This window comes from Streptomyces sp. NPDC038707, assembly GCF_040636485.1.
In the GTDB taxonomy this organism is placed as follows: Bacteria; Actinomycetota; Actinomycetes; order Streptomycetales; family Streptomycetaceae; genus Streptomyces.
This window is the reverse complement of record NZ_JBEZUP010000023.1, coordinates 1-54,435: the sequence shown is the minus strand read 5'-3', so window position 1 is coordinate 54,435 and position 54,435 is coordinate 1. Positions and strand designations below refer to the sequence as shown.

General features: G+C 74.3%; 55 protein-coding genes and 2 pseudogenes (1 of these 57 only partly in view). 29 read left to right on the top strand and 28 right to left on the bottom strand.

Translation table 11 applies throughout. The features are described 5' to 3' along the window. Window positions 1–746, top strand: partial view of an alpha/beta fold hydrolase gene (locus AB0E62_RS26950; RefSeq protein WP_362198938.1) — the 3' portion only. It extends 112 nt beyond the left edge of the window; the window shows 746 of its 858 coding nt (coding positions 113–858); the start codon falls outside the window, past its left edge; the stop codon is at window positions 744–746. A gap of 61 nt (window positions 747–807) precedes the next feature. Continuing rightward, window positions 808–1,275 (top strand): GNAT family N-acetyltransferase, encoded by a 468-nt coding sequence (locus AB0E62_RS26945; RefSeq protein WP_362198935.1) that lies wholly within the window; start codon window positions 808–810, stop codon window positions 1,273–1,275. Between the two features lie 11 nt (window positions 1,276–1,286). Here the strand turns inward: AB0E62_RS26945 and AB0E62_RS26940 are convergent, their stop codons facing one another. After that, entirely contained in the window at window positions 1,287–1,424 is a 138-nt protein-coding gene (locus tag AB0E62_RS26940; RefSeq protein WP_362198932.1) for a hypothetical protein, read from the bottom strand. A gap of 154 nt (window positions 1,425–1,578) precedes the next feature. Here AB0E62_RS26940 and AB0E62_RS26935 point away from each other — a divergent pair, with 154 nt between their 5' ends. Continuing rightward, window positions 1,579–2,199, top strand: a complete 621-nt coding sequence (locus tag AB0E62_RS26935) for a class I SAM-dependent methyltransferase (protein WP_362198929.1) — start codon at window positions 1,579–1,581, stop codon at window positions 2,197–2,199. A gap of 12 nt (window positions 2,200–2,211) precedes the next feature. On the opposite strand, the gene AB0E62_RS26930 is transcribed toward AB0E62_RS26935, so the two are convergent. Further along, window positions 2,212–3,141: a GNAT family N-acetyltransferase gene (locus AB0E62_RS26930; protein ID WP_362198926.1), complete on the bottom strand. Its 930-nt coding sequence runs from the start codon at window positions 3,139–3,141 to the stop codon at window positions 2,212–2,214. A gap of 72 nt (window positions 3,142–3,213) precedes the next feature. Between AB0E62_RS26930 and AB0E62_RS26925 the strand changes: the two genes are divergently transcribed. Next, the gene (locus AB0E62_RS26925) at window positions 3,214–3,585 is read left to right on the top strand and encodes a GntR family transcriptional regulator (RefSeq protein ID WP_362198923.1); all 372 of its coding nucleotides are present in this window, start codon (window positions 3,214–3,216) and stop codon (window positions 3,583–3,585) included. A gap of 15 nt (window positions 3,586–3,600) precedes the next feature. Here AB0E62_RS26925 and AB0E62_RS26920 read toward each other — a convergent pair whose 3' ends face one another. The 3 genes from AB0E62_RS26920 to AB0E62_RS26910 form a co-directional block, all read right to left on the bottom strand. After that, on the bottom strand, window positions 3,601–4,416 hold the full coding sequence (locus tag AB0E62_RS26920; protein WP_362198920.1) for a DUF72 domain-containing protein: 816 nt from the start codon (window positions 4,414–4,416) through the stop codon (window positions 3,601–3,603). 45 nt (window positions 4,417–4,461) lie between these two features. After that, window positions 4,462–5,556, bottom strand: coding sequence for a DUF5925 domain-containing protein (locus AB0E62_RS26915; RefSeq protein WP_362198917.1), 1,095 nt, complete (start codon window positions 5,554–5,556; stop codon window positions 4,462–4,464). A 90-nt stretch (window positions 5,557–5,646) separates the two neighbouring features. Next, window positions 5,647–6,078, bottom strand: a complete 432-nt coding sequence (locus tag AB0E62_RS26910; protein ID WP_362198914.1) for a hypothetical protein — start codon at window positions 6,076–6,078, stop codon at window positions 5,647–5,649. 304 nt (window positions 6,079–6,382) lie between these two features. Here AB0E62_RS26910 and AB0E62_RS26905 point away from each other — a divergent pair, with 304 nt between their 5' ends. The 3 genes and pseudogenes from AB0E62_RS26905 (at window position 6,383) to AB0E62_RS26895 (ending at window position 7,938) form a co-directional block, all read left to right on the top strand. Further along, window positions 6,383–7,189: an SGNH/GDSL hydrolase family protein gene (locus AB0E62_RS26905; RefSeq protein WP_362198911.1), complete on the top strand. Its 807-nt coding sequence runs from the start codon at window positions 6,383–6,385 to the stop codon at window positions 7,187–7,189. Between the two features lie 213 nt (window positions 7,190–7,402). Beyond that, window positions 7,403–7,543 (top strand): annotated as a pseudogene (locus AB0E62_RS26900) (anti-sigma factor); the annotation flags it as partial. A 125-nt stretch (window positions 7,544–7,668) separates the two neighbouring features. Next, a complete protein-coding gene (locus AB0E62_RS26895) occupies window positions 7,669–7,938 on the top strand; it encodes a hypothetical protein (protein ID WP_362198908.1) in 270 nt (89 codons plus the stop codon). 42 nt (window positions 7,939–7,980) lie between these two features. Here the strand turns inward: AB0E62_RS26895 and AB0E62_RS26890 are convergent, their stop codons facing one another. Genes AB0E62_RS26890 through AB0E62_RS26880 form a run of 3 tightly spaced genes read right to left on the bottom strand, consistent with a single transcriptional unit; the run spans window position 7,981 to window position 10,957 of the window. Then, the gene (locus tag AB0E62_RS26890; protein WP_362198905.1) at window positions 7,981–9,177 is read right to left on the bottom strand and encodes a CaiB/BaiF CoA-transferase family protein; all 1,197 of its coding nucleotides are present in this window, start codon (window positions 9,175–9,177) and stop codon (window positions 7,981–7,983) included. A 47-nt stretch (window positions 9,178–9,224) separates the two neighbouring features. After that, window positions 9,225–10,004: an ABC transporter permease gene (locus tag AB0E62_RS26885; protein WP_362198902.1), complete on the bottom strand. Its 780-nt coding sequence runs from the start codon at window positions 10,002–10,004 to the stop codon at window positions 9,225–9,227. Next, window positions 10,001–10,957 (bottom strand): ATP-binding cassette domain-containing protein, encoded by a 957-nt coding sequence (locus AB0E62_RS26880; protein ID WP_362198899.1) that lies wholly within the window; start codon window positions 10,955–10,957, stop codon window positions 10,001–10,003. Before AB0E62_RS26880 ends, AB0E62_RS26885 begins: the two co-directional genes overlap by 4 nt. 63 nt (window positions 10,958–11,020) lie before the next feature. On the opposite strand from AB0E62_RS26880, the gene AB0E62_RS26875 reads away from it, so the two are divergent. Both AB0E62_RS26875 and AB0E62_RS26870 read left to right on the top strand, forming a co-directional pair. Then, on the top strand, window positions 11,021–11,740 hold the full coding sequence (locus AB0E62_RS26875) for a TetR/AcrR family transcriptional regulator (protein WP_362198896.1): 720 nt from the start codon (window positions 11,021–11,023) through the stop codon (window positions 11,738–11,740). Next, window positions 11,737–12,276, top strand: coding sequence for an aminoglycoside adenylyltransferase (locus tag AB0E62_RS26870; protein WP_362198893.1), 540 nt, complete (start codon window positions 11,737–11,739; stop codon window positions 12,274–12,276). Before AB0E62_RS26875 ends, AB0E62_RS26870 begins: the two co-directional genes overlap by 4 nt. Before the next feature lie 216 nt (window positions 12,277–12,492). Here the strand turns inward: AB0E62_RS26870 and AB0E62_RS26865 are convergent, their stop codons facing one another. Genes AB0E62_RS26865 through hmgA form a run of 3 tightly spaced genes read right to left on the bottom strand, consistent with a single transcriptional unit; the run spans window position 12,493 to window position 15,814 of the window. Then, window positions 12,493–13,647 carry a type ISP restriction/modification enzyme gene (locus AB0E62_RS26865; RefSeq protein ID WP_362198890.1) on the bottom strand — a complete coding sequence of 385 codons (1,155 nt, stop codon included), beginning with the start codon at window positions 13,645–13,647 and terminating at the stop codon, window positions 12,493–12,495. Window positions 13,648–13,671: 24 nt separating this feature from the next. Then, window positions 13,672–14,421 (bottom strand): GntR family transcriptional regulator, encoded by a 750-nt coding sequence (locus AB0E62_RS26860; RefSeq protein ID WP_362198888.1) that lies wholly within the window; start codon window positions 14,419–14,421, stop codon window positions 13,672–13,674. Window positions 14,422–14,467: 46 nt separating this feature from the next. Continuing rightward, window positions 14,468–15,814, bottom strand: a complete 1,347-nt coding sequence (gene hmgA, locus AB0E62_RS26855; RefSeq protein ID WP_362198885.1) for a homogentisate 1,2-dioxygenase — start codon at window positions 15,812–15,814, stop codon at window positions 14,468–14,470. A gap of 152 nt (window positions 15,815–15,966) precedes the next feature. On the opposite strand from hmgA, the gene AB0E62_RS26850 reads away from it, so the two are divergent. The 8 genes from AB0E62_RS26850 (at window position 15,967) to AB0E62_RS26815 (ending at window position 25,770) form a co-directional block, all read left to right on the top strand. Continuing rightward, window positions 15,967–16,524 (top strand): hypothetical protein, encoded by a 558-nt coding sequence (locus tag AB0E62_RS26850; RefSeq protein ID WP_362198882.1) that lies wholly within the window; start codon window positions 15,967–15,969, stop codon window positions 16,522–16,524. A 784-nt stretch (window positions 16,525–17,308) separates the two neighbouring features. Then, a complete protein-coding gene (locus tag AB0E62_RS26845) occupies window positions 17,309–17,926 on the top strand; it encodes a TetR/AcrR family transcriptional regulator (RefSeq protein ID WP_362198879.1) in 618 nt (205 codons plus the stop codon). Window positions 17,927–18,067: 141 nt separating this feature from the next. After that, window positions 18,068–19,453 (top strand): citrate:proton symporter, encoded by a 1,386-nt coding sequence (locus AB0E62_RS26840; RefSeq protein WP_362198876.1) that lies wholly within the window; start codon window positions 18,068–18,070, stop codon window positions 19,451–19,453. A 23-nt stretch (window positions 19,454–19,476) separates the two neighbouring features. Beyond that, complete coding sequence (locus tag AB0E62_RS26835; RefSeq protein ID WP_362198873.1) at window positions 19,477–20,715, top strand: MFS transporter; 1,239 nt, start codon at window positions 19,477–19,479, stop codon at window positions 20,713–20,715. Window positions 20,716–20,817: 102 nt separating this feature from the next. Beyond that, entirely contained in the window at window positions 20,818–21,510 is a 693-nt protein-coding gene (locus AB0E62_RS26830) for a hypothetical protein (protein ID WP_362198870.1), read from the top strand. After that, complete coding sequence (locus AB0E62_RS26825) at window positions 21,497–22,153, top strand: class F sortase (protein WP_362198867.1); 657 nt, start codon at window positions 21,497–21,499, stop codon at window positions 22,151–22,153. The genes AB0E62_RS26830 and AB0E62_RS26825 overlap by 14 nt, the downstream gene beginning before the upstream one ends. Before the next feature lie 1,132 nt (window positions 22,154–23,285). Further along, on the top strand, window positions 23,286–24,674 hold the full coding sequence (locus tag AB0E62_RS26820) for an aldehyde dehydrogenase family protein (protein ID WP_362198864.1): 1,389 nt from the start codon (window positions 23,286–23,288) through the stop codon (window positions 24,672–24,674). A gap of 13 nt (window positions 24,675–24,687) precedes the next feature. After that, the gene (locus AB0E62_RS26815; protein ID WP_362198861.1) at window positions 24,688–25,770 is read left to right on the top strand and encodes a Zn-dependent alcohol dehydrogenase; all 1,083 of its coding nucleotides are present in this window, start codon (window positions 24,688–24,690) and stop codon (window positions 25,768–25,770) included. A 9-nt stretch (window positions 25,771–25,779) separates the two neighbouring features. On the opposite strand, the gene AB0E62_RS26810 is transcribed toward AB0E62_RS26815, so the two are convergent. Continuing rightward, a complete protein-coding gene (locus AB0E62_RS26810; protein ID WP_362198858.1) occupies window positions 25,780–26,493 on the bottom strand; it encodes a winged helix-turn-helix domain-containing protein in 714 nt (237 codons plus the stop codon). Between the two features lie 43 nt (window positions 26,494–26,536). Then, window positions 26,537–27,172 (bottom strand): TetR/AcrR family transcriptional regulator, encoded by a 636-nt coding sequence (locus tag AB0E62_RS26805; protein ID WP_362198855.1) that lies wholly within the window; start codon window positions 27,170–27,172, stop codon window positions 26,537–26,539. Between the two features lie 105 nt (window positions 27,173–27,277). Between AB0E62_RS26805 and AB0E62_RS26800 the strand changes: the two genes are divergently transcribed. The 3 genes from AB0E62_RS26800 (at window position 27,278) to AB0E62_RS26790 (ending at window position 29,472) form a co-directional block, all read left to right on the top strand. Continuing rightward, a complete protein-coding gene (locus tag AB0E62_RS26800; protein ID WP_362199109.1) occupies window positions 27,278–28,429 on the top strand; it encodes an acyl-CoA dehydrogenase family protein in 1,152 nt (383 codons plus the stop codon). 58 nt (window positions 28,430–28,487) lie between these two features. Further along, the gene (locus tag AB0E62_RS26795; RefSeq protein ID WP_362198852.1) at window positions 28,488–28,775 is read left to right on the top strand and encodes a YiaA/YiaB family inner membrane protein; all 288 of its coding nucleotides are present in this window, start codon (window positions 28,488–28,490) and stop codon (window positions 28,773–28,775) included. Window positions 28,776–28,848: 73 nt separating this feature from the next. Then, on the top strand, window positions 28,849–29,472 hold the full coding sequence (locus AB0E62_RS26790; protein WP_362198849.1) for a TetR/AcrR family transcriptional regulator: 624 nt from the start codon (window positions 28,849–28,851) through the stop codon (window positions 29,470–29,472). 10 nt (window positions 29,473–29,482) lie between these two features. Here the strand turns inward: AB0E62_RS26790 and AB0E62_RS26785 are convergent, their stop codons facing one another. Beyond that, window positions 29,483–29,944, bottom strand: a complete 462-nt coding sequence (locus AB0E62_RS26785) for a MaoC family dehydratase (RefSeq protein ID WP_362198846.1) — start codon at window positions 29,942–29,944, stop codon at window positions 29,483–29,485. A 113-nt stretch (window positions 29,945–30,057) separates the two neighbouring features. On the opposite strand from AB0E62_RS26785, the gene soxR reads away from it, so the two are divergent. Then, window positions 30,058–30,516, top strand: coding sequence for a redox-sensitive transcriptional activator SoxR (gene soxR, locus AB0E62_RS26780; RefSeq protein WP_362198843.1), 459 nt, complete (start codon window positions 30,058–30,060; stop codon window positions 30,514–30,516). A gap of 1,130 nt (window positions 30,517–31,646) precedes the next feature. On the opposite strand, the gene AB0E62_RS26775 is transcribed toward soxR, so the two are convergent. Together AB0E62_RS26775 and AB0E62_RS26770 are read right to left on the bottom strand one after the other, a co-directional pair. Next, the gene (locus tag AB0E62_RS26775; protein ID WP_362198840.1) at window positions 31,647–32,378 is read right to left on the bottom strand and encodes a 3-keto-5-aminohexanoate cleavage protein; all 732 of its coding nucleotides are present in this window, start codon (window positions 32,376–32,378) and stop codon (window positions 31,647–31,649) included. A gap of 122 nt (window positions 32,379–32,500) precedes the next feature. Then, window positions 32,501–33,103 (bottom strand): hypothetical protein, encoded by a 603-nt coding sequence (locus AB0E62_RS26770; protein WP_362198837.1) that lies wholly within the window; start codon window positions 33,101–33,103, stop codon window positions 32,501–32,503. A gap of 208 nt (window positions 33,104–33,311) precedes the next feature. On the opposite strand from AB0E62_RS26770, the gene AB0E62_RS26765 reads away from it, so the two are divergent. Continuing rightward, a complete protein-coding gene (locus AB0E62_RS26765) occupies window positions 33,312–36,101 on the top strand; it encodes a penicillin acylase family protein (RefSeq protein WP_362198834.1) in 2,790 nt (929 codons plus the stop codon). A gap of 20 nt (window positions 36,102–36,121) precedes the next feature. On the opposite strand, the gene AB0E62_RS26760 is transcribed toward AB0E62_RS26765, so the two are convergent. Both AB0E62_RS26760 and AB0E62_RS26755 read right to left on the bottom strand, forming a co-directional pair. Next, entirely contained in the window at window positions 36,122–37,423 is a 1,302-nt protein-coding gene (locus AB0E62_RS26760) for a serine-threonine protein kinase (protein ID WP_362198832.1), read from the bottom strand. 31 nt (window positions 37,424–37,454) lie between these two features. After that, the gene (locus AB0E62_RS26755; protein WP_362198829.1) at window positions 37,455–38,675 is read right to left on the bottom strand and encodes a DUF1343 domain-containing protein; all 1,221 of its coding nucleotides are present in this window, start codon (window positions 38,673–38,675) and stop codon (window positions 37,455–37,457) included. Window positions 38,676–38,820: 145 nt separating this feature from the next. Here AB0E62_RS26755 and AB0E62_RS26750 point away from each other — a divergent pair, with 145 nt between their 5' ends. The 3 genes from AB0E62_RS26750 to AB0E62_RS26740 are packed head-to-tail and all read left to right on the top strand — an operon-like array spanning window position 38,821 to window position 41,869. Beyond that, window positions 38,821–39,591: an SDR family oxidoreductase gene (locus tag AB0E62_RS26750; protein ID WP_362198826.1), complete on the top strand. Its 771-nt coding sequence runs from the start codon at window positions 38,821–38,823 to the stop codon at window positions 39,589–39,591. Then, a complete protein-coding gene (locus tag AB0E62_RS26745) occupies window positions 39,588–41,249 on the top strand; it encodes an AMP-binding protein (protein WP_362198823.1) in 1,662 nt (553 codons plus the stop codon). The genes AB0E62_RS26750 and AB0E62_RS26745 overlap by 4 nt, the downstream gene beginning before the upstream one ends. A 26-nt stretch (window positions 41,250–41,275) precedes the next feature. After that, a complete protein-coding gene (locus AB0E62_RS26740) occupies window positions 41,276–41,869 on the top strand; it encodes a TetR/AcrR family transcriptional regulator (RefSeq protein WP_362198820.1) in 594 nt (197 codons plus the stop codon). 19 nt (window positions 41,870–41,888) lie between these two features. Here the strand turns inward: AB0E62_RS26740 and AB0E62_RS26735 are convergent, their stop codons facing one another. The 6 genes and pseudogenes from AB0E62_RS26735 to AB0E62_RS26710 form a co-directional block, all read right to left on the bottom strand. Then, window positions 41,889–42,095 (bottom strand): hypothetical protein, encoded by a 207-nt coding sequence (locus tag AB0E62_RS26735; protein ID WP_362198817.1) that lies wholly within the window; start codon window positions 42,093–42,095, stop codon window positions 41,889–41,891. A gap of 11 nt (window positions 42,096–42,106) precedes the next feature. Beyond that, window positions 42,107–43,456, bottom strand: coding sequence for a diaminopimelate decarboxylase (locus AB0E62_RS26730; protein ID WP_362198814.1), 1,350 nt, complete (start codon window positions 43,454–43,456; stop codon window positions 42,107–42,109). A 241-nt stretch (window positions 43,457–43,697) separates the two neighbouring features. After that, window positions 43,698–45,368, bottom strand: coding sequence for a helix-turn-helix domain-containing protein (locus AB0E62_RS26725; protein WP_362198811.1), 1,671 nt, complete (start codon window positions 45,366–45,368; stop codon window positions 43,698–43,700). Window positions 45,369–45,513: 145 nt separating this feature from the next. Continuing rightward, window positions 45,514–46,728 (bottom strand): acyl-CoA dehydrogenase family protein, encoded by a 1,215-nt coding sequence (locus AB0E62_RS26720; RefSeq protein WP_362198808.1) that lies wholly within the window; start codon window positions 46,726–46,728, stop codon window positions 45,514–45,516. Window positions 46,729–46,734: 6 nt separating this feature from the next. Continuing rightward, window positions 46,735–47,757 (bottom strand): phosphotransferase family protein, encoded by a 1,023-nt coding sequence (locus AB0E62_RS26715; protein ID WP_362198805.1) that lies wholly within the window; start codon window positions 47,755–47,757, stop codon window positions 46,735–46,737. 188 nt (window positions 47,758–47,945) lie between these two features. Beyond that, window positions 47,946–48,244 (bottom strand): annotated as a pseudogene (locus AB0E62_RS26710) (hypothetical protein). An 82-nt stretch (window positions 48,245–48,326) separates the two neighbouring features. On the opposite strand from AB0E62_RS26710, the gene AB0E62_RS26705 reads away from it, so the two are divergent. The 3 genes from AB0E62_RS26705 (at window position 48,327) to AB0E62_RS26695 (ending at window position 50,563) form a co-directional block, all read left to right on the top strand. Beyond that, entirely contained in the window at window positions 48,327–49,277 is a 951-nt protein-coding gene (locus AB0E62_RS26705) for an NADP-dependent oxidoreductase (RefSeq protein WP_362198802.1), read from the top strand. A gap of 174 nt (window positions 49,278–49,451) precedes the next feature. Next, window positions 49,452–49,883 carry an esterase-like activity of phytase family protein gene (locus AB0E62_RS26700; RefSeq protein WP_362198799.1) on the top strand — a complete coding sequence of 144 codons (432 nt, stop codon included), beginning with the start codon at window positions 49,452–49,454 and terminating at the stop codon, window positions 49,881–49,883. Continuing rightward, entirely contained in the window at window positions 49,790–50,563 is a 774-nt protein-coding gene (locus AB0E62_RS26695) for an esterase-like activity of phytase family protein (protein WP_362198796.1), read from the top strand. Before AB0E62_RS26700 ends, AB0E62_RS26695 begins: the two co-directional genes overlap by 94 nt. Before the next feature lie 12 nt (window positions 50,564–50,575). Here AB0E62_RS26695 and AB0E62_RS26690 read toward each other — a convergent pair whose 3' ends face one another. The 4 genes from AB0E62_RS26690 to AB0E62_RS26675 all read right to left on the bottom strand — a co-directional run bounded on the left by AB0E62_RS26690 (window position 50,576) and on the right by AB0E62_RS26675 (window position 52,933). Continuing rightward, window positions 50,576–50,914 carry a DUF202 domain-containing protein gene (locus AB0E62_RS26690; protein ID WP_362198794.1) on the bottom strand — a complete coding sequence of 113 codons (339 nt, stop codon included), beginning with the start codon at window positions 50,912–50,914 and terminating at the stop codon, window positions 50,576–50,578. Then, window positions 50,902–51,294: a DUF202 domain-containing protein gene (locus tag AB0E62_RS26685; RefSeq protein WP_362198791.1), complete on the bottom strand. Its 393-nt coding sequence runs from the start codon at window positions 51,292–51,294 to the stop codon at window positions 50,902–50,904. Before AB0E62_RS26685 ends, AB0E62_RS26690 begins: the two co-directional genes overlap by 13 nt. Window positions 51,295–51,315: 21 nt before the next feature. Beyond that, window positions 51,316–51,831, bottom strand: coding sequence for an NUDIX domain-containing protein (locus AB0E62_RS26680; RefSeq protein ID WP_362198788.1), 516 nt, complete (start codon window positions 51,829–51,831; stop codon window positions 51,316–51,318). Between the two features lie 187 nt (window positions 51,832–52,018). After that, the gene (locus AB0E62_RS26675; RefSeq protein ID WP_362198785.1) at window positions 52,019–52,933 is read right to left on the bottom strand and encodes a DMT family transporter; all 915 of its coding nucleotides are present in this window, start codon (window positions 52,931–52,933) and stop codon (window positions 52,019–52,021) included. A 378-nt stretch (window positions 52,934–53,311) separates the two neighbouring features. On the opposite strand from AB0E62_RS26675, the gene AB0E62_RS26670 reads away from it, so the two are divergent. Further along, the gene (locus tag AB0E62_RS26670; protein ID WP_362198782.1) at window positions 53,312–54,289 is read left to right on the top strand and encodes a hypothetical protein; all 978 of its coding nucleotides are present in this window, start codon (window positions 53,312–53,314) and stop codon (window positions 54,287–54,289) included. The last annotated feature ends 146 nt before the right edge of the window (window positions 54,290–54,435 follow it).

The window sequence follows — 54,435 nt, the reverse complement described above, 5'->3', positions numbered from 1 at the left end:
ACGACTACGCGTGCAAGCCCTCCGCCGCCCACCCCCGGCCCGTCGTCCTCGTCCACGGAACCTTCGGCAACTCGGTCGACAACTGGCTAGGCCTCGCCCCGTACCTCACGAGCCGCGGGTACTGCGTCTACTCGCTCGACTACGGGCAGCTCCCCGGCGTCCCCCTCTTCCACGGCCTCGGCCCCATCGACAGGTCGGCCGGGCAGCTGGCCGCCTTCGTCGACAAGGTGCTCGCCGCGACCGGAGCCGCCGAGGCCGACCTCGTCGGTCACTCCCAGGGCGGCATGATGCCCCGCTACTACCTGAAGTTCCTCGGCGGGGCGGCCAAGGTGCGCGCCCTCGTCGGCCTCGCCCCCGACAACCACGGCACCGACCTGGACGGCCTCACCCGCCTGCTGCCGTACTTCCCCGGCGCCGAGGACCTGCTCGACGCCGCCACCCCCGGCCTCGCCGGCCAGATCGCCGGCTCCGACTTCCTCACCAGGCTCAACGCGGGCGGCGACACCGTCCCCGGGGTCCGCTACACCGTCCTCGCCACCCGGTACGACGAGGTGGTCACCCCCTGGCGCACCCAGTACCTGAGCGGCTCCGACGTCCGCAACGTCCTGCTCCAGGACCTCTGCCCGCTCGACCTGTCGGAACACCTCGCGATCGGCCTGTCCGACCGGATCGCCTTCCACGAGGTGGCCAACGCCCTCGACCCGGCCCACGCCACCCCCACCACCTGCGCCTCGGCCCTCAGCTGAGCCACCGCCGGGGCCTGGGCGGGAGTGCTCGGGCCCCGCTCGGGCGGCTAACGTGCGCACCATGATCGACAAGGACCACAGCGGCACCGAACGGGTCCGGCCGGCCGGAGCGGCGGACGTACCCGCCGTGCGCGAGGTGACGGACGCCGCCTACCACCACTACATCGAGCGCATCGGGGTCGTACCCCAGCCCATGGAGGCCGACCACGCCGCCGACGTGGCCGCCGGCAAGGTGTTCGTCACCGGCGAACCCGTCGTCGGCCTGGTGGTGGTCGAGGCGTTCGCCGACCACCTCTTCCTGGACAGCATCGCCGTCCACCCCCGCGCCCACGGCACGGGCGTCGGACGCCGGCTGCTGCACTTCACCGACGCCCACGCGCGGGCGCTGGGACTGGGCGAGATCAGGCTCTACACGAACGCGATGATGTGGGAGAACCAGAAGATCTATCCACGCTACGGCTACGAGGTCGTGGCCCGCCGGGTCGACGGCCCCTACGACCGCATCCACTACCGCAAACGCCTGGACTGAACCGGCCCGCGTCAGGCGTCGGGCCACCAGATGCGCGCGATGTCCTTGCGGACCTCCGGCCGTCCCGCCGGACGCTCCTCCGCCTCCTCGGCCATCCGGCGGCTGTCCGTCCTCTTCAGGGGCTTCTTCTGCACGGTCGTGCGGCGCATCGCTGCCTCCTTCGGTGCCTACGGGTTCCGCGTTGTCACGGAGGTAGGCGTTTCGGGCGAGAGTTCCTTGTCCGTGCCGTTCTGTCAGTGGTGGCTGTCACGCAGTGGTGGCTGTCACGTCCGCGGTGTCAGTGGCGCGTGTCACTCTCTGGGGATGACGAGGAAGAACACGCACAGGGATGCTGGTGCCCCGGAAGCGGACTGGGATGCGCTGGCCGCCGGTTTCGACGACGAACCGGACCACGGACTGCGCGACCCCGAGGTGCGCGCGGCCTGGGCGGACCGGCTGCGCGCCTGGCTCCCCGAGCACCGCGCCGACCTCCTCGACCTCGGCTGCGGCACCGGCAGCCTCGCCCTCCTCGCCGTCGAGCAGGGGCACCGCGTGACGGCCGTCGACCGGTCCCCGGCGATGGCGGAGCGGGCCCGCGCCAAGCTCGCCGGGCACCCGGCCGAGATCCTGTGCGGGGACGCGGCGGCCCCGCCGGTGGGGGAGCGGCGCTTCGACGTGATCCTGGTCCGCCATGTGCTGTGGGCCCTGCCGGACCCCGCCGGGGCGCTGCGCCACTGGCGGGGCCTGCTGCGCCCCGGCGGCCGGTTCGTGCTGGTCGAGGGCGTCTGGGGCACCCTCACCCCGGTCGGCATACCCGCCGCGCGGCTCACCGCCCTGCTGGAGCCGACGGCCCGCGCCGTGCGCGTGGAGCAGCTGTCCGGCCACCGCGCGCTGTGGGGCAAGGAGGTGGACGACGAGCGGTACGCGGTGGTGGCCACCGTGTGACCGCCCGCCGTCTCAGCCGAGTTCGCGGACGTACCGCACCTCCCGCGCGCAGTATTCGTACCCGAGCCAGCTGTTGATCGCGAGCATGGGACCGTTGCCGGTGTCGTTGCCCGTGAACGCCTCGGTGAGCCCGGCGGCCCGGGCCCGGTGCAGGGAGTGGGTCTTGGCGAGCTTGGCCAGGCCACGGCCGCGGTGGGCGCGGGCGGTGCCGGTCATCGCCGTCGAGTAGCGGGTGCCGCCGTCGGTGTAGGCCGCGGTGAAGGCGACCGGCCGGCCGCCGGCGCACGCCACCGCGGTCAGCTCGCGGTCGAGCAGCGGGTGGTGCCAGACCTCCGCCACCCACGCCTCGTAGTCCGAGAGTTCGGTGTCCACGTCGCCGGGTTCGTCGAGCAGCGTCTCCGCGTCCAGCTCGAACAGCGGCCGGGGATCGGCCGCGAAGTCGGCGGCCGTCCGCAGCTCGACGCCGGGCGGGGTCTTCGGGGGCGGCGGCAGGGTGCCGTGCGCCAGGTCGAGCCGGAGGAAGTGGGCGCTGCGGCCCGGCCGGTAGCCGTGCCGCTCGGCGAACGCCCGGTTGGCCGGCGCGTCCAGGGCCCAGGCCAGCAACCGGGTCGCGCCCAGCTCCGTCAGGTACTCCTCGGCGACCCGCACCAGCAGCCGGCCCGCCCCGCGCCCGGTCCGGTCCGGGCGGACGTAGACGTTCAGGGCGCCCTGGCCCGGCTCGGTGCTGTCGGGGATCAGATGGACCTGCGCCGTGCCGATGATCTCGCCGTCCTCCTCCGCGACGAGCGGCCGGAACCGGGCGTCGGGGCGCATACGTGCGGCCGTGTGCCGCACCGACTCCGGCGTGGACAGCATGTACGGCAGCGCGAGACGGCGCACCCGCGCGAAACCCTCCGCGTCGGCCGGGACATCGGGACGGAGGTCACGCACGAGAACGGTCATGGCACCGCACCGTACGAGGCCGGGACACCGGGCCGCCTCCCATTTTCCGGCGGGTGCGGGACAATCGGCCCCGTGAGTCTGAAGATCCGCATCGACGACAGCGCGCCCCCGTACGAGCAGGTGCGGGCGCAGATCTCCGAGCAGGCGCGGTCCGGGGCGCTCCCGGTCGGGTACCGGCTGCCGACCGTGCGGGGGCTGGCCGAGTCCCTGGGGCTCGCGGTGAACACCGTGGCCAAGGCGTACCGGGCGCTGGAGGGCGACGGGGTCATCGAGACGCGGGGACGCAACGGCACGTTCGTGGCCGCCGCCGGCTCCGCCGCCGAGCGGGAGGCCTCCCTGGCCGCCCAGGCGTACGCCGAGCGGGTCAGGCGGCTCGGGCTCGGCGAGGACGAGGCGCTGGACGCCGTGCGGGACGCCCTGCGGGCGGCCTACGGGGAGGAGTGACCCCCCGCGGGCGGCCTACGGGGGCTGAGGAGAGTCCGGCACCGCCGGACCCGAAGGAACTCGGGCGAGCCGCGCCGGCTCCGGGGTGCGCGTCACCGTCAGCCCCGCCCGGCGCGCCGCCCTCGCGAACACCACCGCGTCCTGCACCGCCGCGCCGCCCGGGTCGTTGTTGAAGTACGCGTACACGTCCTGCCCGTCGGACCAGGCCGTCGCGATCCGGTCGGCCCAGGTCTCCAGGCTGCGGCGGCCGTAGCGCGGCCAGGGCCGGGCGCGGCCCTGGTGGAAGCGGACGTAGCCCCAGCCGGCGGTGCGCCACAGCGGGCCGGCCGGGCGGGCCAGGACGTCGGCCCAGCACAGCGCCGCGCCCCGGGACACCAGGACCTCGCGCACCTCGCCGGTCCACCAGGACGGGTGCCGGGGTTCGACCGCCACCCTGGTGCCGGCCGGGAAACACGCCAGGCAGGCGTCCAGCAGGGACGGGTCGGCGCGCAGGGTGGGCGGGAGCTGGAGCAGGACGGGGCCGAGCCGGTCGCCGAGACCCGCCGCGTGGGCCAGCAGCCGGTGCACCGGCTCCTCGGGGTCCCTCAGCCGCTTGACGTGGGTCAGGAACCGGCTGGCCTTGACCGCGACCACGAAGTCCGGCGGCACCCGCTCCCGCCAGCCGGCGAAGGTGTCGTACGACGGGAGCCGGTAGAACGCGTTGTTGATCTCCACGGTGGCGAACAGCCGGGTGTACTCCTCCAGCCACAGCCGCGCAGGCACCCCGGCCGGGTAGACGAGGTCCCGCCAGTCCTTGTACTGCCACCCCGACGTGCCGACATGCAGGGTCATACCCCCATGAAAGCACTCGCCGTGACGGCACTCACCCGGCGGTGCTCACAGGTACAGCCCCGCGTCCGCGCCCTCCCGGGCCCCCGGCACCGACGTCGGCGTGGTGCCCCGGCGCAGCGCGTACAGCTCGGCCAGGGTGGCGCCCTCCCGGCCGATGCCCTGCTCGGTGCCGAGCCAGTCCACCGCCTCCGGGCGGGTCAGCGGGCCCACCTCGATCCGGGCCAGGCAGCGGCCGGGGCGGACCACGGCCGGGTGCAGCCGCTCCAGGTCCTCGTTGGTGGTCACGCCGACCAGCACATTGCGGCCCTGGCCGAGCAGGCCGTCGGTGAGGTTCAGCAGCCGGGACAGGGCCTGGCCCGCGGTGTGCCGGGCCTCGCCGCGGATCAGCTCGTCGCAGTCCTCCAGCAGCAGCAGGCGCCAGCGTCCCTTGCCCGCGCCGTCGTCCTCGCCGATCGCGATGTCCATCAGATAGCCGACGTCGGAGAAAAGCCGCTCGGGATCCAGGACGCAGTCGACCTGGCACCAGTCCCGCCAGGAACGGGCCAGGGTGCGCAGCGCGGAGGTCTTGCCGGTGCCCGGCGGACCGTGGAGCAGCAGCAGCCGGCCGGCGATGTCGTCGGGCGTCGTCCGCATCAGCCGGTCCATGGCATCCGCCACCGGCGCCGTGTAGTTGGCCCGGACCTCCTCCCAGGTGCCCGCGGAGATCTGCCGGGTGGTGCGGTGCGGGCCGCGCCGCGGGGAGACGTACCAGAACCCCATCGTCACGTTCTCCGGCTGCGGTTCCGGCTCGTCGGCCGCGCCGTCCGTGGCCTGGTCCAGGATCCGCGCGGCCAGGTCGGCGCTGGTCGCGGTGACCGTCACGTCCGCGCCCCGGTTCCAGCGGGAGACCAGCAGGGTCCAGCCGTCCCCCTCGGCGAGGGTCGCGCTGCGGTCGTCGTCGCGGGCCACCCGCAGCACCCGGGCGCCCTCCGGCAACAGGGTCGCGCCCGAGCGGACACGGTCGATGTTCACCGCGTGCGAGTACGGTTGCTCGCCCGTCGCGAAGCGGCCGAGGAACAGCGCGTCGACGACATCGGACGGCGAGTCGGAATCGTCGACGTGGAGCCGGATCGGCAGGGCGTCGTGTGGGTTCGCGGACATGTCCGCCATGATCCGGCACGGATGCCCCGCCCGCACGGCATTTCCGGCCCAATGCTCCGCCGGACGAGGCCCGCCCCTCCGCCGGACGCGTCAGTCGTACCGGCCGCTTCCGGGACCGCGGCCCCTGACCAGCGCGACCAGCAGGAGCAGCAGGCTGAACCCGGTCACCACGACCACCCCGCCCCCGGCCGACCAGCGGTGCGCGGCCAGCATGCCCTGGGCGACCAGCAGATCGACGACGATGGCGCCCGCGAGGGCGGTGACCGCGCGGCCGAGCGGGTCCCGCCCGCGCAGCACCGCGGCGATCGCCCCGGCCGGCGCGGCGAGCAGGAAGAAGAGCGTGCACGGAGCACGCAGGGGTGAACCGGAGTCGATCAGCGCGAGCAGTGCGCCGGCCGTCGCCGCGGCGGCCGCGGCCCCGGCGAGCAACGGTGCCAGGCCCCGCCCCGGTCCCGGCCGCGTGTCGTCGGCGTCCGTCCCGGTGCCGTCTCGCGAAGATGCCTTGATACGTACGTTCTGCATTGGCGACTTTGCCCCCCGACGCGCCTGATGCCGGGCTTCAATGTGGCGCAGCCGCCGACGGGGCGTCAAGACGACGGCACGCGCGGGACGGACGTCCTCCGGAACACAGGGACGACCGTCTTCCCCAGTGCCGCAAGGGAGTTGGTGAGGCGTCAACCAACGGGGCGTGCACGCGCCACAGGGGATCGGTGAATGTCTCGGGTCCATCTCGTCGAGACCGCGAAATTTTTGGCATGAACACTTCCTGTCAACACGCGTAGCTGGTACCAACGTTGGGGCAGAGATCCTGCTAAAGGGAGGTTCCATGAGACGTTCCCGACTTACCGGACTCGTTACCTCGCTCCTCCTCGCCGCCGGCCTCGGTCTCACCGGGGCCGCTTCGGCGCAGGCGTCCTCGTCGGCCGCGGCCGGCGGTTACGTGGCCCTCGGCGACTCGTACTCCTCCGGAGTGGGCGCCGGCAGCTACATCAGCTCCAGCGGCAGCTGCGACCGCAGCACCAAGGCGTACCCCTACCTGTGGAACGCCGCCCACAGCCCCTCCTCGTTCGCCTTCAACGCCTGCTCGGGCGCCACGACGGACGACGTGCGCGCGAACCAGCTCGGCTCGCTCAGCTCCTCCACCTCGCTGGTGTCGGTCACCGCGGGCGGCAACGACGCGGGCTTCGCCGACGTCATGACGACGTGTGTGCTCCAGTCCGACAGCTCCTGTCTGTCCCGGATCGACACCGCCAGGGCGTACGTCGCCAACACCCTCCCCGGCAAGCTGGACACCCTCTACGACGCGATCCGGGCCAAGGCCCCGTCGGCCCGGGTGGTCGTCATCGGCTACCCCCGCTTCTACCTGCTCGGGCAGACCTGCCTCGGCCTCTCCGAGACCAAGCGGGCCGCCATCAACGACGCCGCCGACTACATGGACACCGTGATCAAGGCCCGCGCCACCGCCCACAGCTTCGTCTTCGGCGACGTCCGCACCACCTTCACCGGCCACGAGATCTGCTCCAGCTCCTCCTGGCTGCACAGCGTCAACTGGCTCGACATCGGCGAGTCGTACCACCCGACCGCGGCCGGCCACTCCGGCGGCTATCTGCCGGTCTTCACGAACAACGCCTGACGCCCGCGCACCGCGCACGACCCGGACGGGCTCGCCCCGCGGGGTGAACTCCCGGACCGTGTCCGGGAGCTCCCCGCGGGCGGGCCCGTAGCCGGTGCCCAGGCGGAGGCGCCGTCCGGGGGAGTCCGCGTCGCCGTCCGCCCCGGTGCGCCACGAGCCCGGCACGGAGGCGCGTGAGATCGCCCACGTTCCGTCCGCCGGCGATGCCCGCGCGACACGCCCTTGATCGCAAGGAACCTCGCTCCCGCCGCGACGTCACGCGCCGTGACCGCCGGGCCCGAGGGCGGCTCGGTACGGCCCCGAGGTGCACCGCTTGTCCAACTCACCCTGAAAACGGTCGGATTCGGAGCGTAGTCACAGCAGGACGGTCAACCCCCTTGCAGGGACGGTGAATCCTGTGGCCGAGATACCCGGGTGCCCCAGTGGGGCGATAGGGTTAGCCTGCCCGGGCCGGGTGACTCGTACGGGTGGGGAGTGACATGGAACAGATAACAGTGCGCAGCAGGGCGAGGGTCCCTGCGATCACCTGCGGGAGCAGCGCGACCAGTTCGCGCCTGGACCGCCATCTCTCGGTGCTGGCGGGACCCGCCATACCGCAGCGGGAGACGGTCGAGGCGACCTCGCTGATGCGGGAGCTGACGGCACGGAACACCGTGCACACGCGCAGCGACCGGGGTGCGCGGGTCAGCCGGGTCTCCCTGTTCGCGCCGCTGCGCCGGCTGCGCCGTTCGCTGTTCGGCGGTCACTGACCGCACCGCGGACGCCCCGGCCTTCCCGCGGGGGCGCCGCGCTCAGGCCACCACACCGTCCCGGCGCAGCGCTGCGATCTCGTCGTCCGTCATCCCCACGGCACGCAGCAGCGCTCCGGTGTGCTGCCCTAGCGCGGGCACCTCACCCATCCGTGCCTCGCCCCCGCCCGGCAGCGTGATGGGCGGCAGCAGCGCCGTGAGCGGCCCGGCCGGCGTTCCCACCCGGCGCCACCGCTCCCGGGCCGCCAGCTGCGGATGCTCCGCCAGCTCCCGCACGTCCCGCAGCCGGGCGCAGGCGATGCCCGCCCGCTCCAGCCGGGCCAGCGCCTCCTCGGCGTCCAGCACCCGCAGCGCCGCCGCCACCAGCGCGTCGGTCCGCTCCCGGTGCTCCACCCGGGCGGCGTTCGTCGCGTACGCCGGGTCCGTGGCCAGTTCCGGACGGCCCAGGACCCGTTCGGCCAGCCGCCGCCACTCCCGGTCGTTCTGCACCGACAGCAGCACCCGACCGCCGTCCGCCGTCGGATAGGCGTCGTACGGCGCGATCACCGCGTGCGCCAGCCCGGTGCGGGCGGGCGGCTCACCGCCGTGCATCGTGTGGTGCAGCGGATGGCCCAGCCACTCGGCGAGCGCCTCCAGCATGGACACCTCCACCGGCCCGCCCCGCCCGGTCGTACCGCGCCGCACCAGCGCGGCCAGCACACCGGAGAACGCGTACATGGCCGCCGCGATGTCCGCCGCCGGGATGCCCGCCTTCACCGGCCGCTCCGGCGTCCCGGTCACCGACACCAGCCCCGCCTCGCACTGCACGAGCATGTCGTACGCCCGCTTGTCCGCGTACGGTCCCGAGCCGCCGTAGCCCGAGATGTCCACGGCGATCAGCCGCGGGTGGGCGGCGCACAGCGTGGCCGCGTCCAGCCCCAGCCGGGCCGCCGCGCCGTGCGCGAGGTTCTGCACGAACACGTCCGCGTCCGCGACCAGCCGCCGTACGACATCCAGGCCGCGCGGGTCCTTCAGGTCCAGCGCGAGGGACTCCTTGCCGCGGTTGCACCACACGAAGTGCGAGGCGAGGCCCCGGGCCGCCGTGTCGTAGCCGCGCGCGAAGTCGCCGCCGTCGACCCGCTCCACCTTGATGACCCGGGCGCCCAGGTCGGCGAGCTGCCGGGTCGCGAAGGGCGCGGACACGGCCTGTTCGACGGCGACGACGGTGATGCCCTCGAGAGGGAGCGGGAGGTGATCCATGGGGTGGATGATCTCCCTCGGACGGCGGCCTTGTCAGCAGTGCGGAGTCACTCGGTCCGTGCGTACCGGGACACGGCGAGCGGCAGGAACACCGCCGTCAGCACCAGGCACCAGGCGAGCGACCCGGCCACCGGGTGGGCCACCGGCCAGGCGGCGCCCGTGGGGACGGGCGCGTTGCCGAACAGGTCCCGCAGGGCCGTGGTCACCGCGCTGATCGGGTTCCACTCGGCGAGCGTGCGCAGCCAGCCCGGCAGGTTGTCGGTGGGGATGTACGCGTTGGACAGCAGCGGCAGCACGAAGGAGGACGCGCCGAGCTGCCCGGCCGCCTCCTCGCTGCGGGTCATGAGGCCCAGGAGGATCCCGGCGCAGGTGCAGGCGAACCGGAAGAGCAGCAGCAGCCCCACCGCGCCGGCGGCCCCGGCCGCCGACCCCTCGATCCGCCAGCCCACCGCGAGCCCGGTCAGCAGCAGCGGCACCGTGCCGACGGCCGTGACGACGAGGTCGGCGGCGGCCTGCCCGAGGGGGACGGCGGCCCGGCTCACCGGCATGGTGCGCAGCCGGTCCGCCACCCCCCGGTGGGTGTCCTGGGCCGCCTGGAACATCCCGGTCATCAGCCCGCCGGCGGCGGTCGCGACGAGCAGTCCGGGCACCAGGAAGGCGCGGTACTCCCGGCCGGGCACGGCCAGGGCGCTGCCGAACACATAGCCGAAGAACAGCAGCATGTTGACCGGCATCAGCTGGGTCAGGACCGCCAGCCCCGGGTTGTTGCGGACCCGGCGCAGCTGCCGGCCCGCCATCGCCAGCCCGTCGTACGCGAGCGCGCTCACGCCGCCACCTCCGCACGGCCGGCGGACTCGCCGGTGAGCCGCAGGAAGACATCGTCCAGGGTGGGCGGCCGGATGCCCGCGTCCAGCAACGGCACACCGGCCGCGTCCAGTTCGCGCACCAGCCGGGGCAGGGTCAGCGCCGGGTCGGTGGTGACCGCGCCGACGGCGTTCCGCTCCCGGTCGAGCACGGGCTCCCGCCCGGTCAGCCGGTCCAGCACGGCCGCCGCCCGGGTGAGCTCCCCGGCGTCCGCGACCACCGCCTCGGCGTACGACCCGATGACCGCCTTGAGCGCGGCGGGGGAGCCGGTGTGGGCGACCCGCCCGTGGTCCACCAGGGCGATGTCGTCGGCGAGCTGGTCGGCCTCCTCCAGGTACTGGGTGGTCAGCAGCACGGTCGTGCCGTCCGCCTTCAGCTCGCGCACCGCCTGCCAGATCCGGGCGCGGCTGGCCGGGTCGAGCCCGGTGCTGGGCTCGTCCAGGAAGAGCACGGCGGGGCGGCGCACCAGGCTCGCGGCGAGGTCGAGGCGCCGTCGCATGCCTCCGGAGTACGCGGAGGCCCTGCGGTCCGCCGCCTCGGTCAGTCCGAAGCGCTCCAGCAGCTCGTCGGCGCGGGCGGCCGGCCCGCGCACCCGGTGCAGCCGGGCGAACAGCCGCAGGTTCTCCCGGCCGGTGAGGTCGCCGTCGACCGAGGCGTACTGCCCGGTGACCCCGATCCGGCGCCGCACGGCCGCCGCCTCCCGCACCAGGTCGTGCCCGGCGACCCGGGCCGAGCCGCCGTCCGGGCGCAGCAGCGTGGTCAGCAGCCGCACCGCCGTCGTCTTCCCGGCCCCGTTCGGTCCGAGCAGCCCGCAGACCGTGCCCTCGGCGACGGCCAGATCCAGCCCGCGCAGGGCCCGCACCGCGCCGAAGCGCTTCTCCAGGCCCTCACTAAGTACAGCGTACGTAGTTGTCATGCCGGGACCTTACCGCACTACGTACGGTGTACGTAACTAGGATGGTGCCGAGGTGATCGATCGATGGCAGTCCGAGGGGCCGTCCCCGAGGTGATCTGGGCGCGCCCCGAGCGCGCCGGCCGGGGCCCGAGACCGGCGTACACGCGCGACGACATCGCCGCGGCCGCCGTCCGGATCGCCGACGGCCGGGGGCTCGACGCGGTGTCGATGCGGCACGTCGCCGCCGAACTGGGCTGCGGCACCATGTCGCTCTACAACTACGTCCCCCGCAAGGAGGACCTGTACGAGCTGATGGTGGACGCGGTCAGCGCCGAGCACGTCCGCTGGGAGCCGAGCGGCGACTGGCGGGCCGACATGCGCCGGGTGGCCCGGCAGACCCGCGAGCTGATGCGCCGGCACCCGTGGCTGCCGCGCCTGATGTCCCCCGTGTACGGCTTCAGCCCGAACGCCCTGCGCTATCTGGAGCACTGCCTGGCCTGTCTGGACCCGCTGGAGGAGCGCTACGGCACCAAGCTGGAGCTGATCGCCATGCTGAACGGCATGGTCACGACCTACGTCCGCAACGAACTCGACACCGCCGAGCGGGTCCGTGCCCTGCCGTGGACCGAGGACGAGGAGAACGCGGTCCGCATCGCCTACCTGGGCAGCCGGATCGCCACCGGCGCCTACCCGCGCATGGCGGCGGCGTTCGCCGAGGACGCCGGGCCGATCGACCTGGAGGCGGTGTTCGAACGGGCGGTGGAGCGGGTCATCGACGCGTTCGCGCCCCGCGGGGAGCCGTGATCGACCAGGAGCGCGCCCGGCGCCAGCTCGCCCTGATCGCCGAGGTGCTGACGGCGGCCGAGGCCGCCGGGATCCCGCTGTGGCTGCGCGGCGGCTGGGCCATGGACTTCTTCCTCGGCGAGGTCACCCGGGACCACGGGGACATCGACTGGTTCGCCGGGGCGCGTGACGCCCCGGCCCTCGCCGCTCTCCTCGTCCGGCTCGGCCACACACCGGTGCCGGGCCCGCCCGCCGGGCTCCAGCTCGACTTCGCCAAGGACGGCCTGGACAGCAGTTTCACCCTGATCGACCGGGACGCGGCGGGCCGGGTGACCGTGGCGGGCGGGCCCTGGGCCGGCACTCCCTGGCCGGACGGGCTGCTCGGCACCGAGCCCGGCCGGATCGGCGCGCTCCGGGCACCCATCGTCGACCCGCGCGTCCAGATCGAGATCAAGCGCATGATGCCGGTCTGGGACCCCTCCCGGCCCCGCCGGGCCAAGGACGCCGACGACATCGCCCGGCTGGAGGCCGCCCTGCGCCGGCGCACGGCCGGCTAGGTCCTCTCTCCCGCCTGCCTCGCGACGCCATGCACGCTCCCCCGGGTTCTTCGAGCAGGGGTCCCCACTCGCCGCACCGGGCCCAGACCCAAGTACGCCCGGTACGAGGGCCTGGAGCCGGCATTCCCCCAGCCGCCGGCCGGAAGGACACCCAGAGCACGCACCTGACGCCGCCCGGCCGCCCTTCGGGCGACGACGCGAATTGTCAGACAGGCCCTAGAGCAGCGCGAACTGCCCCTCCGGGCCCTCCTCCTGGTGGTCCAGCACCGAGGCGGGCCGCCGGGCCGGCTCCGGGACCGGCAGGACGCCCGCCCGCCGCAGCTCGGCCGCCGTCACCGCCGACACCGGCCGCAACCCGGCACGCGGCGCCCGCAGTTCCGCCAGCAGCGCGAGGACCGTGATCAGCTCCAGCAGCTCCGAGGTCCAGCGCTGCGGCCAGGCGGCCGGGCGGATCGCGGCGAGCGTGCCCGGCTCGGCCGGCGCGGTACGGGCCGCGAACCAGGACTCCAGGACCCGGACCCCGGCCGCCTCGAACTCCCAGGCCGCGGCCGGAACCGGGGAGATCCGGCCCTCGTCCAGGTACAGGGCCTCCTCGCCGGGGTCGTAGCGCAGGGCCAGGGGACGGTCCGGCAGCGGCGCGCGGACGTACGGCCGGCGGCCCCCCGGCAGCCTGGGCCGCTCCCCGTCCCGGCACATCAGCCACAGCGCCCGGCGGCCCAGCGCCACACCGGACGCCCACACTCCGGCGTCGTCGGTGAGCGGCACGGTCAGGTCCGGGCGGACGGCCGCCACGATCCAGGCCAGCACGTCCGCCGCCGAGGGGCGTACGCCCAGCCGCGCCGACAGCACGTCCAGCAGACCCGGGGCCAGATTCGGCTCGGTCCCGCCGGGACGGCGGTACAGCGGGCGGATCCGGCCGGTGCGCAGCGCGGGCAGGAGCGGGGTCGCCAGCAGCGGGAGGTCCGCGTCGCCCGACTCGGCCGTGAACACCTGCCGCGCGTCCGCCACCCGCCACAGCTCCGGGCGGGCCGCGTCGATCAGCCGGTGGTCCGGGATCAGCCACCGCTCGTCGAACGGCGCGGCCAGCACCCGCACGGGCTCCGCGCACGGCCCCGCGGCCCGGGCGAGCCGCTCGGTACCGGTGGACTGACCGGGCAACTGGGCCACGGCCGAGGTGAGCGCGCGGGCCCGGGTCGGCTCGAACAGCGCCTCCCGCCGGGCCCCCTCGGCCTTCAGCAGCGCGTCCCAGCGGGACCGCAGCGAGCCCGGATCGGCCGCCGTCGGCCAGGCCCGGCCCGGCCGCAACGGTGCGACGGACCACGGCATGAGGTCCGCCAGCGGCGGAGCGTCGTCCTGCGTCACGGTGGGCATGGTACGGCCTCGACCGCCCCTGGTTCAGGTGGCGTCGAGAGTGACCGTGAACGAGAACCGGTCCCCCCGGTAGTGGATGACGGCCACGTCCAGCACCCGCCCCTCGCCGTCGTACGTCACCCCGGTGTAGTGCAGGATCGGGCTGAGCAGCGGCACGTCGAGCAGCCGCGCCGTCTCCGGGTCGGCGAGCCGTGCCTGCACCGTGTCGGTGATCCGGCTGATGTCGGCCTTCACCACGTCCCGCAGCACCTTGGTCATCGGCCAGCGCACCAGGTCGTCCGGGTCGATCCGGTCGGCCAGGTCGGGCCGGACGTGGTTGACGGCGTGGTTGGTCGGCTCCCCGGTCTTCTCGTCACCGCGCAGCCGGTGGTACGCCCCGACCTCCGTGACGTCCGGGAAGTACTCGGCGAGCGCGGCCGGCACCGGCACCCGGCCGTGCTCCAGCAGTTCGGTCGTCATCCCGGACTGCTGGGCCACGATGGCGTCCACCGAGCCCAGCAGCCGCACCGGCGCCCCGCGCCGCACCCCGGGCTCGATGAACGTGCCGCGCCGCCGGTGCCGGCTGATCAGCCCCTCGTCCTCCAGCTCCTTCAGCGCCTGGCGCATCGTCAGCACACTCACGCCGTAGTGCCGCGCCAGCCGCTCCTCGGTGGGCAGCCGCAGCGGGTCCTCGGGGGAGCGGCCCAGTATCGAGGCGCGCAGCGACTGCGACACCTGGTACCACAGCGGCAGCTTGCGGTTCAGGACGATGGAGTCAGGGGCGAAGGAGGTCACGCGGCTATCCGTACCCGGCCGGGAACCCCGTGCGCAACGTCGGCCGTCACCCCCGGAAGTGCCGCTGGAGTCCCTGCCACACATCGTCGTAGCGCCGCTGGAGGTGGTCCGCCCCGGCCGCGTGCGGAGTGAGCGTCACCGGCCAGCGGGTCTCGAACATGAAGGCCAGTCCGTCGTCGACCTTGTGCGGCCGCAGCTCGGCCGCGCTCGCCCGGTCGAACGTCTCCCGGTCCGGGCCGTGCGCCGACATCATGTTGTGCAGCGAGCCGCCGCCGGGCACGAAGCCCTCCGCCTTGGCGTCGTAGGCGCCCTCGATCAGGCCCATGTACTCGCTCATCACGTTCCGGTGGAAGTACGGCGGCCGGAAGGTGTCCTCGCCCACCAGCCAGCGCGGCGCGAACACCACGAAGTCCACGCCGGCCAGGCCCGGGGTGTCCGACGGGGAGGTCAGCACCGTGAAGATCGACGGGTCCGGGTGGTCGTAGGAGATGGTGCCGATCACATTGAACCGGCGCAGGTCATAGACGTACGGCACATGGTTGCCGTGCCAGGCGACCACATCCAGGGGGCTGTGGTCGTAGGTGGCGGTCCACAGGTTGCCGCAGAACTTGTTCACCACCTCCACCGGGCCCTCGACGTCCTCGTACGCGGCGACCGGCGCCTGGAAGTCCCGGGGATTGGCGAGGCCGTTGGCACCGATGGGACCGAGGTCGGGCAGCCGGAACGGCGCGCCGTAGTTCTCGCACACATAGCCGCGCGCGGAGTCGTCCAGCAGTTCCACACGGAACCGGACCCCACGGGGGATCAGTGCCACATGGGCCGGCTCCGCATGCAGCCGGCCGAACTCGGTGTGCAGCAGCAGCCCGCCGCGCTCGGGAACGATCAGCAGCTCGCCGTCGGCGTCGGAGAAGACCCGCTCCATCGAGGCGTTGGCGTGGTACAGGTGCACGGCCATGCCGGTGCGCTGGGTCGCGTCGCCGTTGCCGCCCAGCGTCCACAGCCCGCCGAGGAAGTCGGTGCCGGCCGGGGGCTCGGGCAGCGGGTTCCAGCGCAGCCGGTTGGGGTCGGGCACCGTCTCGGCGAAGGGCGCCGTGCGCAGCGCGCCGTTGCCGGTGCGGGTGAACGGGGGATGGGCGGCGGAGGGGCGGATGCGGTAGAGCCACGAGCGCCGGTTGTGCGCGCGCGGCTCGGTGAACGCCGTACCGCTCAGCTGCTCGGCGTACAGGCCGAGGGGTGCGCGCTGCGGCGAGTTGCGGCCCTCGGGCAGGGCGCCCGGCACCGCCTCCGAGGCGTGCTCATTGCCGAACCCGGTCAGGTACGACAGCCCCTCGGCGGTCTTCCGCGCTCCCCCGTGCTCGAACGCGCTCGCGCGGGAGGTGCCCCCATCGCTCATGATCGCTCCTCGTGCTCCTGATTCCTATGCATCACCGTAGGAATGAGTGGGGGCCCGCGCAAGAGGGATTTCCGGTCCTCCCTCCGGGGTAGGGCGCGAACCAGACCTGAGACGGATCCGGGGCACCGGGGCGCTGATCTACGCTCCCGATCATGTCGTGGAAGAAGTGGACGCGCGGGCGGCTCACCGCGCTCGTGATGTGCGTCCTGCTGCCGTGGGGAGCGGCGGCGTGCGCAACCGGTGAGGCGCACGAGGGCACGGTCTCGCCGTCGCCCGCGGGAAAGGTGCTGGACAGCACCGACGAGACCGGCCGCAATCTGCGCGAGGTGCCCGAGCGGAACGCGCCCGCGGTCGCCGTCGAGGTCACCCCGGACCCGTCCGGCGGCTGGGACGTGCGGCTGAGCCTGCGGCACTTCCGCTGCTCCGCGCCCGGCACCCGGCCGGCCGCGGTCCTCGGGCGCGGACTCGTCCAGCTCTACGTCGACGGCCGCCGGGTGGCCCGGCTGCACACCCCCGCCTACCACCTGGCCGCCGACCGCGTCCCGCACGGCACCCACCAGGTCACCGCCCGGCTGTACGCCGACGACGGCACGGTCTGGGCGGTCCGGGGCAAGCCGGTCGAGAACACGGCGGACGTCACGGTCTCCGACGCGGAGACGAGCACGGGCCGCCCGCGCGGCGCGTCCACCCCGGCCGCCCGGGGCACGTGAGCCGGGGGCTCCCGTGCGGGGCGGCGGCCGGACGCGTCCAGCGGCCCGGACGGGTGGCCTGCCGCCCGGGCCCCGCTCAGTACCGACGGCCCGGTGGCCGGGGGCGGTTCGTCGGGCTGAGCGGTCCGGCGGTGTGCGGGGACGGTCGGGCGGGGCGTGGGTTCGTGGGCGTTCGGCGGCGGGGGTTGGTTGGTGCCGGTGGTCTGGTGGCTGGGATGGCGGTGTGCGTGGGCGGTTTGTCGGTCGTGCGGGGAGGCGGCTGGGTGGGGTCCGCACCGGGGGGCTCGGGGGCCGGGCGGGGCCTGTCGGTGTGGGTGGCCCTCGGCCGTGAGGTGGCGGCGGAGCGGGGCCAGGGTTCGCCGGTGCCGGTGCCGGTGCCGGTGCCGGTGCCGGTGCCGGTGCCGGTGCCCGGTTCCGTGTGGTCGGGGTCGGCCGGCGGGTGTCGGTGGTCCGGCGGCCGGGACGGTCCGGGTGGGCGGCTTGTCGGTCGTGCGGGGCCCGTCGGTGTGGCCGTGAGCGGGCGGTCGTGCGGGGCCCGGGGTCGTGGGTGCGCAGTGCCTGGTGTCCGGTCCGCGTGGCCGGAGCGGGTCCCTCGGCGCGGGCGGGGCGACGGCCGTGCGGGAACGCACTGGGCGCGGCCCGTGTTGGGGAAGTGCTCAGGGACCGGGCGGGTCCGTCCCTCGGCTGTCGGCCGGGTGCGGGGCCCGCGTCGGTGGGGGAGTGGCACCGCGACCCCGCTCCGTACCCTGAGGCGAGGTTCACGTGTCTCCGGTGGAAAGGCATCATGAAGCCCGTGCCCCATGCGACATCGCTCCGTCGCGCGCCCGTTCAGCGGCGCAGCGCCGAGCGGCTCACCCGGATCCTGGACGCCTGCGCCGGTCTTCTCGACGAGGTCGGCTACGACGCCCTGAGCACCCGCGCCGTCGCCCAGCGCGCCGGTGTCCCCATCGGCTCGGTCTACCGGTTCTTCGGCAACAAGCGGGAGATGGCCGACGCCCTCGCCCAGCGCAACCTGGAACGCTACGCCGAGCGCGTCACCGGGCGGCTGGGCAAGACCCGCGCGGGGGACTGGCGGGCCGCCATGGACGCCGTCCTGGACGAGTACCTCGCGATGAAGCGCACCGCACCCGGCTTCTCCCTGGTCGACTTCGGCAACCAGATCCCGGTCGGCTGCCGCCACGACGAGCCCAACACCCGCGTCTCCGACCGGCTCACCGAACTGCTCGCCGGCTATCTCGGCCGCACCCCCGACGCGGACCTGCGGCGGGTCTTCCTGGTCGCCGTGGAGAGCGCCGACACCCTCGTCCAACTGGCCTTCCGGATCGACCCGCAGGGCGACGAGGCGGTCATCGCCGAGACCCGGGAGCTGCTGCGGGCCTATCTGGCCCGCGTACTCGACTGAACAACCCCGCGCCTGACCTGGACTTTTGCGCTTATTGCTCGCACGTCGACATCTTGTTAACGCCGGTTGAACGGACCTAACGTCAACGCACCGCCGACCCCCAGGTGGGATGTTCAAGGGCGAACGTTAGGTATTCCATTCATGCTGACCATCCTCGGCTTCGCCATGATCGCGACCTTCCTGGTCCTGATCATGCTGAAGAAGATGTCGCCGATCGCGGCGCTCGTGCTCGTCCCCGCGCTGTTCTGCGTGTTCGTGGGCAAGGGCGGCAAACTCGGTGACTACGTCATCGACGGCGTCACCAGCCTCGCCCCCACCGCGGCGATGCTCATGTTCGCGATCGTCTACTTCGGTGTGATGATCGACGTCGGCCTCTTCGACCCCGTCGTCCGGGGCATCCTGAAGTTCTGCAAGGCCGACCCGCTGCGGATCGTGGTCGGCACGGCGGTCCTCGCCGCGATCGTCTCCCTGGACGGCGACGGCTCCACCACCTTCATGATCACCGTCTCGGCGATGTACCCCCTCTACAAGCGCCTGAAGATGTCCTTGGTCGTGATGACCGGCGTCGCCGCCATGGCCAACGGCGTGATGAACACGCTCCCCTGGGGCGGCCCCACCGCCCGCGCCGCCACCGCGCTGAAGGTGGACGCGAGCGACATCTTCGTACCGATGATCCCGGCCCTCGCCATGGGCCTGCTGTTCGTCCTCGTCCTCTCCTACGTCCTCGGCCGCCGCGAACGGGCGCGGCTCGGTGTGCTCACGCTGGACGAGGCGCTGGTGGAGGAACCCGAGACGGTCCTGGCGGGCACCGCCCCCGCCGCACAGGCCGGCGGCGGTTCCGGCGCCGGCGTCACGCACCTCCCCGACGAGCCCGCCGACGACGGCTTCCAGGGCCTGGACCCGGACCGCCCCACCCTGCGTCCGAAGCTGTACTGGTTCAACGCGCTGCTCACCGTCGTCCTGCTCACCGCCATGATCATGGAGTGGCTGCCGATCCCGGTGCTGTTCCTGCTCGGCGCCGCCCTCGCCCTGACCGTCAACTTCCCGCACATGCCGGACCAGAAGGCCCGGATCGCCGCCCACGCGGAGAACGTCCTCAACGTCTCCGGCATGGTCTTCGCCGCCGCCGTCTTCACCGGCGTCCTCCAGGGCACCGGCATGGTCGACCACATGGCGAAGTGGCTGGTGGACAACGTCCCCGACGGCATGGGCCCGCACATGGCCCTCGTCACCGGCGTGCTGAGCATCCCGCTCACGTACTTCATGTCCAACGACGGCTTCTACTTCGGCGTCCTCCCGGTGCTCGCCGAGGCGGGCCACGCGCACGGCGTCTCCTCGCTGGAGATCGCCCGCGCCTCGATCGCCGGCCAGCCGCTGCACATGTCCAGCCCGCTCGTCCCGGCCGTCTACGTCCTGGTCGGCATGGCCAAGGTGGAGTTCGGCGACCACACCCGGTTCGTGGTCAAGTGGGCCGCCCTCACCTCCCTGGTGGTGCTCGGCTCCGCGCTCCTGTTCGCCATCGTCTGATCACCTCCGGAAGGACCTCGCCCATGGCGCCCGGTGGGAACCGCGGCTGGCTGCTCCGCCTCGTCATCGCCTTCGGCTGCGCACAGGGGGCGGTGTCGATGGCCCGCCCCGCCGTCTCCTACCGGGCCCTCGCACTGGGCGCCGACGAGCGTGCGGTCGGCGTCATCGCCGGTGTCTACGCCCTGCTGCCGCTGTTCGCCGCCGTACCGCTCGGCCGCCGCACCGACCACGGCCGCTGCGCGCCCCTGCTGCCCGCGGGCGTGGTCCTCATCGCGGGCGGCTGCGCCCTGAGCGGGCTGGCCGGCTCCCTGTGGGCGATGGCCCTGTGGAGCGGGGTGATGGGCCTCGGCCACCTGTGCTTCGTGATCGGCGCCCAGTCGCTGGTGGCCCGCCAGTCCGCGCCGCACGAACAGGACCGCAATTTCGGCCACTTCACCATCGGCGCCTCCCTCGGCCAGCTCGTCGGCCCGCTCGCGGCGGGCGCCCTCGTCGGCGGCCCCGACCTCGCGCACAGCAGCGCGCTCGCCCTCGTCACGGCGGGCGCGGGCGCCGCCGTCGCGTTCACCGCGCTGTGGCGCATCGAGGACCGTACGGCCGTCACGGCACGCGCGCCGCGCGGCGGACGGGTGCCGGTCGCGGGCATCCTGCGCGCCCGGGGCGTCCCCGCGGGCATGCTGATCAGCCTCTCGGTGCTGTCCGCGACCGACATCCTCACCGCCTATCTGCCGGTGGTCGGCGAACACCGGGACATCGCTCCCGCGGTGATCGGCGTCCTGCTCGGCCTGCGGGCCGGCGCCACCATCGCCTGCCGGCTCGTCCTCACCCCGCTGCTGCGGCTGCTCGGCAGGCCCGCGCTGCTCACCGTGACCTGTCTGCTGGCGGCCCTGCTGTGCGCGGGGGTGGCGCTGCCGGTGCCGGTGTGGGCGCTCGGCGCGATGCTCACGCTCCTCGGCTTCTGCCTGGGCGTGGGGCAGCCGCTGTCGATGACGACGGTGGTACAGGCGGCGCCCGAGGAGGCCCGCTCCACCGCGCTCGCCCTGCGGCTGACCGGCAACCGGCTGGGCCAGGTCGCCGCTCCGGCCGCCGCGGGCCTGGTCGCCGGGCTGGCGGGGGTGGCGGCGCCGTTCGTGATGCTGGGCGGGCTGCTGCTGGTCTCTTCGGGGGTCGCGCTGCGCTCGCCCGGGCAGCCCCGGGAGGGGGCCGGACGGGTGACGCGGGAGCGGCGCGCGGGCCGGGGACTGCGCCGCACGAGCGATATCTGACGGCGCGCCCGGCGTCGTTGCCGGGGTCCGGGCGGGTCATGAGGCAGGGTCCAGGCGAAAGAGCGATTTGTATGAAAATCGTCTGAACCCGGAGGATTGCGCATGCCCACCCTGACACTCCCCCGTGCAGTCGGCCCCCGCGCGGGTGCCACCGTCGTCCTCACCGCCCTGGCCGCGGCGGGCGCGTCGTGGGTGGCGGCGCCGAACGCGGCGGCCCAGGGGGAGAACGGCGACATCAGGATCCACAACGCCCGCTCGACCAACCCTCCGTCGTTCATCGGCTCGGCCAAGGACGACCCGGTGGTCTGCAAGTTCTTCCTGGAGGCCGTCAACTTCGACACCCTGACCAGCATCGCGTACACGATCACGCCGCAGCCCCCGCTGCCCACCGCCGCCACCGTGACCGGCATCATCCAACTGGCCGGCGGTGCCGGGCACACCGACCCGCTGGGGCTGGCGGACGGGCAGTACAAGATCAGCTGGACCGTGGGGGCGCCCCCGGCCCTGAAGGAGAAGGTCTTCCGCGTCAACTGCCACGACGGCAAGGTGGAGGGCGCGCCCGGCGGCCAGATCGAGGACCACCAGGAGCACAACGGGGAGCACCAGGACAACGGGGGCTGGGGACAGAGCGACCACGACGGCCCGAAGGGCGGTGTGCACGCGGGCGGCGGCGGTCTCATCGACAGGGCCGCCGCGTACTCCCCGGTGGCCGCCGCGGCGGCCGTGGGCCTGGTCGCCGTCAGTGCCGCCGTGTACGTCCGGCTGATCCGCCGCCGCCCCCATGGCGCCGCGTAGACGGCGCAGGCCCTGGTACCGGACCCGCGCCTACCGCCTGGTGAGGACGGCCGTGCTGGTGACCGTCCTCGTGACGGTCGGCTCGCGCTGCGCGGGACGGGACACGCCGGCCACGGCCGGCCGGGCGGGCGGCGCGGCCGAGGCGGCGGCCCCGCCCGCGCCGCCCGCCCCGCCGCCCCGCCCGCTGCCCCGGTCCCGGCCGACCTCGTTCCGCGTGCCCTCCCTGGGCATCGACGCCCCGGTCGTCCCGCTCCGCCTGGACGCCAACCGGGAGCTGGAGACACCGCCGGTGGACCGGCCCCGGCTGGTCGGCTGGTACGAGGGCGGTCCCACGCCGGGCGAGGCCGGCACCGCGGTCGCCGTCGGCCACCGCGACACCCGCAGCGGACCCGCGGTCTTCGCCGGACTCGCCCAGGTGAAGCCGGGCAAGGCCGTCGAGGTACGGCGGGCGGACGGACGTACCGCCGTCTACTCCGTGGACCGGGTGAAGGTCTTCGACAAGGCCGGCTTCCCCGACCGGGAGGTCTACGGCACGACCGGGCGCCCGGAGCTGCGAATCATGACCTGCGGCGGCCTGTTCAGCCGACGCACCGGCTACACCAGCAACGTGGTGGTCTTCGCCCATCTGGCGGCGGCGAGATGACCGCCGGGCGCGCTGGTCCGGCGACGCCCGGCCCCCGACGATCCGGCGGCTTGACACGCGGCGAACCGGCTGGCGCCCGGTAAACCGGTGCCCAGCGGCCCGGCACTTGGCGTCTGTCGATCCGGCGTCCGTCGAACCCGGCGCGCGGCGAACCGCCCGGCGCCCGGTGAACCGGCGCCCGGCGCTCCTCGATTCGGCGGTCTGGCGGCCAGTGGACTGCCTCCGGTGAACGGATGCTCGGCGCCCCGGCGCCCCGGCGGCCAGCGGACTGCCTCCGGCGATCCGGCGCCCGGTGAACCGGTCGGCACCCAGTGGCCCGGGCTCGCCGATCCGGCGGCTTGGCGGTCCGGCGCTCGGCGAGCCGGTCGGCTCCTGGTGGCCCGGTGCTCAGCGATCCGGTGGCCAGTGGACCGCCTCCGGCGAACGGGGACACGGCGTCCCGGCGGTCAGCGGACCGCGTCCGGCGAACCGATGCTCGGCGATCTGGTGGTCCGGCGTCCGGCGAGCCGGTGCTTGGCGTCCGGCGATCCGCGGGCTGACGGTCGGCGGACCGCTTCTGGCGAACCGGCGGTCAGCGGTCCGGCGCTGGGTGATCCGGTCGGCACCCGGTGACCCGGTGGCCCGGTGGCCCGGTGCTCAGCGATCCGGTGGCCAGCCGACCGCCTCCGGCGAACGGGGACACGGCGTCCCGGCGGTCAGCGGACCGCGCCCGGCGGTCCGGCGCTCGGCGTTCAGCGGTCCGGCGCTCAGCGATCCGGTGGCCACCGGACCGCCTCCGGCGAACCGGCGCCCGGCGAACCGGTCGGCACCCAGCGGCCCACGACCGACGGCCGACGACCGGCGGCCGACGACCGGCGGTCCGCCTCCGCCCCGGCACCCGGCGAAAGGCGTGACCTGGCGCCCCGCGCCCGGCGAGCCCGTGCCCGGCGAGCCCGTGCCCAGCGAGTCCGCGCCCGGCGAACCGTGCCCATCGAACCCGGCCCGGTCGGGCCGTGGGCTTCGGGTCCGCGGTGGTCGGGTCGTCCGCGATGATGGCTCGGTACGCCCTGTGGCCAGGGAATGTCTGGCGCAACAAAACTATCACCGCTAGTTTGTGTGCCGGACGACGCGGACCTCGCCGGGAGGACACACCATGAAGGCACATGACGCCCTGTACATCGACGGCGCCTGGCGCCCCGCCGCGAGCGGGGACGTGATCGAGGTCGTCAACCCCGCCGACGAGCAGGTCATCGGCAAGGTCCCGGCGGGCGGCGCGCTGGACGTCGACACCGCCGTACGGGCCGCCCGCGCCGCCCTGCCCGCCTGGGCCGCCACACCCCCGGCCGAACGCGCCGCCCGCCTCGCCGCCCTGCACCGCGCCCTCGTCGAGCGCAAGGACGAGATCGCCGAGACGGTCACCGCCGAGCTGGGCTCACCGCTGAAGTTCTCCCAGGCCGTGCACACGGCCGTGCCCCTCGCGGTCGCCGCCTCCTTCGCCGAACTGGCCGCGAGCCACTCCTTCGAGGAGAAGGTCGGCAACTCCACGGTCCTGCACGAGCCCATCGGCGTGGTCGGCGCGATCACCCCCTGGAACTACCCGCTCCACCAGATCGTCGCCAAGGCCGCCCCGGCCCTCGCCGCCGGCTGCACGATCGTCCTCAAGCCCGCCGAGGACACCCCGCTCGTCGCCCAGCTGTTCGCCGAGGCGGTGCACGAGGCGGGCGTACCCGCGGGTGTGTTCAACCTGGTCACCGGCCTCGGCCCGGTCGCCGGGCAGGCCCTCGCCGAGCATCCCGGGGTCGACCTGGTGTCCTTCACCGGCTCCACCGCGATCGGCCGGCAGATCGGCGCGGTGGCCGGCGCGGCCGTGAAGAAGGTCGCCCTGGAGCTGGGCGGCAAGTCCGCCAACGTCATCCTGCCGAGCGCCGACCTCGCCCGGGCGGTGAACGTCGGCGTCGCCAACGTGATGTCCAACTCCGGCCAGACGTGCAGCGCCTGGACCCGCATGCTGGTCCACCGCGACCAGTACGCCGAGGCTGTCGAGCTGGCCGCCACCGCCGCCGCCAAGTACGGCGACCGGATCGGCCCGGTGGTCAGCGCCAAGCAGCAGGCGCGGGTGCGCGGTTACATCGAGAAGGGCGTCGCCGAGGGCGCCCGGCTGGTCGCGGGCGGCCCCGAGGCCCCGCACGAGCGCGGCTGGTTCGTCAGCCCGACCGTCTTCGCCGACGTCACCCCGGAGATGACGATCGCCCAGGAGGAGATCTTCGGCCCGGTCCTCACGATCCTGCGCTACGAGGACGAGGAGGACGCCCTGCGCATCGCCAACGGCACGGTGTACGGGCTCGCGGGCGCGGTCTGGGCCGGCGAGGAGGCCGAGGCGGTGGCCTTCGCGCGCCGCATGGACACCGGTCAGGTCGACATCAACGGCGGCCGGTTCAACCCCCTCGCGCCCTTCGGCGGTTACAAGCAGTCCGGCGTCGGCCGGGAGCTCGGCAGTCACGGACTCGCCGAGTACCTGCAGACCAAGTCCCTCCAGTTCTGAGGAGTCCGCGACCATGGCCGTACGAGCCGCCGTCCTGCCCGCCGTCGGTGCCCCGCTGGAGATCACCGGCATCGAGCTGCCCGACCCCGGCCCCGGACAGGTCCGGGTCCGCCTCGCCGCCGCCGGCGTGTGCCACTCCGACCTGTCCCTGTCCAACGGCACCATGCGGGTGCCGGTCCCGGCCGTCCTCGGCCACGAGGGCGCCGGCACGGTCGTCGCCGTCGGCGAGGGCGTCACCCATGTCGCCCCCGGCAGCCCCGTGGTCCTCAACTGGGCCCCATCCTGCGGCAGTTGCCACGCCTGTGGGCTCGGCGAGGTCTGGCTCTGCGCCAACGCGCTGAACGGCTCCGCCGACGTCTACGCCCGCACCACCGACGGCACCGAGCTGCACCCCGGCCTGAACGTGGCCGCGTTCGCCGAGGAGACGGTGGTCTCCGCCTCCTGTGTGCTGCCGGTGCCGGACGGGGTGGAACCGGCCGACGCCGCCCTCCTCGGCTGCGCGGTGCTCACCGGTTACGGCGCCGTCCACTACTCGGCGCGGGTCCGGGCCGGCGAGACGGTCGCCGTGTTCGGTGTCGGCGGGGTGGGGCTGGCCGCGCTCCAGTCGGCCCGGATCGCGGGCGCGTCCCGGATCGTCGCCGTCGACGTCTCGCCCGCGAAGGAGGAACTGGCCCGCGCGGCCGGCGCCACGGACTACGTCCTCGCCTCCGACACCACGCCCCGCGAGATCCGCGCCCTCACCGGCAAGCAGGGCGTCGACGTGGCCGTGGAGTGCGTGGGCCGCGCGGTCTCCATCCGCGCGGCCTGGGAGTCCACCCGCCGGGGCGGCCGGACCACGGTCGTCGGCATCGGCGGCAAGGACCAGCAGGTCACCTTCAACGCCCTGGAACTCTTCCACTGGGGCCGCACCCTGTCCGGTTGCGTCTACGGCAACAGCGACCCCTCCCGCGACGTGCCCCTCCTCGCGGAGCACATCAGGCAGGGCCGCCTCGACCTCTCCACCCTGGTCACCGACCGCATCACCCTGGAGGACATCCCGGCGGCCTTCGACAACATGCTCGCGGGGAAGGGCGGCCGGGCGGTGGTGGTGTTCTGAGGCCGGCCCTCACCGCAGCGCACCGGACGGGATGCCGAGCAGGTCGGACATGACCCGCTCGCCGACGGGAGTGATCCGCACGGCCCGTCCGCTGCCCACCCGCACGCACCACCCGGCCTCCAGCGCCCGCCGGCACAGCGCCGCCCCCGCCGCCCCGGCGAGATGGGGGCGGCGCTCGGTCCAGTCCAGGCAGGCGCGGGCGAGCGGGCGGCGGCCGGCGGCGCCGAGCGGGATGCCGGCCGCGCCGAACCACTCCAGCCCGGCGTCGGTCAGCGCGAACCCGGTGTCCTGCCGCAGCAGCCCCCGCTCGGTCAGCGCGTCGGTGACCACGATGCCCAGCCGCCCGGCGAGATGGTCGTAGCAGGTCCGCCCCCGGGCCAACGCGGCTCCGGCGCTCGCCTCGCGCAGCCCCCGGGGAGGCCGCCGTGCCTCCGCCGCGGGCACCTGCGCGGCGAGATCCTCCACCAGCTGCGCCACCCGCGGGCCGGCCAGCCGTACGTACCGGTGCCGTCCCTGCCGCTCCTCGGCGAGCAGTCCGCCGGCCACCAGCCGGTGCAGGTGCTCGCTCAGCGTGGAGGGGGCCACCCCGGCGTGCCGGGCCAGCTCGCCGGCCGTCCACGCCCGCCCGTCCAGCAGTGCCAGCAGGCACGCGGCCCGCGTCCGGTCGGCGATCAGCCCGGCCAGCGCGGCGAGGCCGTCGGCCAGGGGGTCCTCGATGCTCATGCCTCCAGCATGGGACATCCATGCTTCGGCGGTCGCCGAAGCGTCACACCCGTACCCGCTCGTACTGCTGCGCCAGCCCGTCCAGCAGCGCACCGAGGCCCGTCTCGAAGGCCCGCTCGTCGATCTTCTCCTGCTGTTCGGCGAGCAGATGGGCCTGCCCCAGGTGGGGATAGTCGGCCGGATCGTAGGCGCTCGCGTCGTCCACGAAGCCGCCGGCGAACGAACCGAGCGCCGAGCCCATGATGAAGTACCGCATCAGCGCGCCGATGGAGGTGGCCTGGGCCGGCGGCCAGCCGGCGTCGACCATCGCGCCGTAGACCGCGTCGGCCAGCCGCAGCGCGGCCGGGCGGCGGCCAGGGCCCCGGGCGAGGACCGGGACGATGTTCGGATGGTCGCGCAGGGCGGCCCGGTAGGAGACCGCCCAGTCGTGCAGCGCCGTCCGCCAGTCGCGGCCGTCCTCGAACACCGACAGGTCGACCTGCGCGCTCACCGAGTCCGCGACGGCCTCCAGGATCTCGTCCTTGGTGCGGAAGTGGTTGTAGAGCGAGGGCCCGCTCACCCCCAGCTCGGCCGCGAGGCGCCGGGTGGAGACGGCCGCCAGGCCCTCCCGGTCCACGAGGTCCCGGGCCGTCTCGACGATCCGGTCGGGGCTGAGGAGGGGCTTGCGCGGTCGGGCCATGGCGCACATAGTAGGGCTGCGAACCAGAAACTAGCAGTGCTAATTTAAATGTACGGCTTTCAAGAGCCGTCGACGGATCCGTTCGGTGTGTGGGGTGATCTCGTGGTGAACCTGGGGCTCAGCGAGGAGCAGGCGGCCGTGCGGCAGCTCGCCCGGGACTTCGTGGAGCGCGAGATCGCCCCGCACGTGGTCGCCTGGGACCGCGCCGAGGAGGTGGACCGGGGCATCGTCAAGAAGCTCGGCGACGTCGGCTTCCTCGGTCTGACCATCGACGAGGAGTACGGCGGCTCGGGCGGCGACCATCTCGCGTACTGCCTGGTCACCGAGGAGCTGGGCCGCGGCGACTCCTCCGTGCGCGGCATCGTCTCCGTCTCCCTCGGGCTCGTCGCCAAGACCGTCGCCGCCTGGGGCAGCGAGGAGCAGAAGCGGCGCTGGCTGCCCGGGCTCACCGCGGGCGAGTACGTCGGCTGCTTCGGCCTCACCGAGCCCGGTACCGGCTCCGACGCGGGCAGCCTCACCACCCGCGCCGTGCGCGACGGCGACGACTACGTGGTCAACGGCAGCAAGATGTTCATCACCAACGGCACCTGGGCGGACGTCGTCCTGCTCTTCGCCCGCTCCACCGACGCCCCCGGCCACAAGGGCGTCTCCGCCTTCCTGATCCCCACCGACACGCCCGGCCTGACCCGCCGCACCATCCACGGCAAGCTGGGCCTGCGCGGCCAGGCCACCGCCGAACTGGTGCTGGAGGACGTGCGCGTGCCCGCCTCCGCCCTGCTCGGCACGGAGGGCAAGGGCTTCAACGTCGCCATGTCCGCGCTCGCCAAGGGCCGGATGTCCGTGGCCGCCGGCTGCGTCGGGATAGCCCAGGCCGCGCTGGACGCGGCCGTCGCCTACGCGGGCGAGCGCGAGCAGTTCGGCACCCCCATCGCCCACCACCAGCTGGTGCAGGAACTGCTCAGCGACATCGCCGTGGACGTGGACGCGGCCCGCCTGCTGACCTGGCGGGTCGCCGATCTGATCGACCGCGGGGAGCCGTTCGCCGTGGAGTCGTCCAAGGCCAAGCTGTTCGCCTCCGAGGCCGCCGTCCGCGCCGCCAACAACGCCCTCCAGGTCTTCGGCGGTTACGGCTACATCGACGAGTACCCGGTCGGCAAACTGCTGCGCGACGCCCGCGTGATGACCCTCTACGAAGGCACCAGCCAGATCCAGAAGCTGCTCATCGGGCGGGCCCTGACCGGAGTGTCGGCTTTCTGAGTACCTCCTGAGTACTCCGGCGGATGTCCCGGGCGCCGCGGGCGCCGATGCTGGGGCCATGAGCGACACACCGGTCAGACAGCAGAGCACGACCGCCTTCTACGGCCAGGCCGTGGCCTCCTTCTCGGTCGCCCTGGCGGCCACCGGCATCGGCATCCTCCGGCTGGAGGCGAGTGCCTGGATCCGCGGCTTCCTGGCCATCGCCGTGCTGTACCTCGTCACCTCCGCCTTCACCCTCGCCAAGGTGATCCGCGACCGGCAGGAGGCCGGGCAGCTGGTCAGCCGGGTCGACCAGGCCCGGCTGGAGAAGCTGCTCGCCGAGCACGACCCCTTCGACAAGGTCTGAGCGGCCACACTAAGCGCCCGCTCACCGTCGGCGGTATGGTGGTGCTCCTGTCACCGAGAGGGGCGAGCGAGCGATGAGTACGGCGGAGGAGACGACCGGCGGCGAAGTGGAGCCGTGGGAAGAGGTCACCCCGGACGCGGCCCGGCGGCTGCTCGTCGCCGCCGTGGAGGCCTTCGCCGAGCGCGGCTACCACGCCACGACGACCCGGGACATCGCGGGCCGCGCCGGCATGAGCCCGGCCGCGCTGTACATCCACTACAAGACCAAGGAAGAACTGCTCCACCGGATCAGCCGGATCGGCCACGACAAGGCCCTCGGCATCCTGCGCGCCGCCGCCCGCCGCGAGGGCACCGCCAAGGAGCGGCTGGCCGACGCGGTCGCCTCCTTCGTCCGCTGGCACGCGGGGCGGCGCACCACCGCGCGGGTCGTGCAGTACGAGCTGGACGCCCTCGGCCCCGACGCCCGCGCGGAGATCGTCGCGCTGCGCCGCCAGGTGGACGCGGAGGTGCGCCGGATCATCGAGGAGGGCGTGGCCGCCGGCGAGTTCGACGTCCCGGACGTGCAGGGCACCACGCTCGCCGTGCTGTCGCTGTGCATCGACGTGGCCCGCTGGTTCAACGTGGCCGGCCCGCGCACCCCCGAGGAGGTCGGCGCGCTCTACGCCGACCTCGTCCTGCGCATGGTCGGGGCCCGCTAGACCCCGTCGGCTACAGGTAGTAGCGGGACACCGACTCCGCCACGCACACCGGCTTGTCGCCGCCCTCGCGCTCCACGGTGAACGCGACCGTCACCTGCACACCGCCGGTGACGTCCTCGACGCCGGTGATCGTCGCGGTGGCGCGCAGCCGGGAGCCGACGGGGACGGGGGAGGGGAAACGGACCTTGTTCGTGCCGTAGTTGACGCCCATCTTCACGCCCTCCACCTGGATGAGCTGCGGCCCGAAGAGGGGCAGCAGCGACAGGGTGAGATAGCCGTGCGCGATGGTGGTCCCGAACGGCCCGGCGGCGGCCTTCTCGGGGTCCACGTGGATCCACTGGTGGTCGCCGGTCGCCTCGGCGAACAGGTCGATCCGCTTCTGGTCGACCTCCAGCCAGTCGGTGTACCCCAGCTGCTCGCCCACGGCCGCCCTCAGCTCGTCGGGGGAGGTGAAGGTCCTCGGTTCTGCCATGTTCCCGGCCTCTCGCTCGCATCTCTAAGCAACTGCTTAGCATGGTCGGGTGGCGGGGCGATGTCAACGGAGGCGGGGCCGGTGGGGCAGGGGGTCTCTGTAATCTCTGAGGGGTGCCCCAGATTCCCGAGAAGATCCACGAGCTGACCGTCGGCCAGTTGTCCGCGCGCAGCGGAGCCGCGGTGTCCGCCCTGCACTTCTACGAGTCCAAAGGCCTGATCTCCAGCCGGCGCACCTCCGGCAACCAGCGCCGGTACAGCCGCGACACCCTGCGCCGGGTCGCCTTCATCCGCGCGGCCCAGCGGGTCGGCATCCCCCTGGCCACGATCCGCGAGGCCCTGGCCGAACTGCCGGAGGGACGCACGCCGACCAAGGAGGACTGGGCACGGCTGTCGGAGATGTGGCGCTCGGAACTGGAGGAGCGCATCCAGCAGTTGAACCGGCTGCGCGACCAGCTCACCGACTGCATCGGATGCGGCTGCCTGTCCCTGAAGACCTGTGCCCTGTCCAACCCGGATGACGTCTTCGGCGACCGGCTGACCGGGTCCCGGCTGATGGCGGAACGCCGCTGACGCCCCTGGGCGGTGCCGGTCGGGACACGTGCGCGGGGAACCGTGCATGTACCGGCGGCGCCGCGCGCCTCTGCCGGGGTGGGAGCGAGGGTGTGGGGGGAATCGTGTACCGGCGGAGAGCCGCGCGTCTCTGCCCGGGTATGGGGGGTGTGCCGCTGACGTGCCGGGGTGGGGGCAGTGCGCGGGGGGCCGTGTGCCGGCGGCGTGGCGCGCCTCTGCCGGGGTGTGGCGGGCGTGCTGCTGATGTGCCGGGATGGTGTCGGGTGGGGACACGTGCGCGGGGGAACCGCGCACCGGCGGCGCCCCGCCTCCACCCCCGGGTGTGGCGGGCGGGCCGGGGCGAGGGTGTGGGGGGAATCGTGTACCGGCGGAGAGCCGCGCGTCTTTGCCCGGGTATGGGGGGTGTGCCGCTGACGTGCCGGGGTGGGGGCAGTGCGCGGGGGGCCGTGTGCCGGCGGCGTGGCGCGCCTCTGTCAGGGTGTGGCGGGTGTGCCGCTGACGTGCCGGGGTGGGGGCAGTGCGCGGGGGGCCGTGTGCCGGCGGCGTGGCGCGCCTCTGCCGGGGTGTGGCGGGCGTGCTGCTGATGTGCCGGGATGGTGTCGGGTGGGGACACGTGCGCGGGGGAACCGCGCACCGGCGGCGCCCCGCCTCCACCCCCGGGTGTGGCGGGCGGGCCGGGGTGGGGGTGTGGGGGGAATCGTGTACCGGCGGAGAGCCGCGCGTCTTTGCCCGGGTATGGCGGGTGTGCCGCTGACGTGCCGGGGTGGGGGCAGTGCGCGGGGGGCCGTGTGCCGGCGGTGTGGCGCGCCTCTGCCGGGGTGTGGTGGGCGTGCTGCTGATGTGCCGGGATGGTGTCGGGTGGGGACACGTGCGCGGGGGAACCGCGCACCGGCGGCGCCCCGCCCCCACCCCGGGTGTGGCGGGCGGGCCGGGGCGGGGGTGAGGGTGTGGGGGAATCGTGTACTTGCGGGGCTCCGTGCCTTACCCGGGCGCGGCGGCCACGCCGAACCGTGGCGGCCACGCCGAATCCCGTGGCGGCCACGCCGAATCCCGTGGCGGCCACGCCGAATCCCGTGGCGGCCACGCCGAACCCCGCGGCGGACGGAGCGGCCGGGCGCCCCTCGCCGCCGTCACCCCCCGCCGCGCCGCACCCGGGCTCGTTCGGTCACCGCCTCCGCCACCAGCCGGGCGTTGGACCCGGCCCGCCGGCCGTCGGGCAGCAGCAGGGTGTCCTCCAGGCCGATCCGGGTGGCCAGGCCCAGCCGGACCGCGAGCCGGAACACCGGCCAGGTGCCGCCCTCCTCGCCGTGCAGCAGCACCGGGCGGCCGTGCGCCTCGCCCAGTTCCGCCAGCAGTGCCCGGGCCGACCTCTCGGCGGTCGCCGGGTCCGGGTCGGTCACCTCGGCCAGCACCCTGAGCACCCGCGGCCCGAGCGGCGAGGCCGCGAACCGGCCCGCTCCGCCGGTGCCGGACCAGAGGCCCGCCTCCACGCCCACGCCCCGGGCCAGCAGTTCCGCCGCGACCGCAGAGGCGCCCGGTTCATGCCAGTTGACCGAGGCGAAGTCGGGCAGCACCGGCCAGGAGCGCACCCGGTCGAGCCGGGCCGCCGGGTCGGGCTCCGCCCAGGCGCCGGTGGTCACGCCGACCGGTACCGGCACCCGCGCCCGTATCGCCTCGATCGCCGGGGCGACGACGCGCGGGGAGAGACTCTCGCGCCCGCACGGCGTCCGGGGATGGACATGCACCGAGGTCGCACCGGCCGCCACCGCCTCGGCGGCGCAGCGGGCCAGCTCCCGCGGGGACATCGGGACGCCCACGCCGTCGGCGGCCGACCGGCTCCCGTTGAGACACACCTGCACCATGCCCTGCTGGTGCCCGCCGTCGCGCACAACAGTGCCCGTCCGCGGGCCGGGCTCGCGCGGAAGGGGTGCGGCATCCCCTGCGCACCCCCGCGCCTCGCCGCGCCTCGCCGCCCGTCCGGCGGTCAGGCCGGGGTCAGCTGGCGGTCCCGGCGCGCGTGCCGCAGGGCCCGGGGGCTGAGGACGGGAGACGGGACCAGGATGCCGCAGTCCGCGCAGACCGGGCCGGACGACGGCTCGTGGTCCAGGCCGTACTTCCAGGCCAGCTGCTCCCCGCCGCACACCGGGCACGACGAGCCCGGCTCCCGCTCCAGCGCGGCGATCAGCCGGCGCAGCACCTCCGCCAGCGGCGCGCGGGGGTGCACCCGCGGATCGTCGCACCAGGCGACCCCGAACCCGCCCCAGGTCAGCCGGTGCCAGTCGTCCACACTGCCCGGCCGGCGCAGCCCGTCGTGCTTCTCTCTCCTGCGCCGCTCCGTGAAGTCCGTCTCGTAGGCGAGCCAGACGTCACGCGCCTCCTCCAGCTCCTCCAGCGCGGCCACCAGCCGCGCCGGATCGGGGGAGCGGTCCTCGGGCCCGAACCCCGCCCGGGAGCACAGATGGTCCCAGGTCGCCCGATGCCCGTAAGGGGCGAACTTCTCCAGGCACTTGCGCAGCGAGTACCGCCGCAGCGCCAGATCACATTCCGGGTCGCGTACCTGTCTCGCCAGACTCCGGAAACCGGCCATCGCCCTGCACCTCCGTCACACCTGCACCTGTACTCCGGTCACTTCGGCGTCGTCGCACGGACGTCGCCGAATAGACGTATCGACAGGCGATTCGGCTCCATCTCTTCTCTGCTTCTCCTTGCGCACTCCGGAAAGTGACGCATGTTCACCTTCAAACGTGGGGACAACCGGCGGTAACGTTCGGCCACCCCAGTCGCTAGGAGCCGCCATGCCACGGCGAACCCCACGTACCGCCCCTGACAGACTGAGAACGTCCCGCCGACTCCCCGGGTTCCTGAAGACGGCGTCGGTATGCGTCCTCGTCGCCGGTCTCCTCACACCCCTCACACGGACGGCGGTGGCGGCGACCGACACGACGGCCCCCAACGATTACTGCGGCGGCCGGTGTTCGGACATCCTGCCGCCCGGCGAGAACGGCAACGCCACCCTCGCCCAGATCCTGCTCAACCAGGCCTTCGGCACCCAGCCCGCGCATGCCGAGGACCAGCTCGGCCCCTACGCCGGCCTGGCCACCGGCTACCGAACCCTCACCGACGCCACCGTCAACGCCTTCTTCAACGACGCCTCCTTCGGCGTCCCCGCCGACCAGGTCGCCTCCACCGAGAAACCGGCCGGCCGCACCGACGTCACCATCGTCCGCGACAAGAAGACCGGCGTGCCGCACATCACCGGCACCACCCGTTACGGCACCGAGTTCGGCGCGGGCTACGCGGCGGCCCAGGACCGGCTCTGGCTGATGGACGTCTTCCGGCACGTCGGACGCGGACAGCTCACCGGCTTCGCGGGCGGCGCGCCCGCCAACCAGGGTCTGGAGCAGCAGTTCTACCGCGCCGCGCCCTACACCGAGGCCGACCTCCAGGCCCAGATCGACAACGCGATCACGCACAACGGCGCCCGCGGCCGGCAGGCCCTCGCCGACGTCACGGCCTACCTCGACGGCATCAACGCCTACATCGACGCCTCCGACAGCGGCCGTTACTTCCCCGGCGAGTACGTCCTGACCGGCCACAAGGACTCGATCACCAACGCCGGCACCATAGACCACTTCAAGGTCACCGACCTGGTGGCACTGGCCTCCGTCATCGGCTCCCTGTTCGGCTCCGGCGGCGGCGGGGAGGTCGACAACGCGCTGTCGCTGCTCGCCGCCCAGGACAGGTACGGCGTCGAGGAGGGCACGAAGGTCTGGGAGTCCTTCCGCGAGCGCGACGACCCCGAGGCCGTCCTCACCCTGCACGGCGGCGAGAGCTTCCCCTACGCCGCCAGACCCGCGAACCCGCAGGGCGCGGCCCTGCCCGACCCCGGCTCGGTGACCCCCGAACCGCTCGTGTACGACCGCACCGGCAGCGCCGCCACCGCGAGCGCGGAGAAGACCTCGGCCGGCGCGGCCGGGACCGCGCTCGGCTCCGCCCGGCGCGGCATGTCCAACGCCCTCGTGGTGAGCGGAAAGCACACCGCGAGCGGCCACCCGATCGCCGTCTTCGGACCGCAGACCGGCTACTTCGCCCCGCAACTGCTGCTGCTCCAGGAGATCCAGGGCCCCGGCATCAGCGCCCGCGGCGCCTCCTTCGCGGGCCTGAGCATGTACGTCGAACTCGGCCGCGGCCAGGACTACGCCTGGAGCGCCACCACCTCCGGCCAGGACATCATCGACACCTACGCGGTCGAACTGTGCCAGGACGACCACCACTACCTCTTCCGCGGCACCTGCACCGCCATGGAGAGGGTCGAGCGGAAGAACGCCTGGAAGCCGACCGTGGCCGACGGCACGGCCGCGGGGTCGTACACCATGCGCGTCTGGCGCACCGCGTACGGACCGGTGGCCTACCGGGCGACCGTCGGCGGCAAGAAGGTCGCCTACACCACCCTGCGCTCCTCCTACCTGCACGAGGCCGACTCCATCATCGGCTTCCAGATGCTCAACGACCCCGACTACGTCAAGGGCCCGCAGGACTTCCAGAGCGCGGCCCAGCACATCAACTACACCTTCAACTGGTTCTACGCCGACTCCCAGCACACCGCGTACTACAACAGCGGGGACAACCCGGTCCGGGCGACCGGGGTCGACGCCGACTTCCCGGTGTGGGCGGCGCCCGCCTACGAGTGGCGCGGCTGGGACCCGGCCGGCAACACCGCCGACTACACCCCGCCCTCCGCCCACCCGAACTCCACCGACCAGGACTACTACATCTCCTGGAACAACAAGCAGGCGAAGGACTACGCCGCCGCGCCCTGGGGCGAGGGTTCCGTGCACCGCGGCGACCTGCTGGACGACCGGGTGAAGAGGCTCGTCACGGCCGGCGGGGTCACCCGGGCCCAGCTGACGCGGGCCATGGCCGACGCGGGCCTCGCCGACCTGCGCGCCGAGGACGTGCTGCCCAGGCTGCTCGAGGTCGTCACCGCCCAGCCGGTGACCGACCCCGCGGCCGCCGCCGCGGTGAGCAAGCTCCAGGCGTGGGTGACCGCGGGCGCCCGGCGCGCCGAGACCTCGGCCGGTTCGAAGACCTACGCCGACGCCGACGCGATCCGCGTCCTGGACGCCTGGTGGCCGCTGCTGGTCAAGGCCGAGTTCGAACCCGGCCTCGGCACCGGCCTGTACACCGCGCTCACCCGCAACCTGCCCGTCGACGAGGCCCCGTCCGCCGGACACGGCCCGACCGGCTCACACGCCGGCAGCGCCTTCCAGTACGGCTGGTGGTCCTATGTCGACAAGGACATCCGGGCGGTGCTCGGCGAGCCCGTACAGGGCCCCCTGGCCCGCACGTACTGCGGCGGCGGCAGCCTCACCGCCTGCCGGGACCTGCTGCTCACCACCCTGAAGCAGGCGGCCGCACTGACCGCCGCCCAGGTCTACCCCGGCGACGACCAGTGCGCGGCGGGCGACCAGTGGTGCGCCGACTCCATCGTCCAGCGCACCCTGGGCGGCATCAAGCACGGCCGGATCGGCTGGCAGAACCGGCCCACCTACCAGCAGGTGGTGGAGTTCGCCGCGCACCGCTGAACCGGCCCCTCGGCGGCGGGTCAGCCGATCCGGCCCGCCGCCAGCACCAGCCGCGCCAGTTCGGGGTGCACGATGTCGCTGTGCGCCCCGGTCGGCGCGCCGCCGCGCCGGACCACGGCCGCCGCGTCCACGTTCACACAGCCCGCCGCCGGCAGCCCCCCGCCGAGGGCCGCCGCCAGGTCCAGCCGGACGGTGCCCGGCACCGCCTGCGCCCCGTCGTGCCCCAGGGCGCCCCAGCGCGGGCCGAGCACCGCCGCGATCTCGTTCCCGGCGCAGGAGCGGTCGTCCCCGGCGAGCCGGGAGGCCAGCGGGTAGATGGTGCCGAGGGCCGTGTCGAAGTGCGAGTGGCAGCACACCAGGGGGCCGTCGACGCGCCGCCAGGCGTCCTTGAGCGCCCCCGACCGGTCCGCCGCGTGCGGCAGCCGGGCCGCGAACACGTAGTGCGAGAACGCGCCTTGCAGCAGGGTCACCGACTTCACCGTGCGCACCGGCTCGGGCAGCCCGCGCAGCGCGAACGCCACCAGCCGGCCGCCCAAGCTGTGCCCCACCAGATGCACCCGCACCCCGGGCGCCGTCTTCGCCAACCGTCCGAGCAGCGGCCCGAGCCCGTGCTCGCCGACCGTGCCGGCCCGCCGCTTCATCCGGTAGTACGCCGCCTGCCGCAGCAGTTCCTTGGCGCCGTCCCACGGGTCCGGCAGCCGGAACCCGGCGGTGTCCGCGGCCGGTTCCAGCGTGGCCAGGGCCTCGGCGAACTGCTCGCAGGCGGTCACCGGGTCGCAGGTGAACACGGCGGGCTCGCCGTCCTCGTCCGTGTCGGCCACCGCCTGCCGTCCCTCCGTGGCCGGCAGCAGCCGCACCAGCCGCCCGAACTCGGCCGGCCCCTCCGCACCGGCCGGCCGCTCGTCCAGCAGCCGGGCCAGCCGGTCCAGCACGGTCGCCCGGCCCGGGAAGGTCTCCAGCAGCGCGCGCCGGGTGTCCTCGTCCAGCGCCGGGCACGGCGTCGCCCGGACCTCCTCGGCCGCCACGGACCTCGGGAAGTCGGGGATCGGCTCGTCGCTGAACCGCATCGACGGCCAGATCACCCCGGCGTACCCGATGCGGGCCCGCGGCGCGAGCCGGGGGAGGGGGGCGAAGAAGCGCCGGTACAGCGCGGTCGCGCCCGAACGGTCGCTGTTCCAGCCGTGCGCGAAGACGATCAGGTCACGGATGCCGCGCTCGGTGACCTGCGCGACCAGCCGGTCGCGTTCGGGGCCGTCCACGTCCCCGTCCGCGTCGAAGGTCAGCTCCCAGTAAGGAGACACACTCGTCCCAGGATCGGCCATGCCAGGCTCCCTCGTCCCCCGTGAAGACGCGTCAGGTGTACAGGAGATACCCCTTTCGCACCCGCCGGAACGCGGCCAGCTCCTCCTGCCAGGCGCCCGTCACCTCGTCGGTGTCCGCGCCCGCGTCGATCATCGTGCGCACCCGGCCGGAACCGGTGAGCTTGTCGATCCAGTGGTCGGACCGCCAGGCGAACCCGTCCCACACCTTCCTCGCCGTCACCAGCAGCGCGATCCCGGTGCGCACGGGGTCGAAGGCGGCCCGGTCGGTCACGTGGACCTGCACCCCGCCGACGGTCTTCCCCTGGAACTTGGAGAACGTGGGCGCGAAGTACGCCTCCCGGAACCGCACGCCCGGCAGCCCCAGCCCGTTCACGGCGGCGGCCCAGCGCCCGTCCACCCCCTCGGCGCCGAGCAGTTCGAAGGGCCGGGTCGTGCCCCGCCCCTCGGAGAGGTTGGTGCCCTCGAACAGACACGTCCCCGAGTACACCAGCGCCGTGTCAGGAGTGGGCATGTTCGGGCTCGGCGGCACCCAGGGCAGGCCCGAGGCGTCGTAGAAGGCGGACCGTTTCCAGCCCGACATGTGTACGGTCTCCAGCTCGACCGGCGTGCCCAGGAACTCCCCGTTGAACAGGCCGGCCAGCTCCGCGACCGTCATGCCGTGCGCCTGCGCGACGGGCTGCCGGCCGACGAAGCTGGCGAACTCCTTGTGCAGCACCGGGCCCTCGGCGGCGCGGCCGGTCACCGGGTTGGGGCGGTCCAGCACGACGAAGCGCTTCCCGGCGATGGCCGCCGCCTCCATGCAGTCGTACAGGGTCCAGATGTACGTGTAGAAGCGGGCGCCGACGTCCTGGATGTCGAAGACGACCGTGTCGACGCCGGACGCGGTGAAGACGTCGGCGAGCGGCCGGCCGCTCTTGAGGTACGTGTCGTACACCGGCAGGCCGGTCGCCGGGTCGTCGTGGCGCCCCTCGGAGCCGCCGGCCTGGGCGGTGCCGCGGAAGCCGTGCTCCGGGCCGAAGACCGCGGTCAGCTCGACCCGGGGGTCGTGGTGCATGACGTCGACGATGTGCTCGGCGGTCCTGGTGACGCCGGTGGGGTTGGTGACGATGCCGGCCTTCTGTCCGGCCAGGGGGGCATAGCCGCGGGCGACGAGGTTCTCGAAGCCGGTACGGAGCGGGTCGCGGTGGTGGTGGGGCATCGGAGTCGCCGCCAGGGCGGTCGAGGCGAGCAGGTTTCTTCGGGACAGGTCCATGAGTCCTCCAGTCCCCTAGAGGTTGGCGCGGCGGCCCCTTCCTTTACACATACCGACTGGTTAGTCTGTCGCTCGCCGGGCCGACCCGAGTCGCGCCGAGCCGAGTCGCGACCCGAGTCGCGTCGTGTCGTGTCGAAGGAGACCGATGGTGGAAGCCGTGCGGGATGCGGGAGTGGTCGTCACCGGAGCGGGCGGGGGGATCGGGGCCGCGCTGGCCCGCCGGTTCGCCGCCGAGGGCGCCCGGGTCGTGGTGAACGACCTGGACGCGGCGAAGGCCGCGGCGGTGGCCGAGGAGATCGGCGGGACCGCCGTGCCCGGCGACGCCTCCCGCATCGTCGACGCGGCGCGGAACGCCCTCGGCGGCACGGTGGACGTCTACTGCGCCAACGCCGGCGTCGCCTTCGAGGACGGCGACCTCACCGCGCTGGACGAGCGCACCTGGGGGACGTCCTGGGACGTCAACCTGATGGCCCACGTCCGCGCCGCCCACGCGCTGCTGCCCGGCTGGCTGGAGCGGGGCGCCGGACGGTTCGTCTCCACCGTCTCCGCCGCCGGACTGCTCACCATGATCGGCGCGCCCTCCTACAGCGTGACCAAGCACGGCGCGTACGCCTTCGCCGAGTGGCTGTCCCTGACCTACCGCCACCGGGGCGTCAAGGTGCACGCCATCTGCCCGCAGGGCGTGCGCACCGACATGCTGGCCGCCACCGGCAGCGCGGGCGACCTGGTGCTGCGGCCCACCGCGATCGAGCCGGAGGCCGTGGCCGACGCGCTGCTGAAGGGCATCGAGGAGGACCGCTTCCTGATCCTCCCGCACCCCGAGGTCGCCGGCTACTACCAGGCACGGGCCGGCGAGCCCGAGCGCTGGCTCGCCACCATGAACCGCGTCCAGCAGAAGTGGGAGACCGCCCGGTGACCGCCCCCCGCTACGCCGACCGCCCCTGGCTCGCGCTGCTGACCGACGCCCAGCGCGCCCCGCTCGACCCCGCCGACTCCCTCGCGCACGTCCTGCGCACCGTAGCCGCCGAGCACCCCGACCGCACCTTCCTCACCTACTTCGACGGCCGCCTGAGCTACCGGGAGACCGACGCGCTGACCGACTCCGTCGCCGCCCACCTCGCCGCGCGCGGGCTGGAGCGCGGCGACCGGGTGGCCGTCCTGCTGCAGAACTCCCCGCACTTCGTGCTCGCCGTGCTCGGCGCCTGGAAGGCGGGCGCCACCGTCGTGCCGGTCAACCCCATGTACAAGTCGGGCGAGGTGGCGCACGTCCTGCGGGACGGCGAGGTGGCCGCGCTGATCTGCTCCGACCGGGCCTGGGAGACGTACCTGCGGCAGACCGCCGCCGACTCCCCGGTGCGGATCGTGCTCACCGCCTGCGAACGGGACTTCCAGACCCGCGACGACCCCCGCGTGCTGACCTTCGAGCGGCTGCCCCAGGCCCCCGACGCCGACGACCTGACGGCCGTCGCCCGGCAGGGCGGCCGGGCTCCCGGGGGCCGGCTGCCGCGCCCCGAGGACATCGCGCTGATCAGCTACACCTCGGGCACCAGCGGCACCCCCAAGGGCGCCACCAACACCCACGCCAACATCATGTACAACGCCGAGCGGCAGAGCACCGGATTCGACCTGCCCGAGGCGCCCGTCTACCACGCGCTCGCCCCGCTGTTCCACATCACCGGCATGGTCTGCCAGTTCGGCGCCTGCCTGAACAGCGCGGGCACCCTGGTGCTCACCTACCGCTTCGAGCCGGGTGCCGTCCTGGACGCCTTCGCCGAGCACCGCCCGCACTACACCGTCGGCCCCTCCACCGCGTACATGGCGCTCGCCGCCCACCCCGGCGCCACCCGCGAGCACTTCGCCTCCTTCGTGAAGCTCTCCTCGGGCGGCGCGCCCGTGCCGCCCGCCCTGGTGGAGCGGTTCCGGGAACGCTTCGGACCGTACATCCGGGTCGGCTACGGCCTCACCGAGTGCACCGCCCCCTGCGCCTCCGTCCCGCCCCACCTGGAGGCGCCCGTGGACCCGGTCTCCGGCACCCTGTCCGTCGGCCTGCCCGGCCCCGACACGGTCGTGCGCATCCTGGACGACCAGGGCGCGGAGGTGCCCTTCGGGGAGCACGGGGAGATCGCCGTACGCGGCCCGCAGGTGGTGCCCGGCTACTGGCGGCGGCCCGACGCCACCGCCGAGACCTTCCCGGACGGCGAGCTGCGCACCGGCGACATCGGGTTCATGGACGAACAGGGCTGGCTGTACGTCGTGGACCGCAAGAAGGACATGATCAACGCGTCCGGCTTCAAGGTGTGGCCGCGCGAGGTCGAGGACGTCCTCTACACGCACCCGGCGGTGCGCGAGGCGGCCGTCGTGGGGGTGCCCGACGGATACCGGGGCGAGACCGTCAAGGCCTATATCAGCCTGCGCCCGGGCGCCGAGGCGGCCCCCGGCGAACTGGCCGCGTACTGCAAGGAGAGACTGGCCGCCTACAAGTACCCGCGTCAGGTGGAGATCCTGCCCGACTTGCCCAAGACGGCGAGTGGGAAGATCCTCCGTCGGGAACTGCGTTCCCGGAACACCGAGTGACGACCACGGAAAGGCAGGTGGCGGCAGTGCCCAGGACCACGGACGGAGACGGCACGCCCGTTCCGCAGCGGCTGCTGGCCGCCGCCACCCGGCTCTTCGCCGAGCAGGGCTACGACCGTACCTCCGTGCAGGAGATCGTGGAGGCGGCCGGCGTCACCAAGGGCGCGCTCTACCACTACTTCGGCTCCAAGGACGACCTGCTGCACGAGGTGTACGCGCGGGTGCTGCGCCTCCAGCAGGAGCGGCTGGACACCTACGCGAACGCCGACGAGCCGGTGGCGAAGCGGCTCAGGGACGCGGCGGCCGACGTGGTCGTCACCACGATCGAGAACCTCGACGACGCGTCGATCTTCTTCCGGTCCATGCACCATCTCAGCCCGGAGAAGAACAAGCAGGTCCGCGCCGAGCGCCGGCGCTACCACGAACGCTTCCGCGCGCTCGTGGAGGAGGGCCAGAGGGAAGGCGTCTTCTCCACCGCCACCCCGGCCGACCTGGTGGTGGACTACCATTTCGGCTCCGTCCACCACCTGTCGACGTGGTACCGCCCCGACGGCCCGCTGACCCCCCAGCAGGTCGCCGACCACCTCGCCGACCTGCTGCTGCGGGCCCTGCGGCCCTGAAGCCCCGGGGGCGCGCCGCCTAGCCGATGATCTCCTTGAAGAACAGCACCGCCGAGGCGGCGGTGCCGGCGCCCGCGCTCACCGCGACCGGCCACGCGCTGCCGGCCAGCGCCGCCAGCACGCCCGCCCCGGCGCCGGCCAGCACGGCCAGCAGGAACACGATCGCGGCGCGCTGGGTCAGGAGCGGCCCGTCCCCGCCGGGCCGTCCGGGATCGGCCTGGGACACCGTGCCGCTCCTCACCCGTCCTCGCCGGCCGGTACCGGCGCCGGCTCCGGCACGCCGTCCCGGTCCGTCAGCCGCCACGGATCCTCGGCCGGCCGCACGAGCGTGAACACCACCCGGCCGGCCGCGTCCGCGCGGACCCCGTGCACGGCGGGCTCGGGCAGGCTGTTGTAGTGGAACGGCGTGGAGAAGTAGTAGGCGCCGGTGTCCGGAACCACCACCAGATCGCCCGGCCGCAGCGGCGGCAGCGCCCGGTCGCGGGCCAGCAGATCGCCCGCGAAGCAGGCCGGACCGGCGACGTCCTGCCGCACGGCCCGCTCCCGCCGCGCCGTGCCCCGCCCGTCGTACGCCTCGATCCGCAGCGGCCAGGCGTCGGGGCTGAACACCGTCCGGGTGGCGACCTGCACCCCGGCGTGCGTCACGGCGATCGGCCGGCCCCCGGCGCTCTTGGTGTACTCGACGTACGCGGCCAGGAACCCGTTCTTCGCCAGCACCGAGCGGCCGAACTCGGTGACGACCCGGTACCGCCCCTCGAACAGCCCCGGGGCGTGCGCCCGCAACTGCCCGACGTAGTCGGCGAACGTCGGTGTGACCTCGTCGTCGGCGAAGTTCACCGGCAGCCCGCCGCCGATGTCGATGCCCTCCACCCGGCCCGGACCGAACGCCGCCGTCACCTGGTCGGCGAACTCCACCGCCTGCGCCACCCCGCGCGCCATGAGGTCCAGGGGGCAGCCCTGCGACCCGGTGTGGGTGTGCACCCAGGTCAGCCACGGATACGCGGCGAACGCCCGCAGCAGCCGCTCCCGGTTGCCGGGATCCGTCAGCGGGACACCGAACTTGGAGGTGTTGGTGGCGGTGCTCATCGCGGCGATGGCCCCGCCCCCGACCTGGCAGTTCAGCCGTACCCCGATCCGGGACGCGGAGGGGCGGTCCGCCAGCAGGGCGGCGATCCGCTCCAGCTCCTGGAAGCTGTCGGCGTTGACGGCGACGCCCAGTTCCAGGGCCCGCGCCAGCTCGGCCCGCGTCTTGGCCGGGGAGTCGAAGACGATCCGGTCGGCCGGGAACCCGGCGGCCAGCGCCCGGGCCAGCTCGCCCCCGGTCGCGACCTCGCAGCCCATCCCGAGCCGCGCCAGCTCGCGCAGCACGGGCACCAGGCAGTTGGCCTTGGCGGCGAACGTGTGGGTGACGGCGGGCAGTTCGGGAGCGCCGGGAAACGCCTCGTGCAGGGCCCGGACCGTGGCCGCGACACCGTCGAGGTCCACGAAGGCGGCCAGCGGGGAGAGTTCCGGGTCGAGCAGGCCCTGCCGCACGGCTTCCCTCAGGACGTGTTCGCGGCGGGCGGCGGCGCGGGGCACAGCGGTCATGGTGCACCTTCCGGTGTGGGGCGGCGGCCCGGAGCCGATTCCCCGGGCACAGGACCAGGCTGCTCGCCGCACCCGGCGGCCGTCTTCGTCGGTTCCGCACAGGCATACCCGCCGCGACCGGTCCCGCACCGGGCACCGTGCCCCGGTGCGCGCCGCCTTCGTGCGCGGCGACGAGGAACGGCCCCTTCGGTGGTGCGGGCGCACGAACGGCCCCTTCGCCCGTGCGGGCGCACGAACCTCCTCAGGAGCCGGAGCCCTCGCCCCGTTCCCCGTCCCCGAGGCGTAGTTGCAGCTGTGCCAGCAGCCGCGCCTCCGGGCTGGCGAGGTCCAGCCCCGACACGGCCGTGATCCGCCCCAGCCGGTACCGCATGGTGTTGGGGTGCAGCGAGAGGCTGCGCGCGGCGGCCGGCACATCGCCGAAGTGGTCCAGGTAGGCCCGCAGGGACTCCACGAGCCGGCTGCCGGCGTGCTCGGCGTCGAACGCGGCCAGCCGCGCCACCGAGGTCCCCGGCGGCAGCTCCACGTCCCGCAGCGCCTCCAGCACGTGCAGCACGCCGATGGTGTCGGCCACGTCCTCCACCCACGCGACGGACCGCGCGTCCCCCGTCCGGGCGAGGGCCTTGAGCGCCTGCTCGGCACTGCGGCGCGACCGCGCGGCCCGGGCCAGCACCGGCACCACCTCGCCCAGCCCGGCCCGCACCGCCGCGCCGGTGGCCGCCGACAGGCGAGCGGTCAGCGAGGTGCCGAGCGTCGTCACCTGCTTGCGGGCCCGCTCCGGATCCCCGTCCAGCGCGCTGACCAGCACCAGGGCCCGGCCGCCCGCCGGCACCACCACGATCCGGTGACCGAGGGCCGCGCAGTGCAGGGCGAGCAGCGCGTACATCCGGGACGGCTCTCCGGCCGGCTCCGGCCCCCCGGCTCCCACGCCCACCGCCAGCACCGCGCACGGCTCCCGGGCCGGCAGCGCGGCCCGCTCGGCCAGCACCTCGGCCGACCCGCGCTCCTCCAGCAGGGCGCGCGCCGCGTCCTCCACCAGCCGGCTGTCCGCGCCGCGCGTGCGGTGGTGCAGCAGGTGCGGGGCGGCGGCCCGGGACGCGGCGCGCAGCGCCTGGGCCGCGTTCGGGGACAGCGGCCGGCCCGCGACCGCCGCCACCCACACCGAGCCCAGCACCTCGCCGCCCGCCCGGATGGCGCACACCAGCCGCTCGGGGTCGTCCCCCTGCGCGCGCCGGTGCAGCACGTCGTCCGTGGTCCACAGGGCGCGGAAGAAACCGGCGTCGTGCATCGCGGCCACCCGCCAGGCCGGCACCCGCCGCCCGAGGATGGTCAGCCGGCGCATCTCGTCCACGTTCTCCTCGGTCGAGGAGTAGGCCAGCACCCGCGAGTCGGTGTCCTCGATGGTCACCGAGCCGCCGACCAGGGCGGCCACCGCCTCGGCCAGCCCGTCGAGATCGCCCAGGACCAGGCCCCGGGCGGCCGGCAGCGGCGGCACCCCCGCCGCGGCGAGCCCGGCCCGCAGCACCGCCACCAGTTCCTCCCACCGGTACCAGGTGCGGAACAGCACCGCCGTACCGGTCTCGTCGGCCGCCGACCGCAGGGCGCCGAGGGATCCCTCGGGGCGTTCCGGGCCGAAGACCACCCCGCAGGCCCCGGCGGCGCCGGCCCGGCGCACGACGTCCACCGCCTGGGCCGACCCGGCCGCGACCCCCACGGCGAGCACCAGCTCCCCGGGCCGGATCTCGGGGGCCAGCACATCGAGCACGGTGGCGCCGCCGACGGCCACGGCCAGCCCGCCGGGCGCCGTGTCCAGCTCCAGGGCTCCCGAGCCCACGACCGACAGCAGCCGCTCCAGGGTCACCCTGGGCCCGGCGGCCATGCCGTCCCACGCGGCGTGGTCCCGTAAGTCGGTCACGCGTCCCCCTCGTCCCGCCGACGACCGCTGCGGCCGCTCCCGGAAGAGGTACGACACCACACACCGGGCCCGCGCTCAATGGGGTGCGGCACCACAGACCGGGCGCGGGCTCCCCGGGGCAGGGCACCCCGCGCCCGGGGCGGGGTCAGAGGTACTTCTTCAGCTCCCGGCGCGCCAGCGACCGCTGGTGCACCTCGTCCGGGCCGTCGGCGAGCATCAGGGTGCGGGCGCTCGCGTACAGCTCGGCCAGCGGGAAGTCCTGGCTCACCCCGCCCGCGCCGTGCAGCTGGATCGCCCGGTCCAGGATGCCCACCACCGCTCGCGGAGTGGCGATCTTGATGGCCTGGATCTCGGTGTGCGCGCCCTTGTTGCCCACGGTGTCCATCAGCCAGGCCGTCTTCAGCACCAGCAGCCGCAACTGCTCGACGGTGACCCGGGCGTCGGCGATCCAGTTCTGCACGACGCCCTGCTGGGCCAGCGCCTTGCCGAACGCCGTCCGGGACACCGCCCGCCGGCACATCAGCTCGATCGCCCGCTCGGCCATGCCGATCAGCCGCATGCAGTGGTGGATCCGGCCGGGACCGAGCCGGGCCTGGGCGATGGCGAAGCCGCCGCCCTCCTCGCCGACGAGGTTCGTCACCGGCACCCGTACCCGGTCGAAGACCACCTCGGCGTGGCCGCCGTGCGAGTGGTCCTCGTAGCCGAACACCCGCATGGCGCGCTTCACGGTGACGCCCGGGGTGTCGCGGGGGACCAGGACCATCGACTGCTGGCGGCGGATGTCGGCGCCGTCCGGGTCCGTCTTGCCCATCACGATGAAGATCGCGCAGTCCGGGTTCATCGCGCCGGAGATGTACCACTTGCGGCCGGTGACGACGTACTCGTCGCCGTCCCGCTCGATGTGCGTGGTGATGTTCGTGGCGTCGGAGGAGGCCACCTCCGGCTCGGTCATCGCGAACGCCGAGCGGATCTCGCCGGCCAGCAGCGGCTGGAGCCACCGCTTCTTCTGCTCCTCGGTGCCGAACTGCGCCAGCACCTCCATGTTGCCGGTGTCGGGCGCCGCGCAGTTGGTCGCCGTGGGCGCGAGCTGGGGGGAGCGGCCGGTGATCTCGGCGAGCGGCGCGTACTGGAGGTTGGTCAGCCCGGCACCGTACTCGGTGTCCGGGAGGAACAGGTTCCACAGGCCCTGCCGGCGTGCCTCCGCCTTCAGCTCCTCCACCACGGCCGGGGTGTCCCACGGCGAGGCGAGCGCGGCCCGCTGCTCCTCGGCGACCGCCTCGGCCGGGTGGACGTGCTCGTCCATGAAGGCGAGCAGCCGGGCGCGCAGTTCTTCCGTACGCGCGTCGAACGCGAAGTCCATGTGCGGTCAGCCTTCCTGAAGGGTGGTCAGTCCGTGGCGGATGAAGACGGGAACGAGGTCGCCGATGCGGTCGAAGCCGTGGCCGACCGTCTGGCCGAGCGTGTAGCGGTAGTGGATGCCCTCGAGGATCACGGCGAGCTTGAACCAGGCGAACGCCTCGTACCAGGAGACGGCCGACACGTCCCGCCCCGAGCGCTCGGCGTACCGCTCGATCAGTTCCCGGGGCGAGGGGTGCCCGGGCGCCTCGGCGGTCGTGGAGACGGGGGAGTCGGGCATGCCCAGGGGCCGGCTGTACATCACCAGCAGGCCGAGGTCGGTCAGCGGGTCGCCGAGCGTGGACATCTCCCAGTCGAGGATCGCCCTGATCCGGTCGTCGTCGCCGATCAGGACGTTGTCCAGGCGGTAGTCGCCGTGCACGACGGCCGGGGCCGGCGACGCGGGCAGGGAGCGGCCGAGCGCCGCGTGCAGTTCGTCGATGCCGGCCAGGTCGCGGTTGCGGGAGGCGTCCAGCTGCTTGCCCCAGCGGCGCAGCTGCCGGTCCAGGAAGCCCTCCGGGCGGCCGAAGTCCGCGAGGCCCACCTCGGCCGGGTCCACGGCGTGCAACTCGACCAGCGTGTCCACCAGGGACAGCACCGCGTTCCGGGTGCGTTCCGGACCGAGCGGGGCGAGCTGGCCGGCGGTGCGGTACGGGGTGCCCTCGACGAACTCCATCACGTAGAAGGGGGCCCCGAGCACCTCCTCGTCCTCGCACAGCAGCACCGGGCGCGGGACCGGCACCCGGGTGGGGTGCAGGGCGCTGATGACCCGGTGTTCGCGTCTCATGTCGTGCGCGGTGGCCAGGACGTGGCCGAGCGGGGGGCGGCGGACGACCCACCGCGAGCGGTCGTCGCGGAGCGCGTAGGTGAGGTTCGACCGTCCGCCCTCGATCAGCCGTCCGGTCAGCGGACCGTCCACCAGACCGGGGCGCTCGCGGTCGAGCAGGGCGCGCAGCCGGTCCAGGTCGAGCCCGGGCGGGTGGTCGGCGCTCATACATCACTCCAAAGGACGGGCGAACAGGGCCAGACTCATGATGCCGACCGGTCGGTATGCCGTCCAGTGCAGGGGCGGAGATCGCGCCGAACGTGATACGGCCCACGATAGTCCCGCGGCCCGCCAGGGCCGGCGGCCGTCGGTCGGCCGACCGACGGCCGCCGTGAGCCGGCGTCGGCCGCGGTGCGTCAGTGGTCGTCCCAGTGGTCCCCGTGCCCGGCGTGCCGGTGCCCGCCGTGCAGATGGTCGACGTGGTCGCCGTGCGGCACCTGCGCGTGCCCGCACTCCTCGTGGTGCACACGCTCATGGCCCTCGTGGACCGCGTGCCCGGCGGGCTCGCACTCGTCCCAGTGGCCCGCGTGCTCCCGGTGCAGATGCCCGTCGTGGACTAGTCGACGTGGTCGCCGTGCGGCACCGCGCAGTGCCCGCAGTCCGGCCCGTGGCGGTGCGGCCCGTGGGCGGTGTGTTCCTGGTGGAGGGCGGTCATGGCGCTCACCTCCGGGGGTAGGAGGAGGTGCGACGGGACGTCCCGGTTGCGTGGCACACGAGTACCCCGGAGGGTCGAGGGCATGAAGGGCATCAGCTACAGCCGCTACGGCGGAGCCGAGGTGCTGGAGTACGGCGAGCTGCGCGATCCCACGGTCGGCCCCGACCAGGTGCTGGTCGAGGTGCGCGCGGCGGCCGTCAACCCGGTCGACTGGAAGTGCCGCGAGGGTTACCTGGAACCGGTGCTGGATGCCGTCTTCCCGGTGATCCCCGGCTGGGACGTCAGCGGAGTCGTCGTCCGCCCCGGCCCCGCCGTCACCGAGTTCGCCCCCGGCGACGAGGTCATCGGCTACGTCCGCGAGGACTTCCTCTCCCGGGGCACCTGCGCCGAGTACGTGGCCGCTCCGGTGCGCACCCTGGCCCGCAAGCCGCGCGGCCTCTCCTTCGAGGAGGCCGCCGGACTCCCGCTGGCCGGGCTCACCGCCTACCAGGTGCTGGTCAAGGCGCTGGAGGTGCGGCGGGGCGACACCGTCCTGGTGCACGCGGCGGCCGGCGGCGTCGGCTCGCTCGCCGTGCAGATCGCCGCCCACCTCGGCGCCCGTGTCCTCGGCACGGCCGGCGAGGCCAACCACGACTACGTCCGCGCCCTGGGCGGCGAACCCGTGGCCTACGGCGAGGGGCTGGCGGAGCGGGTGCGCGGGCTGGCCCCCGAGGGGGTGGACGCGGTGTTCGACACCGTCGGCGGCGACACGCTGAAGGTCTCGGCCCACCTCCTCGCCCCGGAGGGCCGGCTGGCCTCGATCGCCGACCCGGAGGTACGGGAGTACGGCGGCCGGTACGTCTTCGTCCGCCCGGACGCCGACGACCTCGCGCGCCTGGCGGAATGGGCGGAACAGGGCGTCGTCTCCGTCCACGTCCAGCGGACCTTCCCGCTGGAGCGCACGGCGGACGCCCACCGGCTGAACCAGGAGGGCCACACCCGGGGCAAGATCGTGGTCACGGTGGACCGGCGGTCCGGGGAGGACCGTTCGTAGCAAGCTCCTCGAAGGGCGGCAACTCCACAGTCGCGCGGAACGTCCGCCCCGGCGGGCGGGACGATCACACGAACGGGTGACTGCGCCGGGGGCGTGTGCCGGTCCAGGATCGCCCCCTGTGAACTTCCCTGATCCGCCGCGCGTGTGCCCGTGGCGCTCATGACGGTCACGGCGATGGCACCCGCGGCGGCGGCCCGGCCGGACGGCCCCGCCGCGGCGCCCGCCGCCGGCGGACAGGCGCGGCTGCTGGGGGAGCGGATCATTCCCCACGGACTCGCCTTCCGCGGCACCACCGTCGGCGGCCTGTCCGGCATCGACCGCAACCCCCGCACGGGCGAGTACGTCATGATCAGCGACGACCGCTCGGTGCCGCAGCCCGCCCGTTTCCACACCGCACGGATCGACGTGGACGGCACCGGAGTGCGCTCCGTCGCCTTCACCGGCACACGCACCCGCTGCGGCAGCCGGACGGCTCGGTCCACCCGCCGGCCGGCGCCGGCGACGGCAAGGCCGTGGACCCGGAGGAACTGCGGGTCGACCCGCGCACCGGCCGGTACTGGTGGTCCCAGGAGGGCGACCGGCCGACGGCGGCGGACGCCCCGCTGATCCAGCAGTCCGTCCGGATCGCCGACGCCGCCGGTGCCTACCGCGGCCGGTTCCGGCTGCCGGACGACTACCGCTGCACGCGGGGCGACCAGGGGCCGCGGCGGAACAAGGGGGTGGAAGCCATCACGTTCGGCGCCCGGGGCTCCACGTTCACCAGCGCCCTGGAGGGCCCGCTGCTCCAGGACGGCCCGGAGCCCGACCTGCGGCACGGCGCCCTGGTCCGGGTGACCCGGCAGAACCGCGACGGCGCGGTGCTCCGGCAGTTCGCCTACCCGCTGGAGAAGATCTTCACCGAGTCCGACCCGTCCAGCCCGTGGCCCCCGGACACCGGCGTCCCCGCGATCCTGGCCTTCCCCGACGACCCCGACCGCTACCTCGTCCTGGAACGCACCTGGGTGGCGGGCGCCGGTTACCGGATCCGGGTCTTCGACGCCACCGCGCGCGGCGCGACCGACGTGCGGCGCATGTCCTCCCTGGCCGGCCGGGCGGTCGTGCCGATGCGCAAGAGGCTGGTCGCCGACTTCCACGACCTCGGGCTGACCACCGTCGTCAACACCGAGGGCCTGACCTGGGGTCCCCGGCTGCCGAGCGGCGAACGGACCCTGCTCCTGGTCAGCGACGACAACTTCGCCGAGGACGAGGCCACCCAGTTCGTCGCCCTCGCCCTCCGCGACCGCTGACGGGCTCGCGGGCTACACCGACACCAGCACCCCGGCGCACACCGCCAGCGCGAGGGCGCACAGGACCGCCGCCGTCGCCTGGCGGGGAGCGAGCGTCGGCGGGCGGGACGCCGTGGCGAGGGCGCGGACCCGGGAGTGGGCCACCCCGAGGAAGGCCAGCCACAGCGCGCAGCACACCGCGCACGCGAGGACACCGGCCGCCGACGGCCCCCCGTGCAGCGCGGTCTTCAGGGCCAGCACGGTGGCCACCGCGGACGACAGCGTCGTACGCCGCCAGGCCAGCCGGGTCCGCTCGGGCTGCAGCCCGGGATCCCGGTCCGCGGCCCGCGGTCCGGCCGTCACCCCTCCCATCCGACCAGCACCACCACGACCATCGCGACGGCCACCACCGCCACGACCAGGCTGAGCAGCACCGGGAACCGGGACGCGGGCAGGTCCTCGCCGCGCCGCATCGCCCGTTCGCAGCGCACCCAGTGGTTCACCGCCCGCAGGGAGCACAGCACCCCGGCGGCGAGCAGCGCGAGCGCCAGCCCCGCCCGCCACGCCCAGCGCAGGTCGGGCAGGAACTGGTCCACCGCGAACCCGCCGCCGATCAGCGCGAGCGCGGTGCGCAGCCAGGCAAGGAAGGTGCGCTCGTTGGCCAGCGAGAACCGGTAGTCGGGCGTGCCGCCCTCCTCCCGCACCCGCTCCGGCGCGAACCACAGCCGGATGTTCCGCACGAAGTCGCTCACCCGGCCGACCCTACCGGGCGGTCACCCGCCGGCCCGGAACGCCCGCAGCCGTTCGTACGCAGCCAGCCCGTCCGGCACCCACTCCCAGGTGCCGAGCCGCCGCTCGACCTCCTCCTCGGGCAGGAAGGCGTGCCACTGGACCTCCTCCGCCTGCGGGTGTACGGGCGGGTCGCAGCGCACCTCGTACACCGCCGACCACCAGCTGTGCCCGGCGCCGTCGTCGTAGAGGAACTTGAACAGGCGGGCGGGCCGGGGCAGTCCGCCGACGCCCAGTTCCTCCTCGGCCTCCCGCAGCGCCGCCTCGTCGTAGGACTCGCCCGCGCCGACCACGCCGCCGACGAACATGTCGTACAGCGACGGGAACACCAGCTTGGTCGCCGTGCGCCGGTGCACGAAGAGGCGGCCGGCCGCGTCCCGGGCCTGGACGAACACACAGCGGTGGCGCAGCCCGCGGGCGTACGCCTCGCCGCGCGGGCGCCGGTCGACGACCCGGTCGTGCTCGTCGACGATGTCGAGGATCTCGTCAGCAGGGTTCATGCCCGCCATCCAAGCAGGGTCGGATCCACTCGGGTTCGGGGGTTCGGGCCCGGGTCCGGGGGAGGGCCGAGGGTGTCCGGGGGCGGATCGGTCACCGGGGCTGGGCCGGTGTCCGGGGGCCGGGACCATGGCGGGCAGGGCCGGGCCCGTGCCGGGCAGGAGGCTCGGTTCCGGGCGGGGCCGTGGCTCAGCGTCGCTGGAGGTCCGGGGACTCCCGTTCCGTCTCGCCCGCGCCGCACGGCATCGCCGGGTGCAGCCCGAGCAGCACGATGCCCCCCACCACGGCCGCGAGCCCGGCCGCCTCCCAGGCCAGCGCCCCGGTGTCGGTGCGCAGCCGGTCCCCGAGGAAGCCCACCCCGCACAGGATCCCGGCCAGCGGTTCGGCCGCGGTCAGCGCGGGCAGCGACGTGCGCAGCGGCGCGGTCTCGAACGCGCTCTGCACCAGGACCAGCCCGGTGACCCCGCAGGCCACCACGCCGTACGGCTGCCAGCCGGTGAGCAGTCCGGTCAGCCCGCCGTCGGAGAAGCGGGTGCCGCTCACGCGGGTCAGCGCGTCCTGCACGCCGTACAGCAGTCCGGCCGCCAGTGCCAGCAGCGCCGCGCCGCCGCTCAGCCGCGAGCGCTTGGCGTACGCCGTCAGGAGCAGGGCCGCGCCCACCACCGCGCCGATGATCAGCCAGTGCCGCAGCGGGTCGGTGACGGCCGTGCCGGCGCGCGGCTCGCCCGCCATGATGAACGCGCTCACCCCGCCCGCGAGGAGCAGCAGACCGGCCCAGCCCTGGCGGCCGAGCGGCTGTCTGGTCTGGTGCCGGGAGAGGGCCAGGGCGAACAGCAGGTTGGTCGCGAGCAGCGGCTCCACCAGCGAGATCTCGCCCTTGCCGAGGGCGACGGCGCCCAGCACCATGCCGGCCACCATCAACGCCAGGCCGCCCAGCCAGCGCGGGATCCGCATCAGGTCGAGCAGCAGCCGGAAGGAGAGGAAGTCGCTGAGCGGCGCGTGCTGCGCCGCGTTCTGCTGGAGGACGAATCCGAAGCCGAGGCAGCAGGCCGCGCTCACGGCGAGGAGCAGAACCAGAACGGACACGCTGTGTACCTCGATCATCCGGCCGGACCACGGGCGCGTAGTGGCCGACTGTAGCGCTACCGGAACGGAATTGCCCCGGAAGTACCCGGAACCGGGCGGTTGCACGCCATGGTCCGCAACCCGGGCGCGCGGCGCCATGGCGTGCGCCACATCCGCGCCCCCGGAACCCGGGGTGTGCGGCCCGGTACGGCGGGGCAGACGGGCATGGCATACGCCACAGGGAATTCCCCGCGTTCACACCCGTGACGGTTCCCACCTGCGCCGGGAGGGGTCAAGTGCCCGCCCCTACAGGGAAGTTGAAGGTGCTACGGCCTTGTTCCGCTTGACGCGACCCATGGCGGGGGGTTTGCTGTGCGTGATCGGTCGATGGCAGCCCGAGAAACAGGAAGCCCCGCGGTGCCCCCTTCCCCGCCTCTGCTCGGCGCGCGCCGGGCCGCAACGGACCCGTCCGCCGCCCCTGCCCCCGGCGCCCGCGGCGCCTTCGACGCCGCCCTCGACGACGACGGGCTGCGCACCGCCCGGGCGGCCCTGGCGCAGGGCCGGTGGCAGGCCGTCCGCTCCCTGCTGGTGCACACCGGCGACGACTGGGACCGGCGCGGCCACCGCCTCACCGTCCTCGCCCGGGACCCCCGCGCCGCCACGTGGGCGGGCGACTGGCTGGCCGCCGAGCCCGGCTGCGCCGACGCCGCCGCCCTGCGGGCCCTCGCCCTGGTCCACCGGGCCGCGCGCGGCGAGGAGGAACCCGGCCGGGCCCGCGACTCCTGTGCCGCGGCCGCCGCGCTCGCCCCCGCCGACCCCACCCCCTGGCTCGGGCTGCTCCTGCTCGCGCGCGCCGTGGGCCCCGAGAGCGCCCTGCTCGACGCCTTCGCCGAGCTGCGCCGCCGGCACCCGGAGCACCACCACGCCCACCACCTGCTGATCGCCTGCCTCGCCGAACGGCCCGGCTGCGGCCGGGCCGAGGCCCACGAGGTGTACGACGCCGCCGAACGGGCCGCGGCCGAGGCGCCCGCCGACTCCCCGCTGGCCGTGCTGCCGGTGGTCGCCTACGCCGAGCGGTACCGGGTCCTCGCCGCCACCGGACTGGGCCCCGCCGACCCGGCCGCCTCCCGGCACTGGTCCGGCCCCCGGGCCCGGCGCGTGCTGTCCGCCTCCTTCGACTGGTGGCTGGAGTGGGAGCACGACGAACACCCCCGCCGCCTCATCGACCTCAACCACCTGGCGTTCGCCCTGTCCTGCGCGGGCCGTCCGGCCGAGGCGGCGGCCCTGTTCCAGCGCATCGGCGACCACGCCACCCCGGAGCCCTGGGCCTACGCCCACCGCGACCCGCTGGCGGCCTTCCGCACGGCCCGCGCCCGCGCGCTCGGGCACGGATGACCGAGCGCGGAACGGCGAAGCCGGCCCGTCCGGCCGGGGGAAGCCCCCGGCTGTCGGCCACGGCGGCCATGCCGGTGTCGTTGAAGTGGAGGTGGTCACCGGGGTCGTAGGCGGGCAGGATGCGCGTGGGGTCGGCCGGGTCGCGG

Coding starts and splice junctions, on each gene's coding strand:
- AB0E62_RS26705 (WP_362198802.1), top strand. CDS start 48,327: ATGAAGGGCATCAGCTACAGCCGCTACGGCGGAGCCGAGGTGCTGGAG.
- AB0E62_RS26810 (WP_362198858.1), bottom strand. CDS start 26,493: ATGAGCATCGAGGACCCCCTGGCCGACGGCCTCGCCGCGCTGGCCGGG.
- AB0E62_RS26890 (WP_362198905.1), bottom strand. CDS start 9,177: ATGGATCACCTCCCGCTCCCTCTCGAGGGCATCACCGTCGTCGCCGTC.
- AB0E62_RS26715 (WP_362198805.1), bottom strand. CDS start 47,757: ATGAGCGCCGACCACCCGCCCGGGCTCGACCTGGACCGGCTGCGCGCC.
- AB0E62_RS26700 (WP_362198799.1), top strand. CDS start 49,452: ATGGCACCCGCGGCGGCGGCCCGGCCGGACGGCCCCGCCGCGGCGCCC.
- AB0E62_RS26895 (WP_362198908.1), top strand. CDS start 7,669: ATGGAACAGATAACAGTGCGCAGCAGGGCGAGGGTCCCTGCGATCACC.
- AB0E62_RS26730 (WP_362198814.1), bottom strand. CDS start 43,456: ATGACCGCTGTGCCCCGCGCCGCCGCCCGCCGCGAACACGTCCTGAGG.
- AB0E62_RS26915 (WP_362198917.1), bottom strand. CDS start 5,556: ATGTCCGCGAACCCACACGACGCCCTGCCGATCCGGCTCCACGTCGAC.
- AB0E62_RS26770 (WP_362198837.1), bottom strand. CDS start 33,103: ATGGCCGGTTTCCGGAGTCTGGCGAGACAGGTACGCGACCCGGAATGT.
- AB0E62_RS26680 (WP_362198788.1), bottom strand. CDS start 51,831: ATGAACCCTGCTGACGAGATCCTCGACATCGTCGACGAGCACGACCGG.
- AB0E62_RS26875 (WP_362198896.1), top strand. CDS start 11,021: ATGGCAGTCCGAGGGGCCGTCCCCGAGGTGATCTGGGCGCGCCCCGAG.
- AB0E62_RS26825 (WP_362198867.1), top strand. CDS start 21,497: ATGGCGCCGCGTAGACGGCGCAGGCCCTGGTACCGGACCCGCGCCTAC.
- AB0E62_RS26750 (WP_362198826.1), top strand. CDS start 38,821: ATGGTGGAAGCCGTGCGGGATGCGGGAGTGGTCGTCACCGGAGCGGGC.
- AB0E62_RS26830 (WP_362198870.1), top strand. CDS start 20,818: ATGCCCACCCTGACACTCCCCCGTGCAGTCGGCCCCCGCGCGGGTGCC.
- AB0E62_RS26690 (WP_362198794.1), bottom strand. CDS start 50,914: ATGGGAGGGGTGACGGCCGGACCGCGGGCCGCGGACCGGGATCCCGGG.
- AB0E62_RS26880 (WP_362198899.1), bottom strand. CDS start 10,957: ATGACAACTACGTACGCTGTACTTAGTGAGGGCCTGGAGAAGCGCTTC.
- AB0E62_RS26840 (WP_362198876.1), top strand. CDS start 18,068: ATGCTGACCATCCTCGGCTTCGCCATGATCGCGACCTTCCTGGTCCTG.
- AB0E62_RS26820 (WP_362198864.1), top strand. CDS start 23,286: ATGAAGGCACATGACGCCCTGTACATCGACGGCGCCTGGCGCCCCGCC.
- AB0E62_RS26835 (WP_362198873.1), top strand. CDS start 19,477: ATGGCGCCCGGTGGGAACCGCGGCTGGCTGCTCCGCCTCGTCATCGCC.
- AB0E62_RS26805 (WP_362198855.1), bottom strand. CDS start 27,172: ATGGCCCGACCGCGCAAGCCCCTCCTCAGCCCCGACCGGATCGTCGAG.
- AB0E62_RS26935 (WP_362198929.1), top strand. CDS start 1,579: ATGACGAGGAAGAACACGCACAGGGATGCTGGTGCCCCGGAAGCGGAC.
- AB0E62_RS26905 (WP_362198911.1), top strand. CDS start 6,383: ATGAGACGTTCCCGACTTACCGGACTCGTTACCTCGCTCCTCCTCGCC.
- AB0E62_RS26790 (WP_362198849.1), top strand. CDS start 28,849: ATGAGTACGGCGGAGGAGACGACCGGCGGCGAAGTGGAGCCGTGGGAA.
- AB0E62_RS26785 (WP_362198846.1), bottom strand. CDS start 29,944: ATGGCAGAACCGAGGACCTTCACCTCCCCCGACGAGCTGAGGGCGGCC.
- AB0E62_RS26815 (WP_362198861.1), top strand. CDS start 24,688: ATGGCCGTACGAGCCGCCGTCCTGCCCGCCGTCGGTGCCCCGCTGGAG.
- AB0E62_RS26865 (WP_362198890.1), bottom strand. CDS start 13,647: ATGCCCACCGTGACGCAGGACGACGCTCCGCCGCTGGCGGACCTCATG.
- AB0E62_RS26910 (WP_362198914.1), bottom strand. CDS start 6,078: ATGCAGAACGTACGTATCAAGGCATCTTCGCGAGACGGCACCGGGACG.
- hmgA (WP_362198885.1), bottom strand. CDS start 15,814: ATGAGCGATGGGGGCACCTCCCGCGCGAGCGCGTTCGAGCACGGGGGA.
- AB0E62_RS26760 (WP_362198832.1), bottom strand. CDS start 37,423: ATGGCCGATCCTGGGACGAGTGTGTCTCCTTACTGGGAGCTGACCTTC.
- AB0E62_RS26755 (WP_362198829.1), bottom strand. CDS start 38,675: ATGGACCTGTCCCGAAGAAACCTGCTCGCCTCGACCGCCCTGGCGGCG.
- AB0E62_RS26775 (WP_362198840.1), bottom strand. CDS start 32,378: ATGGTGCAGGTGTGTCTCAACGGGAGCCGGTCGGCCGCCGACGGCGTG.
- AB0E62_RS26920 (WP_362198920.1), bottom strand. CDS start 4,416: ATGACCCTGCATGTCGGCACGTCGGGGTGGCAGTACAAGGACTGGCGG.
- AB0E62_RS26845 (WP_362198879.1), top strand. CDS start 17,309: ATGAAGCCCGTGCCCCATGCGACATCGCTCCGTCGCGCGCCCGTTCAG.
- AB0E62_RS26850 (WP_362198882.1), top strand. CDS start 15,967: ATGTCGTGGAAGAAGTGGACGCGCGGGCGGCTCACCGCGCTCGTGATG.
- AB0E62_RS26795 (WP_362198852.1), top strand. CDS start 28,488: ATGAGCGACACACCGGTCAGACAGCAGAGCACGACCGCCTTCTACGGC.
- AB0E62_RS26765 (WP_362198834.1), top strand. CDS start 33,312: ATGCCACGGCGAACCCCACGTACCGCCCCTGACAGACTGAGAACGTCC.
- AB0E62_RS26930 (WP_362198926.1), bottom strand. CDS start 3,141: ATGACCGTTCTCGTGCGTGACCTCCGTCCCGATGTCCCGGCCGACGCG.
- AB0E62_RS26720 (WP_362198808.1), bottom strand. CDS start 46,728: ATGGACTTCGCGTTCGACGCGCGTACGGAAGAACTGCGCGCCCGGCTG.
- AB0E62_RS26945 (WP_362198935.1), top strand. CDS start 808: ATGATCGACAAGGACCACAGCGGCACCGAACGGGTCCGGCCGGCCGGA.
- AB0E62_RS26940 (WP_362198932.1), bottom strand. CDS start 1,424: ATGCGCCGCACGACCGTGCAGAAGAAGCCCCTGAAGAGGACGGACAGC.
- AB0E62_RS26675 (WP_362198785.1), bottom strand. CDS start 52,933: ATGATCGAGGTACACAGCGTGTCCGTTCTGGTTCTGCTCCTCGCCGTG.